Source organism: Pseudoalteromonas sp. PA2MD11 (assembly GCF_017808125.1).
GTDB classification, from domain to species: Bacteria; Pseudomonadota; Gammaproteobacteria; order Enterobacterales; family Alteromonadaceae; genus Pseudoalteromonas; species Pseudoalteromonas simplex.
The window spans coordinates 57672-115342 of record NZ_JADKNF010000006.1 but is presented as its reverse complement, the minus strand read 5'-3'; the positions used below and the strand labels follow the sequence as shown (position 1 = coordinate 115342).

The following is a 57671-nucleotide window of genomic DNA, read 5'->3' as shown; positions in this document are numbered from 1 at the left end:
TGTTCGCAAAATTGACGCCGGTTATGCCGTGACGAATATTGATGCTGACCAAATTGTTAAACTTTCACCTAAAAGCACCGCGGACTTGTTTAAAGCTGTACCTGGTGTATGGGTAGAAAGCTCTGGTGGTGAATCAGGCGCGAACGTATTTGTACGTGGCTTTCCGGGTGGTGGTGATGCACCATTTTTAACAATTAGCATTGATGGCTCTCCTATCTACCCTGCTCCGACGCTCTCATTTTTAGAAAACTCTTCTATTTTCCGTCTTGATGAAACAATTGAGACAATGGAAGCACTTCGCGGTGGCCCTAACCCAGTTGTTTCAAACGGTCAGCCCGGTTTAACAACAAACTTCCGCTTAGAGCGCGGTAGCGAAGATACCGAAGCTATTTTTAAGTACACAACATCTGATTATGACCTACAACGTATTGATGCGATGGTAAGTGGTGAAATTTCTGAAGATTTTTACTACATGGTAGGTGGTTACGTTAAGAGTTCACCTGGTATTCGTGACGCAGGTTTTACCTCAGAAAAAGGCAATCAATTTACGATTAACCTTACAAAGGTGCTAGACAATGGCACCATCAACTTATACAGCCGTCATACCGATGATCACGGTGCGTGGTACTTACCTACGCCTTTAAATGTTGAAGGTATTGATGCTGGCTACACACAACTTGGCACTCTAAATCGTCAAGCAACTATATATACTGGCCCTAACAATGATGAACATCAAATTGACTTAGGTGAAGGGCGCGGTTGGAAAGGTCATGTGTCTGGCGGTAGCATCAAGCTTGAATTTGATAATGGCTGGCAGTTTGTAGATCGCTTTAACTTTACTAAAGGTGATGCAAATACCTACGGCCTTGTTCCAGCAGGCTCTGCAACAACATTGGGTGAAGTAGCAACTAATGGTGAAACCGCAGCAGGTGCAGCAACAGGCACTGTTTATGATGCAGATACACCAGTACAACAACTTGGCCGTTGGGTTGTATTAAAAGAAATTAGTTCATTCACTAATGATCTTGCCTTTTCTAAAGACTTTGGTGACCTGTCTGCCGCATTCGGTTATTACACAGCAAGCACATCTGCAAACGACTGGTGGAGCTTAGGAAACGCTGCTTATCATGTACTTGAAGCTGGCGGTGAGATGTTAAATGACATTGAGTGTAATGCAAGTACTGAAGGTTGTGCATGGAACTACGATATTAACTCGACAGGTGATGCACGCACTAATGCGTTTTACTCAACAGCTCAGTATAAAATCAATGATGCATTCACACTTGATGCAGGTATTCGTTTTGAAAATCACGAAGTAGAATACACTGTAGATGAAGGCCTAGATGGTGTTATTACTAAATCTATCCAGTACGATGAAAGCAAAACATCATGGACAACAGGTATTAACTACTCAATTAATGATGATATGGGTGTATTTGCACGAGTTAACCGTGGTTATAAGATGCCTTATTTCGATGATTTTCGTGATAACTACGGCGCTTACCAAGGCGGCGAAAAGTTAATCAAAGAAGTGACACAGGCTGAATTCGGTTACAAGCTTTTGACCGATAGCACTGATTTTTATGCCACTTTATTCACGAATGAAGTAAAAGGTGACACTTTTGTTCGTCGTCCAGGCGCCCCTGCTGAAATTTTAACAAATGAAGCATACGGTATTGAGCTTGATTATAACTATAACCACGAATCTGGTTTCTCAGTTAACTTAAACTCAACACTGCAAGAAACTGAGATCACAGAAAGCCCGACCAACGAAGGCAACGAAAGCCAACGTCAGCCAAAATGGCAAGTACGTGTTACACCGAGCTATGACTTTGAAGTCAGCGGCATGTATGCAACTCTATACGGCACAATTTCAGCAGTTGATGATCGTTGGGGCGACAACGAAAATACTGTTACATTAGAAGGCTATGAAAAAGTTGACCTAGGTTTAATTGTTGAGCCTATGGAAGGTATTAAAATACAGTTAGCTATTGATAACTTAACTGATGAACAAGGCATTACCGAAGGTGATCCTCGTAATGCTGATGCACCAAATGGCCGTTATATTATGCCTCGCACCACGCGTTTAAGCGTAAGTTATGAGTTTTAAACTCTCCTAAAATCCCTTGGTTGTAAGTCAATCAATACCCAAGCCACAGTGTTTTACAACCTGTGGCTTTTTTGTATTTATACTTCCAAAAAAAGCTTATTAACTAAGTCTTTCTCTTGTTCATTAAGTTGTTCTTGCAACGCTCTAATAAAATCCATTGACGTTGCTGGTCGATTAGGAAACGCATATTTTTGCCATACTGATTTTAAAGCAGCCACAATCACAGCATCGCCAATTTCATTTCTAAGTTTTGCAAATACAAGAGTAGCTTTGGAATACTGATCGTAACTTTTTGATGAGTCTACCAACGCTTGCTTTGTCGAAATATCTAGCCGAGAAGCTTGTTGATATCGCTGAGTTTCATATTTGACTAATGCATCGACAGCCTTTTTTCCGTATCGTTTTTCAATCACCACAAGCTCTATATATTTAGCTAATGATTCAATCAAAAAAGCGCTATCTTCAGGAACACTATTGCCAATATCATGACCAAACCATTGATGAGCCGTTTCATGTACTGCACGGCGGTAGCGTTGATCAAAACCTGCGCCTTCACTTGGTTTAGCTCTAAAACCGACCTTATTATCAATCAACATGATTTCAGGTAATGCATACCCTGTCCCACCAAATCCTGTTGCGTCGATCAAACTGAGCTTTGAACCGTTGTACGCATTAAGATTATTATTAAACCAAAAAAGCGTGTCACTCATAGCTTGTAAGTTAACTTTTACGGCATCTTTATTAGCTTCTGTTGCACTTGATTTAGTAAAAACCTGTAACTTCACACCCTCATAAATTAACTCAGTTGCTGCAAATGGAAATGACAACCAAGCAGGTAAGTTGTTAATTGGCACTGTCGTCTGAAATTTAAAAACGGCTCTTTGCCCTTCAACAATATGCGCTATTTTCTTCCCCTGTGAAACGACCTGATAACCTAGGGCGGTGGTAACTTTGCTTTTCATGGTGATGCGTTCATAGTTATATGGTACTTGGTATGTTGCATTAAAAAGCTTTGAAGGCGGTGTTTTAACATAGAGTGGAAGCCCATAATCTAACCTTAACTGCTCGTCATCTAATTCATAGTTTCTTTGATACCCAAGCGTCGGTAATAGCGGAACTGAACGAATATAACTAAATTCAGGCGTTATGATTTGATGCCCTTGTGTAGGCCATAACTTGGCTTGCTTTACTACAAATTGCGTTTTAAGTTGCCTTGTTTCGAATGGCTGAAGTGCGGATTTAAACTCGTAAATAGCTTGGTTCATTGATGGATAAAATGCGACTTGCTCAGCTCCTTCTATTTTAATATCTGCCCATTGATAGAAGCCTGCACGACCTATCAATACCTGTTTTATTGGTTTTTTGTGAGGGTTAGTAAATGAGTAGGTTAAGTTAAATTGGGCTGACTGCTTATAAGGATAGAAATCTATTTCTGCATCGATATGACTCACTTTTGGCTGAGCTTTATGTTTCCAACCAGCAAACATTTTTTCATAATTTGCTTTAAATGTTTCTCGTTTATAAGAGTTACTTAATGGCTTTTCTGAAATTAAATTAGTATGTAGCTGCCAAAATAAATTGATAGCCAAAACTGCAGGTATTAACAGCCAAGCATCTTTATTTTTAGGTGCCCTACTGCCCATTCCTGTCCCGCGGTGATTAAAAGCCTGACTAACAAGCACAACACTAAGTAATAATACTAGCCACGCGCGGACATAAGGCCAGTAACTACTTAAACTTGCTCGATATCCCCAAAATTCATTAGCCGGCTGCAATGGTGTCCAAGCTACACTCCAAAACGTGTGTGTTAGCCCCAAATAAGTCATTACTGGGGTAAATTTAAGTAACAAAATGGCAAACACCACTAAAGAAGCAACAAGCTCTGAGCGCAATAAATTAAAAATACATACAAATATCGAAGCAATGATAGCTAGCGGCAGTCCCATTAAAGCTAAGGTATAAATAGGGTGATAAGCGTCAAAGTCACTGCCAATAAAAAGTTCAGCTAACGATGCACCAACAAAACCTATTAACGAAAAAACAAACACCAAACTCACTATTGCCAATAATTGGCTATGCAAAATCGAAGCAGTCTTAATAGGCGCTGCCGCAATTATCTCTGCTATTTTATAGTGCCTAGCATTACAACTAAGTTGCCAACTCCATAGAGCCATCAGTAAACAACCGAGCAATATATACATATCAAAGGCATATTGATTAACAGCATCAATGCTAGTTGCTTTAATAACACTCATTGGTTCTGCATACTGAGAAGAAGATGCAACACTATTAAATACTAACCCTAGCCATAAAAGTAACAGAATAAGAGTTATAGGTTGTTTTAATATATTTAAAATTGCAGCTTTATATAGCTCGAATAGAATCGAGCTTTGACGAAATGTAGGCTTTACCGTTTGAAATTGAGTGTAAGGCCTAAGGTCAGACTCAATACATTGTTGTTTGGGTTGCTTTATCCTTGCATATACTTGGGGGTGCGAGCCAACAGCATGAGTAAAAATAACAATTGCTAGAGTAAAACAAATAAAGCGATTAGTATAAAAAGGCGTATTTTGCGACTCGCTAAAACTTGCTATTACCGTTGTATAAGCAAATGGGTCTAACCAAATAAATAGCTGATAAAACGTTTCGTTTAGTACACTACTTCCTGCCAGAATTGGATTACCCGTTATACTCGCAGCGAACAAATAAGCAATCCAAACACTTGCAAAAGCGGCGTAGATAATCATTGAGCTTCGAAACCTTTGACAAAGCCAAAATGCCAAAGCAATAAGTAAAAAACAGTTTATGAGTAGAACAAAACCACTATAAAAAACTGTATAACCAAGTATTTGCCAACTAAATCCATTATTTTGAAAATGTACGTAACTCATAACCAACGTACTGCTTAATGAAACCATCATTAATAGACTTACAAAACCACCTATTCGAATATAGTTTTTTTGTTTTGAACTTACTGATGCAACAGCAATAATTTCGTCCATATGAAAGAGGTGGTCACGTAAGAAAATTGCTGGCGATAATGCTCCAACCAATAAAGCCAATTGCATCATGTGTAATGACACTAAATGCAATTGATAGTGCTGTAATGGGTCAACATTACTTGTTGCAAGCCCTGAAGAAAGTGAAAATGCAAAACTTGGCGCAATAAGCAAGCATACCCAAACTATTGGTTGACGAAAAAGATACTTTAACTCATTGATTATTAGCATAATTCACCTCTTCGAGATTTTAGTTCAAAGAAGTACTTATCTTGTAATGATTCTGCAGCCAAAACAGCCCCTGTAGTTGGGCGCTCTGCGGCATAAACTCGAAAGACGGGCTCACCATATCGATAACTTTGGCTCAGTACTAAAGCGTCTTTGGGCAGTGCGCGTGGCAAAGCTTTTAATACCCATACTTTACCTTTGAGTTGGTTTACTAAGGTATCGATATGGCCACTTTGGATCAGTTGACCACCTTTAATCATCGCCACAAAGTGACATTGGTTTTCTATGTCTTCCACAATGTGTGTTGAAAGCAAAATCAGTCGATTCTTACTCATTGAAACTAATAAGTTATTGAGACTCTCTCGCTCTGCCGGGTCAAGCCCAGCAGTAGGCTCATCTAAAATGATTAATTTAGGATCACCCAACAATGCTTGAGCAATACCAAAGCGCTGTTTCATTCCCCCTGAAAAGTGACTGACTCTTTTATTTGCATGCTGAGTTAAGTTTAATGCAGTAAGCAGGTCATCAATCTGTTGCTTTGTCTTTTTAGATTCAAGCCCTTTTAATATGGCGATGTGTTCAAGTAATGCTCTACACCCCATATGTGGGTAAACACCAAATTGTTGTGGTAGATAACCAAGTTGCTTACGTAACTTGTCAGGGTCTTTTAATATATCTAAGCCACTAAACTGTATACGGCCAGAATTAATAGTTTGCAGGCATGCAAGAGTTCTCATCAGACTAGACTTGCCAGCGCCATTTGGCCCCAGCAACCCTACCATGCCGCTGGGTAACTCAATGGTTATATCGTTAAGTGCTTGAGTTCCATCAGGGTATGTTTTCGAAATATGCTCAAGTGTTAGCATTTATTGGCTCCTTAATTAGCACAAATCTAGATTAAGGAATGGCAAAGCTCGCTGCTACGAAGTAATGATCAATGAGTCAAGTTTGATGATGAAAGCAAAATTTCTTATTTCGTCATCAAAAAAAGAACTTTCATCAAGATGTGGATGAATAAAGAAATAAAAACGTTAAGCTAAATCCATTATAACGCTTAATCAGAGTATTACTCCCTCAGTTTCCACATTATTTAGAAATTAGGGTAATATATAAATGTTCGAAAAAACAACAGTGTACGTTGCAAAAATAAAAACTGAACGGAGTAGATTTTGCTGGCAGCTATTAGCTATTTATCATCACTTAAAAACACAAAAAGCATGGTTGCTCTACTACCATTAATCGCTGCGATACTACTTGAAAGTCATATTCGCTATCTTTCGCTGAGAATTGATTCACCCAGTACTTATCTAACAGTAAATTTACAGCTAATATTTGAGTGTATCCCTTTCTTAATCGCTCACTGGATGGCATCACAGCATTCTTCAAAGCAGGCTTCAAAATGGTGGTTATCTGGGTTTATTGGTTACCCAATACTCATTTATCTGTTAAGCAACAGCTTGCCACCTTATGATAAATGGCACTACTTACAAGAGCAATGTTGGTTACTATGCAGTCTAGCAAGTTTACTTTGGCTTTCATCCCAACGCTTTAAGAAGAACCAAAAATCCAAATTAACCAGTTGGATGAGCTCTTTGTTTACATTAAATAAAGTTGTTTTTGTTATATGTTTTGGCTGGGCCTTTGTCATGGCTGGCATACTCAACAGCCATAACGAACCTTTGCTAAATCAACCCTTTGCATTGATATTTGATACTCAAAAGCTACTTACAAACTATAATCAATTTATTTGGTATTTTTCTCAGCTTTTGGTCTACGCAATTATTGTACACGGCACTTTTTTATTTAATCGTTACATTTTAATACGTCAATTCTTAGCCAAGCATGGAGTGCTCATTTTTGTATCTGCATGCTTAATTAGCATGGTTGTTTTAACACCATTACTTGCCGCTATTGTGCTTACATTGCCTGTTAATGACTTACCCTCAAATGTTGCCAATCTAACTCCGGGAGGCAACCTAGACATTATCAATAAGTACAATTATCAGTTTATGTTTTTATTTTTAAGTATCTCTACACCCATTATCTTGGCGTTTGAACGCCAGCAGCACCACCATAAATTAGAAGAAATTGCCAAACAGCAAATAAAAACAGAACTAAAGCTATTGCAGCAGCAAATTAATCCGCACTTTTTATTTAATACTTTAAATAACTTATATGCACTTGCATTAACAAAATCAGAAAAGACACCTGAATTGGTATTACAGCTGGCTGACTTACTGAGATACACCGTCTATGAAGGGCAAAAACCATTCGTTCTACTCGAAAAAGAGCTAAATTACATTAAAAACTTTCTTGAACTGCACAAGATAAGGCATGCAAATAACTGTAGATTTAACCTAGCATGGCCTGAAACTAGTCACCCTCTTTCTATAGCGCCACTGCTTCTTATTATTTTAATCGAAAACACCATAAAGTACGGTGTTGAACACGCACAAGAAAACGCTGAAGTAACGATAAAACTAACCTTAAATGGCAACGTTTTAACGTTATATTGCGAAAATAGCATTCCTCGCAAAAACAATAATGATAATTCAGGCATGGGGCTAAACAATTTAAAGCGCCGTTTAGAGCTTCTATATCCAGAAAAACATACTTTATTAGTGCATAATCACAATGGACTTTGGCAAACCACCCTCTCTTTGGAACTATCAAATGATTAAAGCAATTATTGTTGATGATGAACCACTTGCTCATCAAGTAATTCTTCATCATTTAGAGTCGTATTCAGATATCAAAGTAGTTTCTCAGCATTTCAGCGCAAAAGATGCTTTGTACCAATTAGCAAAATCAACTATTGATGTCGTTTTTTTAGATATAAACATGCCAGAGTTGTCAGGGTTAGAACTCATTCAATCACTCGCTAACCCGCCTCAAATTATCATTGTGAGTGCTTATGAAGAATATGCACTCGCAGGTTACGAGCTAAATGTTACTGATTATTTACTCAAACCTGTATCTGCACAACGTTTACAGCAAGCAATAAATAAAGTCCGTGAACGTATTTCCCAAACGCCGAAAAGTAAAACAATCACCCTAAAAGTAGATCGCGAAAAACGCAAGCTTAGCTTAGATACAATTGAATACATTGAAGCGTATGGAAATTATGTAAAAGTGCACCAAGAAGACCAAACGATCCTCGCAACAACAACCCTAAAACAGATCTTAGAGCAGCTATTAGGCTCATTCACTCAAATCCATAAATCATACATAGTGAATAACAGCAAAGTCATAGCTGTTACGAACGAACATGTAGAGCTAGATACTGGTGATAAGATAAAAATTGGTAAATCATTTAAAGAACACAGCAAAGTATTACTTTAGAGACAACTTCTCAAGTGATCTACAAGTGTCTTATGCTGTGAGCTTGGCCAATGAACGCCTTCTGAAGAACATGGTGTTATTAATTCAAAGCAGTTAACGAAACAGCAGTTGTTGCTGTCAGCAACATTTTTAAACTCTTCCACTAACCGTTTTGCTTTTAGCTCTGCTCCTGCATAAATAGATTTATACGCGCCAACCTCATACACCGCTGGCGGGCTCAAAATTATTATTTTGGGTAATTCACGGTGCCGATAATAGTTTTTTATATCTAAAATAAGTGCTTCTAGTGCGTTGGCAATATCAACAACCGACAGCGCAAAACGGCGCTTTAAATCATTCGTGCCGAGCTGAATAACAATCACATCTAAATGATAAGCCGCTAGGTAAGGCTCTAGGTATTTAATGCCCAGTTTATCACCACTAAAAGGTGGGTCGTTCACCAGTGTACGATTGGGCTGGCCAGCTTCAATCACTTGGTAGCCGGCACCTAATTTAATACCCAGTAAACTAGGCCAGCGCTCATCGGCTGCAAAGCGTTTACCATCGACGGGCGAAATACCATAGGTGTTTGAATCACCAAAACATAAGATATTCATTAGAATGGATTCAGTGTGTAACCTTGCTGCTGCAACTGAGCATGCGCGGTCATTGCCGATAACGCCATTTGCACACCAGGAATAAGCTGTTGCTGTTTTACCTTCATGTGCGTTGCAGACTGTCCACACACATAAACAACGGTATTATGCGCTAACAATTGAGTGATCAATTGCTGATTTTTATTGTCACTGGCAAAGCGCTGTTTATAAAAACTGTTTTCCAGTACATCAACACTTGCGCCACCATGCACAACTAAAGCAAGTTGAATGTTCTCAGGCTTCACACCATGGGCTATATGCATATTAATAAACCGTGCTAATGAGTTCATTTTGTTATTCGGCGCCCCTTTTTCTGCCGCATCTGCTACATCAAATGCCACTTTGAAAACCGTTTGATCAGAGATTGGTGCATGGTTTGGCACATCATAATAAAAACCAAAACCTTTGATAGCAGGCTCAGCTTGCTCTGCATGACTAAACGAAGATAATAAGGCTAAAGATAAACCTAACAGTGTTGATTTCATAAAAGTTCCTGTTGTTTTTTACTCTAGCCTACCTTGTTTAAACCCGTTTAACTAGCATCAATATGTTGGTGCGCTTTAAAGGTCATGCCTAAGTAATTAAAGGTGTTTTTAAACATCTCGATAAACGCGTTAGGTGCCTGAGCAGCTCCTGCATTTGAGAGCAATGAAAACTGCTTTTCACGCAGTGTTCTCAGTTTTGGCCTGAGAGTTTCATCATCCATGTAATCAGTGATCCGGTCTAAAAATGCTTTAAACTGCGGTGTGGTGTTATACCAATACACTGGCGATGCCAGTACCCAGTGTTGATAATTCAACAGCGCTTCAAATACCGCATAAAAATCATCATTTTTATATTGCTTATCGTAGCAATAAGGCGAGATAACATAGTCATCTAGACATACCAGATCACCGCCATATTGGGCTTTATAATCATTAACTTGTAAGCTTGTGTTACCCGTTTTTCGTGCACTTGAATAAATAATTACCGTATTTGTTGTTGTTTTTTGTTGCATGACTATCACTCCTTTTTTATGATGTGTGCAGCGTAAAACCTCAAGCTAACTTTAGGTCAACACCTTGGAGCAAATTATGTCAGATAAAAAACTTATTGATGCAAACCTAGCGGTTGGCTTTGTGGCAAAACGCAGTGGCGTAAAAGTTTCGACCTTGCATTTTTATGAGTCAAAAGGGCTTATTCGCAGCTGGCGTAATAATGGTAACCAGCGCCGCTATAAACCCGATGTATTGCGCCGAATTGCCGTTATAAAAGCTGCGCAAACCATGGGCATAACTCTTGAAGACATTAAACAAACGTTAAGCACCCTACCCGAGCAACGCACACCCACTAAACAAGATTGGGCTGCCCTTTCTAAAGTCTGGCAAACGCAATTAGATGAACGCATTCAATACATGCAGCGATTGCGCGAGCGCGTTAACGGTTGCATTGGCTGCGGCTGTTTATCAATGGCTAAATGCCCAATCTACAATAAAGACGATTATTTAGGTGAAGATCACAGTGGCGCTGTGCTATTAGAAAGAGATTAAATACACAAATCAAATAGTTGTGAGATACTAAATCAAAATAGTAAAAGGAATTTAATAATGGATAAAGGAAATACCCCAAAGATCACTACCGCATTTAAAACCGTTGATAATAAAGAACTAAAAAGTACTGGTTTTTGGCTAAACCAATTATTCCTCGTTTTTTCAACTATTTTTGGGGTTTATCTTGCAGCCCAAAGTGGTTTAGAGCAAGCTTTAAAATTCGACTCATTCAGTAAAATGGAAGATAATTATTATCTTAGAACTTCTCTATATGATGAAGTTAAAGATAATGCTGAACATCTCAAAAAATTTGCTAACTTACTAGCAAAAAGCCCACCTAAGTCTGAACTTGAATATAACAAGCCAACCATCGAAAAGTATATTTGGCAGACCATGCAGTATTCACCCACAACCTTAGAAACACCCAGTGAGTTTTTAACTGAAATTCGTCGTTTTTACAGCAAAAGTCAATTTATTATTGATGCAGCAATCAGTAGAAAAATGTCGGCTAAACATGCTTCAAAGCAGTTAAATGAAGCAGTTGATATCATAAATAACAAGACGTTACCAAACTTAAAAAGCAGTGCATTAAAGCTACAAAGCGAGCTGAGTAAGAATGGAATACAAATAAGCTCATTAAAAGAAAACGAAAAATAATAAGAAATGGGCATGCTAACCAGCATGCCCTATTTGTTATTAATCTAAGCCATTTAGGCCATCTTTTGCGGCGCGATAAAGAGCACCAAGAGTCGAGTCAAAAGCCCACTTAATAACACTGTATGTTAGTTCTACGGCTTTGCTAACAACTTTGCCAGCAAACACCAACATATGACCAATAAGACCCAGTGTTTGTGCAGCAAATGAGGCTGATGCTTTCGCAATTTTATCTAAAGTTCGAGCAAGCATATCGTAAAATGTCAGGCCTGTTCCAATTGCTGCTTGTGCAGCAACAGCACTGTAATAACCAGCGTCTTTTAACAAAGTAACAAGCGCCGCACCTAATTTATCTGCCCAATGTGAATTGAATGATGCTTGATTACGATCTTCAAAGTTTAAGCGCACAGGTGTATTCAAATAATGATTTGCACGGATCGTCAGATTGCCCCAATCATTACTATTTGCGGTATTGATGTAGCCAGGTGTCCCACTGAGTTTGTGGGCAGCACCTTTTAAGCCTTGTCCGCTGTCTAAACGAATTTCTTGGCCCTGATAAGGAGCATGAGAAAATGGCCATAACGGCACTTTAGTGACAGGATCGGCACCATGAGTACAACGATAAATCTTATCGATTCTGCCTGTTGCGGCTCTTGAAAAGTTATCTAGACCAACACGAGGAGAGCCAAATGTATACAGCTTTACAGGTAACGAATATTCAGCTTTGATCCAATCTGCCGCTAACGTTGCAAGTGCGCCACCTAAGCTATGGCCAACTAAATGTACGCACCCTGTTACTTTGTCACGTATATTTGCTGTAACAAACTCTTGCAGTCCCGGCTTCATGGTGTAAAACGTTTTATTAAACCCCGCATGAACCATACTACCGTTTGAACCACCACTTAAACCGAAGTTTGCATCTGTTAAACCATCTCTTAAAGAGGCTGTTCCACGAATGGTGATAACAGAATCACCTTGAAACTCATTTTTTCCGTGTGCAACTAAACCAAAACCTGTACTTAAACCAAATAAATGAGAGAAAAAACCACCCGACACACCTTGTACAGCACTTGGATTAATTGAGAAATTAAAGCTATTTCGCAAAGAAGCGTGCAATGAGTGATTAAGTAAATTAGTTGTTTTAATACTTTTTGCTTTATAAGCAAGCTCAGCGAGTTGCACAGCTTGAGTAGGCGTCAAGGTATTCATATAAGTTCCCTTTGTATGAGATGTTTTAGGTTAAAGTTTACATGATGTATAAATCGCAAAAGTATGGCTTGTATCTTCTTCGATAGGAATATCGTATGTTTCTGGCTCTTTAGAAATATCGCATTCTAAATCAGCAAGTAATCGTTTGAGGGTTTGACTATTTTCATGCAGTGAAACCAGTGTGTACCACAATACAATTCCCTCTGGCGTGCCATTTTCTAAATAAATGTGCTGTACCAATGAGTCATTATCGAACATGTTAGCTGGTTTACTGGTTTTAATTGTTTTTTCTGAAAACGTAAAATAGCCCTGTTCATCAGTTACTGTTTCGTCGATATATTCATCACCGTAAGTAAGTGAACGCATTACTTTGGTATTTGCAACAGGCTTCCCATCATCAAGTAGCTGCCCTTTAACAGGGGCAGACAAAATAAAATCACTTTTATTAAAAAAACCAAACATATTCGCAAATACCTGTGTCGTAGTGAATAAAACAAATAATGTAGCAATTAATATAGCTAACTGCCTAACCCTTGATGAGAACACACCAAGCCTCCTTGCAATGCAATTTATGGCAACAAAAACCTTATTATGCTGATTTATACATTATTCATTTACGCAGAATAAAAACAACAAAACAGGTACAAATAATAACTAAAAAACAACCTCCCTTGCAAGGTTAAAAATCAAACTTCAGAAGTAAAAAATATTACATGTATAATTTTTACGATAATAGCCACCCCAACTCCCATTGATAATATATATGCATATAAAAAAACAATCGCTCCGCCAGAGGGGTCATTTATTTTATTAATTTCCATATACATAGAGCAAAAAATAAAAAATATGGCGATATTTATAAACAAGCCAAGAATAAAACTGCCATCAACGAGTGGTGATATACCGATTAACGCTGCCGCAAGTATCAAAAGAGTACCAGATAAAGCTGGCTTTAATTGAAAGCGAAACTCGAGTACTTTAAGTAAAAATGTAAAAACCATTAAACCTAAATAGTAAAATGAAGGCCAAAATAGCTGATAAAACGGCTCAACTTGCTGATCAGCATCAGCAATTGTTGGCTGAACTTCTGGTGAGCCTGTAAATAATGAAATTAACCAATATATAACGCCAAAAATAAGCAGCCACGACGTCAAAAAACGCAAAGTTAGGATGAGATCCAATGGCCTTTTGCCCTTTGATTCTAAAATTTTAGCAAGTGTTAAACCTAATAGTGTGACGCCAGTTAACATCCCAACTGCGAACCAAAACTGCTCCATGTAAAAATAAGCAACACTAGGCGTGATACCCAAAAGACCAAAGTTAAATAGCATGACAGTCGAATCTTGCGAGTCTTCATTAAGATCAACTTCTTTTGCAAATAACGCAAAGTAAACAAACAATGGCTGTAACAGCAGCATTAAAATGCACGCACTCATTAATGACATAAACCATCCTTGTAATTGTTTACCTAACTAAGATTTTGTAGCTTACTGATTAATTCGTTGAAAATAAGGCTTAAGCTTTAAAAGCCCTGACTCAAGTTCAAACTTTTGAATATTTGGATTGGTAGATTTAAGTCCATTGACAAAATGGCTGTGGATCATCGTAGCCATCCCCTCAAACCCCGCTGGCGCACTAGCCACCAAGTCTTTTAATAAAGGTTGAATAAGAACCTGATGCTCTTCGATTAAGTCCGGTTTGTTATAAACATCGTTGACTAGTTGGGTGAGTGTTTGTTGATGTTGTTGTTCCATACTGTTTTATAGCTCCCTGTTATTTAATTTGTTATGGCGCTTTGTGCAGCAAGTGCAAGTAACTCTGCGGCGCGTTCTTTGTGATAGGTAATCTTCGTGTTTTCATAAACATACTGGGCATGTTCATTCATTGCAGCCCACTTCTGTTGGGCCTTATATAAATATGCCAACTCCAAGTGTGCAGCAGTTATTAAAGAGTTCGGCCGATCGATATCTAACTTGATAAGCTCTTTATAAAGTGACATGGCATAATTTATATCTTGTTCCACAAACGTACCTGTCCTGTATAACCATGCAAGTATCGAGTATGCTCGGGGTTCTTTTTCTCCCATTCTTTTTTTGGCTTCAGCAATCAAACGAGAGCCATTTCCTGTATGCATACTTAATGTTACTAAGGAATCCCAGTGTCCCAGCTCAATCGCTTTCTCACACCAAAGCTCTAGTTTTTCGGGAGCATTAATCAAACTTTTATGGCACTGCTCTGCGGCTACTTTTCCCGTTAAGTTAGGATCATTAATATCTATTGAGTTATCCCACCTTGGGCCAGCAGCATAAAGGAGAGGCGAAAATATACACAGTAAAAAAAGAATTCTGAACATACTATTTCTCAAGCAGCATTTTTTCGGGAAGATGTACGGTATAAGAAGGAAAAGAAGAAGGTATGAAAGACCCCTTTCTTGAAAAGTAAACTTTTCTTAGAGATTCATCAGCATTAGACTGGCCTTCACAAACACCATTATTATAACAGGCTACTCCACCAATATACTCTATAAGACTAATGCTACTAACATTTAACCTTAGCATTATTGAATCGATACCAATATGTTTATTACCTGCATTAAATGCATGATATCGATGCATAAATGCAACAATCCGAGTATTTTGATTTCGTTTTAATTCGGCATTAAAAATATTCGCCCACATTTGATTTCTTTGGATATGAGAATCCATACAGGTACTGTTATCAGCTTGTTCCCAGTTACAGCGTCCATCTATTTCATCCATCATTTCAGCTGACATATCTAATGGAACAATTTTCATCCCTAATGAGTTGGCCGCTCTCACTAATTCACTGTAGCCAGTACTCGCAGCATTATTCCAGTTCCAGTCTTCCTGGAAATGTTTCTTTATGGCATCAAACCCCTTTCCAGTACGCTGATAGAACTCGATTTTATCTTTAATGTATAAAGGCAGCATTTCCATTGCAAAGTGAGTAAAGCCTGCTGTTTTTAATTGTTTGAGTGCCTTAATTGCCTCATATTTATACGATAGTGGATTGTGACTAGACTCTGCAATTATCACCAAACGGGCATTTCCTGCCATTGTTTTATAGTTAACATCCGTGTTTATTTCACTCATAGTATTTCCCTATCCATTAATTACAGCTCTTCAGTGAGCTCTTTGTTATCAAACTATAAATTTGTTCCATCACTCCTTTTGAGTGATTAATTATGTTTATTACGGCTAGCATCAATCCAGCCGCAGGCTATTCCTCCACCTCTAAACGGTGACACTCAAGTGGAGAAAAACCTGTATTTTCAATCTTAATTGAACAATTCATATTAACTACATTCTGACTCAACAAAGAGAGTTCTAAGTCAAATGTTAGAATTTGTGAATTAACATTCAGATTGTAGATATCTAAAAATGTTAACTTTTTAAAATCATGTGTAACTTTTAACGCTTTATCATACACGTTACATATATTCTTTCGTTTGATAAGCGCATTACTACCCGCTTCTAAAATCTCTAGTCTTAAACAAGGGAACTCGCTATCAGGATGAAATTTAAGCCAACGAAACAAATTGTCATTGACCCTTTCAACATTCATCTCAATAACATCAAGGCTGACATACGTTTTGTCATCATTACTTAAAGCATCGGTACAAGAAAAAGTAAAAATCAAACAAACATTAATAAATAGCTGTTTCATCATAAACCTAAAACGTCCATATTTTTTAAGTACGTTGCTAAAATATAAATTTAATAGCCTGCCATATTATTTTATCCGTAGCTAATATTCTCTCCCAATATATCTAGGTTAAAATAACTTACTTTCCTAAATCACATCCATCAATTTCCCGTAGTGTTTTTAATAAAATATCATTGCCATTTCTAGAGATGAAATTTGCATGTAAATATAACCTATCTTTTTCACTTTGGTAAAAGTCACTGTTAGAGATCTCTATTAAGTAACTTTTAACTAGTCTTGATTCAATACTTTTAGGGCTTTTAAAAAGCATTGAACCCACCAATCTGCCTCTGGATTTTAAAGCAAAAAATGCCGAGAGATTTGCCATAAAATGAGTTAAATCGTTTTTAGTAATTTCTAAAGACCCTAAAAAATCTATGAAAATTCTATCGAAAACCTTAGCGTTGGTATTACTCATTCTCAAAAATGATTCTACATGGCCTCCAAGGTTTGCACCGTGATTATGTTGTTCAAAATCAGGGGTTTTTACAAAATAATTTTTTTCTCCACGAAAAAAGCTATTTGACTCATTTTTACCTATCGAAACTTCAAATAAATTTGTAACCATATAATATCTCTATTCAATGCTGTTAAGGAGCATAAAACTTTAAATCTTCTGCAGCTTTAATAACTCTGTATACTAACTTTAGGAGTACGTTGCGTATTTTAACTATTTATTTTCATTACGCGTTATTAAGTTAAGCGCTCCACTTCCCAATTCTACACTCACATTCAACAGCCATACTTTTGTATTTTTATGGGATGTAACTTCTTACTACTTCATTTTTTATTATCTTGACCTGTTCGTAATTTCTTTGTGCTTTTAAAGTTACTTGATAATTCTTCAAGACTGTTATTATGAACGACCCTTTCAGAATTTATTAGTGCGGCTTCAGTTATACCACCTTTTGTTTTACCGCCTGGGATCCATTCTCCATCGTATGCTCCACCTTCACGACCATTCGGAATATCATATTCAAATCGTTCATCTCCTGGCTCAATTACCATGTACGTGATTTCATCATTGCTTAGATCTGTATCTTCGCCCAAGCTGAGCTCATCTCTAAGAATTCTCCAATCATTCCCTGACTTGGTATATTTGGAGATAATAACGTCCATTTCACTTTTCAGCCCTACAAATTTTCTTGGCGGTAACGTTGGATATTCAGGATTTAACATCCAACTTTGAATTGAAATGAAACCTGCACCTTGTTGATTAAACAGAGCTACATGCGCATCGATATAAGATTGCGGCAGATATGTTGATGGATCTGGGCGTTCAGCTTTAGGAGTAATTAAAACTTCTTTGACTTTCTTATAACTCCCGGCTGCTTCGGCAGAACTTTTAAAGTGCCCTTTAGTATTTTTCTGAAACGTATTCCATGTATTTTCCTTACAACTAAGTCCAAACGGATCTACCCAATTAACCGGATTCGGCGCGTATTGGTAGTGGTTTATGCCGCCAACTAAGCCTATCGGGTCTTGGTTTATAAAGCGTTGTTGTTTGGGGCTGTAATAACGGTAGCGGTTGTAGTGTAGGCCGCTTTCTTCATCAAAATATTGCCCTTGAAAACGTATTGGCTGAGTGAAGCTGTTTTCTTTATTAAAGTCAGCATTAGCTTCTGGTTCTTCATAGCCGTACACATCGGCGTGGTTTTGCCATACAACTTCTGCGTTATTGTTGGTAACAAAACGTGGGGTGTTTAGTTGGTCTAGGTGGTAGTAATACAGCTCACCTTGTTTAATCAGTGCGACCGGGTGAAATTGATTGGGCAGGTTGATGTACCAGGTATACTCGCCGTGCTGGTATTCTCCTATTAGTTGGTCGTTATCCCAAATATAATCAATCTTGCCATGCTCAGTCTGCTTAGCGATACGACGACCTAGTGGGTCATAGTCGTAATGTGTTAGCGTGCCATTGTTGTTAAAGCTGCTTAATTGGTTGAATGCATTGTATTCACGGTGCGTTTTTATGCCTTTGCCCGTTTCGCGTACTTGGTTACCACAGTCATCGTATTCAAAATCGCTATCGCCAAAATGCGTTAACCTGTCGGCATCGGCTTGGCTATGTGTAACAGCATCATTAGCTTCTTGTTTATTGACTGCTTCATCATGCTGCACTTGAGTTTGACTAACTGGGTTACCAAAGCTATCCCACTGAAATTGCTTGGCAGTTTCTGGCGCTTGTGTATCCGACTTTGCATCAGCTAGATTTTGCTGAATTAACTGGCCAAGGCTATTGTATTCAAACTGTGTATTTTGGCAGCTAATGCCTTGTTCTTTCCGCGCAATAAGTTGATTGATCGCATCATATTGATAATTACAGCTATCAAATAGTGTGTGCTCTGGATGCGATAGTTGCTGCTGCGTTAAACGCCCAAATACATCAAATGTCTGATTAAGGGTAACCTGATTACCAAAACGCTGAGTTTTGATATTATTTTGGCTGTCGTAGCCAAGCTCGACGAGTTTTGCTAACTCACCATCCGCTCGCTTTACCTGTATAGCACTTAACTGGCCAAAACTATTGTAGTTATAATAAAGGGTTGTTGAATCTGGCAAGGTAAGAGACTGTCGTCTGCCGAAGTCATCGTAGCTATATGCGAGTTTATGGGTTTGAGACTGGTTGTGAATTTGCTCAACACTCAGTAGTCGTCCGCCTTTATCAAACGACTGTTTAATCGTTGATTGCTCATTGTGAGCACGTGCTATTTTGCCCTCTGTCGTATAACTGTAGTGGTTAGCGTTATTAACTATGTGTTTATTTGTGGCTAGACTTGCGTGCTGCGAAATAACGCGGCCTAGCTTATCACGCTTAATATTTACATGGCGTTTGTCGCTTTGCGTGACAGCCGCTAAACGATTACATGCGTCGTACTTAAATTGCTGTTCAGTACCATCAAAACCCGTGATTTGTGTTGGGTTTTCGTTTGCATCGTAATTAATGCGATAAATATGGCCGTCACTACGCTCGATTGCGGTTAAATTTCGCTCTTTATCATACGTTAAATGCAGTGCACTGCCATCTGGCTGGATCACGCAGTGAGGTTGGCTTAGTCCCTCAAAGTGCTGCTCTGTGGTATCACCATTACCGTTTTTCGAACGAACTAATCTACCAGCATCATCATAAGAAAAAAGCTGTTGTTGTTTGTTATCAGGGTTACTTTGCTCAAACGCGGTTGTTTCAACTAGTTGCCCTTGCTCATTATATTTATATTGAGTAAGCAGACCGGCTTGGTTAATGGTTGCATTTATACGACCGAGGGTATCGTAGCTGTAACGAATGAGCTCATCATTGTGCTGCTTCGCAAGTAGCTCACCTTGTTCATTCCACGTGTATTTTAATACATGACCGTTTGGTGTGACATGCTGGCTCAAATTACCTTGCTTATCATAACTATAAAGTGCAATTCGCCCATCTGCTTGGGTTTCACTTTGTAATAACCCTGAGGCACTGTATTGGCGTTTAATCTTCTCGCCATTTGGCAAAATAACAACGACTTGTTGACCAAGTTGGTTATAGCCAAATTGAGTGCGGTTACCATCAGCTTGGGTGACTGATTCAAGCTGGCCGTATTCAGTATAGGTATAAAGCGTTTGATAGCCTAGAGCATCAGTTTGCGCTACTTTTTGCCCTAGCGAATTGTAATCATAGCGCGTGATATTACCGTTGGCATCAGTGTGCTCAATCAGCTTACCTTGCTCATTGTGCACAAAGTGCTCTTGGTTGCCGCGTGAATCTATACTGGTTGTTTTATTGCCTTGATACTCGAACTGATAGCAATAGGTATTGTCATCCCCCCACTGTTTAATACATTTGGCATCATAACCATACGAGTCCCACTCAAAGTGATGACTAAAACCGCTTGCTCTGGTTCGCTTTATTAGTAAATTTGCAGCGTTATACTCATAACGCTCTTGTTCAGCAAATTGGTTTGTTGCCGCAACTAAGTTTGACTGTTCATCATACTCATAACTAGCTAATGGCTGATCTAAAAGTACTAATTTGCCTTGTTCGTTAGTACGATAAGCGTGCACCGTTTTGAGTAAACCGTGCTTATTATATTTAAGTACACAGCCGCGTACTTTGTTTACTTCAATACGTTGTAAACGCTCCATCGAATCATAATAAAAACGGGTGCTTTGACCTTTTTCATTGATGATTTTTTCGAGCAACCATGCTGATGCACCCGGCATAAACGTCAGGTGTTTATCATCTGGTGTTACTAATACTTGCTTGCCATTTTCTTTATAATGAAGCACCAAGTTACTACTTAACTGATAACTCGATTGCCCCGGCTTCACTTTTTCAAACTTATGAGTCGCACCATGTTCGTCGTGATACTCAAGCCAGTAAGTGCCCTTTTTCTTTGGGCCCACTTTCGGCGGTGGTAGGTAATGCTCGGTTAATTGCACTAAATAATCGTGACGCCAGCCATTACCCAGTATTGTTTTATGATTACAGTGAGACGAACGGTATAACCGACGCCACGTTAAAGGCCTATTTGCGGCTAATGAGAAGTCAGTTAAAGGAAGAATTTCTTCGCCTGTTAGCATCGAAACCGGGTCTGAACGGCATTCTTGTTCTGTTATAGGCGTTTCACTTGCGGTTGTGTTACTGGCACTGCCCTTATTGCTAGCAGGAGCTTGTGTTGCTTTTTTGGCATTACTTGGCACAGCCGAAGACGCTGAACTGCTACTTTGCGATGAGCGAGTATTATCACTGACTTGAATGGTGCTTTTTACTTGCTGCTGGTAGCACGTAATGGCACCTGAGGTTAAGGCTTTTATCAAAGCCGATGCAGTTTCGCGCGCTGTTGCTTGCCTTGGACAATTTATACCAGCAACATTTAACAATTGAATAAGATCTAATCGTTTAGCAGCATCGCCACTTAATACCGCACCAACCTCAGCTACAAATTTGTAGGCACTATCCGGCGTATTCGTTGCGACAGCAATAAAACCACTGGGGGCTGGCTGTTTAGCTAACACGAGGCAGATGGGATAACGTGTTCCCTGTAACACAACTGCTTTACTATCCATTAGTTGCACATTTCCTTACTTATCCATAAGTATGACGCGACGGCTTGGTACTTGTTGTACTCTTGCGAAATTATTAACGCCTGCCCAAAACGCTCAGCATAAAGGGCGCTATTTGTCAGGCTTGCGAGGTTTACAACCCCTTCTATTGCTCCCATTTTGCCTAATTTATAATTAGGAAGTTGGAACATCGTTTGTTCATTAATTTTTTTACTTAAAACAGGTAAATAACTTATCCAATCATCACTTTCTAGGCCATTTCCTGGGGCAAACACTAAATCTATTTTTTGTTCATTTAGCGATAAAATACGTTCAAGCTCTGCATGTATAGGCTGATGCTTTGCTATATCTACAGAAGAACACATGCTCGTAGATTGCAGCGCCCAGCCTACCTGAGTAAATTCAACACATGCCTTACAAGCCGCAATACCCAAATATTCAAAGCCGTTATGCTTTGAGGCTTTAAACACACCATCAATTGCTACCACATCAAAAGCACTAAAATTTTGCTCTTTAGCTAATGCGATCGCACTGTGCATAGCGTTTGCGCCTTCAAAAATCATCTGTTCGACAGCAATGCCATAACGCTGCTGAAGGCTGTTTATAAATAGTGTTTTATGATCAGTTTGAAAAGGCAGTGCCGGTAACAACCAAATTAACGGTTGCTGCACGTCTGACTCTTTCAATACTGACTTTGCTTTTACAATACAGTCATAAATAAAGGCATCAAATGAATGCCAGTTTTGCACTTGCTCATGACCCGAGCTCCCCTCTAGTATTAATACTTCTGGGGCTACTTCATAAGGTGTATCAAACTGCTGTATTGAAATTTTAAATGCACTCAATGCTAACTCGCTTGACTATTTCGACAGTCATATTTAAGCGCATTTAAAATTGTAATCACCTGCCAACTAAAAAAATCAACACCTTGCAGGCTTGCTACACTGACAGGCCTATTCATCGCAAAGCCATAAACCAGGGTTTGATCATTAAAGTTGATCTTTTGCTCTGGCCAGCTCAATGCAAATTGGCGCTGAAAATCAACAGCGGCTTGCTTACAATCGCCAGCCTGAATTTGAGTATCAAATGCAACTAATTCATCGAGCTGACTACCTAAGCAGCGTTTAATACCAGCAACAAGATTCTTGGCCGACCTCACTTCGGTCAACAGCGCAACAGCCATAGGGACATATTTTGTTGCCCCAGTTTGCAATAGCACCGCAATAGCTTGCTCTCGAGTAAACTGCTGGCTCACATAGTTGCAAACAAAATTCATCCTTTGTGGGTCTAACAATAATAGGTACACAGACATTAACGGTGAATTAATCATCGCAGCCTTTTCAAATGCGTTTACTGTTTCTTGCATTTCAGGCATATCTGGCAGCTGTTTTACAGCACGTTTTATCGCTTTATAAATAATCGCCTGTGTCTCTGATTTACCGTACACATTTGCCCAATTCAAAAGATCGCTATTGGCTGGCCCAGTTATTGTTAAGCTTTTCTGCAAAAGCTTATGTTTTAAAAGCGTAAACTCATGTCGGTTTAATAACCCCAAAAACCTCTGCTTTTGAGAGCTCGACATTAATTGCAGCGCAACCAAGCATGCTTCTGCAATGTCATCTAATGACGTTTCTTGCTGTTTTAACGTCTCGAGCTCTTCAATAATGCACTGCACCATTTCAAACTGTACATTGCTAGCGCTCTGAGATGCTTGTACTTTTAAAATTAACTGCTGACGAACTTGAGCAATAAACCCAATGCTATAAAAAGCACTTTGCTGCATCATATTTAAATTTAAAAGAGCTGCTTTATGCTCATTTAGAATGAGTGATAACACCTTATCCACCAATTAAAACTGTTGGGTTACCTAAAACAATTTTACCGCCATGAGAAGTACTGTCTCCCATTCTAGCCGCAGGTTTCCCATTTATTTTAACTGTGCCAGAACCGCTATTAATGCTATCTGGTGGGCCAACACATACAAGCATGTCGCCTTTTCTTGCGGCAGGCATATTACCAATCAACACATTGGCCGAACCCACTACAATTGGCCCTCCAACATGAGGTACTGTACCTGTTACTTTTGGGCAAACATGCATGTGCCCTAACGTTGAAGCGGGTTTTCCCATATTACCTTCCTTGTTATTAGCTATTCGTTTAAAGGAATAACTTGTAACTTATTTGTGCTCACGAGTTTTGCCAACTCTTGCGCTATTTCTGCATACGAGAGATCGTTTATTATTGAGCTTGTTTGTGTAGCGTATTGGTAAATATGCGACAACACATTGCTACTATTGAGTACAGGGTGAAGGTTTATAAAAAATTGCTCGGCAAAATAACCATCTAGGCCCTTAAAATAATCTATCGGCAAGTTTAAAAACGGATCATCTGGGCGATTTACACAAAGACACACTAAATGAGGAAGCCCATAACGGCAATAAACGGTAAAGCCATTACTTGCTGCGCCATGCACGACACCTGGTTGAAACGTATTAAGTAATTCCATGCTAGTTCAACTTGATCATGCCAGCAGAAAGGGTAATTGCACTCCCATCAACCTTTACGTTACTGCCTTTAATATTTATATTTGTGCCTTCAATAGAAATATTCCCGCTACTGCTCATAGTAATTTTTGCCGATCCGGTCTTAATAACGATTTCTTTTCCTGCTTCGATATTGAGTGATTTACCCACTTTTAATGTGTCATTTTCACCGATATCAACGGTGCGATTCGCTTTTACTTTAGCATCATCATTGTTGCCCACTTCTAGGAATCGATCATTATCAATTTTTTCTTTTTGATCATTTTTTACATACAGCTGCTTATCTTTTTCTGCTTGCATGTATACAAGCTCACTGCCTTTTTTATCTTCAAAACGCAGTTCATTAAAATTATCGGCACCGCCCTCTTTTGTTGAGCGTGTTTTAATACCGCTTTGTGTTTTATCTGCAGGTAATGCATAAGGAGGCATTAAGTCAGCGTTGTATACTGCACCGCTAATGATTGGCTGATCAGGATCGCCATTAATAAAGTCGACTAATACCTCTTGCCCGACACGAGGAAAGAAAAATGCACCCCATTTTTTACCGGCCCAGTTTTGCGCAACCCTGATCCAACATGAACTTTGCGAGTCTTTTTTACCTTCTCGGTCCCAATCGAACTGAACTTTCACACGTCCGTATTGATCAACCATAATTTCATCTGCGCTGTCTCCCGTAACTATGGCTGTTTGCACACCATGAATAACAGGTTTGCGCATGCTGTGAGCTGCACGATATGGCACATCTTTTGGCACACATTCAAAGTGGTTGGTAAATACTTCTTGCGCGCCAGATTGCTGAGTACCTGACTGATTTGGCACCGTTATAGACGTTAGTAACGAGGTGATAGCAAACGTTTTACCTTCTAGGCGCGGGTCTTCATGTTTTTTAAAGCTAAATAATTTACCTACGGAGAATGAACGGCAATCACTTCTACCGCTACTTAACTTCATATTACGCTGTAATGATTCAAGTTGAACGGCTGCCAAACCTGCAGCTCTTGGATGGGTTTCGGCTTCTGCGGTATATTCAAAAATTTCAGCGACTGACTGGGTTGGTAAATCAGCTTTTTTGTGATCGCCATCAGGGTATCGTGGTGGTTGCTTAAAATCATAGCCAATACGCTTGTAGCTGCCAGGCGCAATACTTAAACCACCTTGCCATTTATTTATGTGTGACTCACTGAGGTGACCAGAGGTAAACTCTACTTTTGCTTCAGCGCATTCTTCGTAAGCTGTTATATCATCAGCAAGTACTAACGTATGTGCACTGTTACTATGCTCGAAAAAATAAAAAATACCTTCTTGCTGAAGCAAGCGTTGAATAAAGTCAAAATCTGACTCTTGGTATTGAACACAATACTCGTACTTAGGATACGTTTTAGTTGTATTATCTTTAAAAGCGACACTGTGTTGACCAAACAAATCGGCAAAAATGTCTTTTATAGTTTTCTTTTGAAAGATCCGACTGTTTTTTCGGTTTCGCATTGATGCTGCGAAAGGCACAATTGTAGCGTGGTAATCTATATAATTTTTTTGCTCATCAATATCAGCGGTGCGGCTACCATTAGATACTAATTGGCTAACTATGCCATGAAAATAACGCTCACCTGCGCTATCGGCATTCTTTACTTTAATAGAAACAGGTTTTCCCACCAGATCTTCATGCGCTATTTGTGTACCAATAGTGAACATATTCACTGACATCACAAACAAATCAGACATAGACTCTTGCACCACCAGCCGAGTTAAGTAAAGTGCATCTTTACCTGCTGGGGTGTTAATCTGAATTACATTATTATCTTGTGTCGCTTTTTGCATTCCATGCTTCCTATTTCCTAAAGATCAAAAAAGCTCTGAGTAAAACTCAGAGCTATTAGGTACTGCAAAAAATTACATTTGCTGACCTTTAACACCGCTGTAACCATAAACAAGTGGTGCAGTGATGTTATTTTTGTCGTCTGTAGGAGTAACAGTCATCATCATTTCTGTGTAGCTGATAGTGATTGTTTCAACTGGACGGTCGTTTTGAACTGATACAGAGTAGCTAGAGATCATTGCATCTGTAAGTTCGATTTTCATGATTTCTTCAACTTTATCACCTTGCTTAGTGATGTGGAAAACAGCCGGAAGACCTTTACCAATTGTCGCTTCTTTGAAAAGGTCTGGAGACGCTTTATCTTGAAGTTTAGTGATAGTTACATCACCTAAGCGAGTTGAGCTAGATTCACGGTCCATTGCTGTACCAGTGTGTGCTGAAATTTCACGGCTTACGTTCCAATCTAATGATAAAACTGTGATTAAATCTTTAAAAGACTCAGCAGTAGTTTCGCCTTTAATTGAACCGTATTTTAAATATGTATTTGATTGCATTTGATAATGCTCCTTTTAATTTATAAATAACATCCATTACATTGGATCATTTACTTTTGGTTTCCCAAAATTCCTTTGAAATCATTATCTCTAACTGCGCAACGAAAAGGTCTTCAATATCCTTTCCCTAGACGAAGACAATGTCTCAATGTTCCATCAATTAATGAAGACGGACAAATTATAATCCGACTCCAAAAAAGAAACAAGAAACTAATTTAAATATATCAATTTATATTAACAACAAAAGAACCATCATTTATATCTAATGATATATCATTGATTTTGTTACCACTAACAAGACTATCAAGTAAAGATTCAGATAATAAAGGCAAGACATTATTTTGCAATAATGCATGAATATTTCTTGCACCCGAACCAGAGTCATTACAATTGTTAACTATATAATCTACAACAAGATCTGAATATAAAAAATCAGATTTGTAATTTTTGTTAACTCTATTTTTTATTTTACATAATTGCAGTTTTGTAATTTCTGCAAGAGTTTCTTTATTAAGTGGCAAATAGGGTATGACGTTGATACGACCAAGAAATGCAGCTTTAAATACTTCAAGTAAATCAGTTTGAATAGCCTTTTGCAGACCCTGAACGCTTGGCGCAGTTTCTTCATCTTCAAAAAGACTCATTGTTGTATCAGTACCCACATTTGAGGTCATGATAATAATTGTGTTTTTAAAGTCGATATCTCTACCTTCACCATCTTTAATGGTGCCTTTGTCAAACACTTGATAAAAAATGTCATGTACACCAGGGTGCGCTTTTTCAATTTCATCTAATAAAATAACACTGTATGGCTTACGTCTGATCGCTTCTGTTAATACGCCACCTTCACCATAACCTACATAACCTGGAGGTGAGCCAAGGAGTAACGAAACTTTATGCTCTTCTTTGTATTCTGACATATTGATGACAGTGATGTTTTCTTCACTACCATACACTTCATTCGCTAACGCAAGTGCCGTTTCAGTTTTACCCACACCACTTGGACCCGCTAGCATAAAAATTCCATTCGGGCGGCTTTCGTCTGCTAAGTGCGCTTTAGATGTCTGTACAACTTTTGCAATTAGCTCCAACGCATGATCTTGACCCACAACACGGTCTTTCATTGTGCTGGCTAAATTAAGAACACTCTTCACATCATCTTCATGCATCTTGCCAACTGGAATGCCCGTCCAGTCAGAAATAACTTGAGCAATTAACTCATCATCAACCTGCCAATGCACCATGTTTGAATCATATTTAGCTAAGTTTTCTTTGCATTGTTGTAGCTTTTCAATTTCTTCACTTGGCTGTTCTATTTCATCATTCAGGCCACTAATGACTTCTTTTACATCTTTAATAAGCAACATTTCATTTTCGAACTGCGACTTTAATGGTGCAAGCTGCTCAGTAATTTGCTGGCACTTATTTGTTAAACTCTCAAGCACCTCACTGTGATTTAATCCTGTGCGTTGCTCACGGGTTAACATATTGATTTGCGACTCTATTCCTGAGCGTTCATTTTCAAGCGTTTCAATTGAATTAGGTGTTGATGCTTGGCTCATTGCAACCCGAGCGCAGGCTGTATCAAGTAAACCAACCGCTTTATCAGGAAGTTGTCTGCCGGTAATGTAGCGGTGTGATAAATGTACTGCGCTTTCTAATGCTTGCTCAGAAATGAACACATTATGATGCTTTTCCATAACGGGTACTAAACCACGTAACATCGCAATCGCTTTTTCTGGTGTAGGCTCTTCGACTTTAACGACTTGGAATCGACGCGCCAGTGCTGCGTCTTTTTCAAAGAATTTTTTATATTCAGCCCATGTTGTGGCTGCAATTGTTCTGAGTTCACCGCGCGCTAGTGCCGGTTTTAATAGATTTGCAGCATCATTTTGACCTGCTTGACCACCACTACCGATCATAGTGTGCGCTTCATCGATAAATAAAATAACAGGATTTGGGGTATTTTTAATTTCCGATATTAAAGACTTAAGTCTATTTTCGAACTCACCTTTCATACCAGCACCTGCTTGTAATAAAGCAAGGTCTAGAGTGTGAATTTTTACATTTTTTAGAACATCTGGAACACTGCCTTGTGCAATCCTAAGCGCTAACCCTTCAACAACGGCCGTTTTACCAACCCCAGCTTCACCAGTTAGAATTGGGTTATTTTGTCTGCGTCGCGTAAGAATATCGACCATTTGTCTAATTTCAAAATCGCGCCCCAAAATTGGATCTATCTTTCCTGCTTTTGCCTGAGCTGTTAGATCAACTGTAAATTGATCTAAACTCGGCGTTTTAGAACTTGTAGATACCGATGTTTCAGTCTGACTATTTGCCACAGGGCTTTGTTCTTGTGACTTAGCGACCATTTCAGGCCAAGCATGCAATAATTGCCCTGCTTCTATCTTATTAAACTCTTTACTACAACGACTCACTAAACTTGCTAAAGTGTCATCTTTTACCAGCGTGTAAATTAAGTAAGCACTACGAATTTGTGTATCTGTAAAATCAATGCTCGTACTAAGCCACGTTTGCTTAAGCAAACTGGTAACATGCATCGATAAGCTCGGTGATGAGTTACAACCCGTTTTGTGCATTTCTAAAGACTTATTCAAATCATTTTTTAACGAGTCGCTGTCAATATCGTAAGCGCTCAAAATAATTCTAAAGTCATCAAGTTGTTGTTCAAGCATTGCTAATAACCAGTGCTCTAATTCAACAGTGAAGTGACTTCTGCTATTACAAATTGCAACAGCTTGTTCAAGACTCTTTTTGCACTCAGGGCTTAATTTTTCAACGAGTGTATTTAGCGTCATTGTAGACATAATATTTCCTTGTATTTATTTATCCTTTGAACGAAAGCTCAGAGACTTTGCCGTCTATAGTTGCTTTTTCTGAAAACAGAAAACTATTACAGCCTAATTGAAGTCGCTCTTTTAATAGTTGCTTTGCACCAAGTTTGTAGAAGTTTGCTTTTACTATTAGTGCATGCTGAATTTGATTACCAACAAAATCATTCACTATTTGATGGGCTAAATTCCAAAGCTCTTGCTGTGGTAGAAGACGGGCTGTTTGGTGCTCATTTTTGGGCTCAATAGTAACTTCTATCTTTGTTGAGATGTCCCAAACTTGCTTACCTGCTATTGCGTCAATACCAAGCCTTGCATGTTGTCCTGCAAAGCCCCCGCTGTTAATGCGGGTTTGCTCTGATTTTTTTAGTGGCTGCCACTGACCCACAAACTGATTTATGCTGACGTCACAACCTAAATAGAAAGTTAAAATATTTCGCAGATCAGCAATATTTCGCGTTTTTCGACTGAAAAGACCACTGAAATAAAGCTGATGAGGGGCATTGCCCCCACTCAAAAGTGCCAAAATTTTCGTGTGATTATCTTGATTGCTGTTAGCAAAATTAAGCGCGGGTTTATACTTTTTCCAAGCTCGGTAGTACAACGAAATCAAACGATGATTAAACATATCGTAAAAATCTCTCATTGTGCTGTCTTTGTAGCGCAATCTTTGCATCACCAATTCACTATAAAAGTGTGGCAATGCGCCTGAGCAACCGGTCATCCCCATAAATGATATTTCCATATCAAACTGAGTGATCCCTGCAACGCTTTTAGCAGGTTTTAATTTAGTTATCGCATTACCCGCAAAGCCAAACTTTTGTGTTGAACTAAACTTAATCAGCTCTAGTTTTGGCTGACAATCATAGCCAACTTTCCGGTAGTGCTGAGCCGTACTCGATAACTGCGACTCGATCACAAACACGGCTTTGTAAAAATCTATTTCTGTCGCGTTCTCGAGCAATTGAGCAATCATAGTAGCACCTCTGAACCGACTCTAGCTGGCCACTGATGATAAACTCTGTCTTGTTCTTTTAACTTTAGACTTAAGCGTGTAAAGCTATTAATTGATGCAAATTGCGAGAAAAAACAATCAAGAACTGAAGCAAAAAAGAACACCCCACTGCCAGCGTAATCATCATTTGCAAACGTAATTTCAATATCGGTACCTGTTGCAAATGCAACCCGCCCATTTTGCACAACTCGTGCAGTTGCGGGTTCAATTTTGACGCTATAGATATTATCAATCATCCCTTTTGATTGGGGTGTTGCTTTAAAATCATATAGTCTCAATGTTTCTTTCAATTTCTCTACGCTGTGCTCACCACTGAATGAATCAAGAGTCAGATGATTAATCAGTTGCCAACGAGTATTGCTACCCAACACAGGTCTTACCGCATGAGTAGGTGCAACTAGGCACCTGATTTTTTTGATGACATCGCCACGCTTTGGTAATGTAAAACCAAGTTCATCATCACCAAATGGTAAACTAGCTGGTAGATTACGGTTACTACACTGCGCCCGTGCTGTTACGACCGTATTTCCCTCACTGAGTGCTTGCGCACTATTTTCAAAGCCACCATTTACTAATGACAAATAAGTTTCGGTGCCCGCTTCTGCATAACCACCGGCCCAAAGGGCTGTTTCTCGTCGAGTATGCCAATAGAGATCTTTATGCTCTTGATATTTAGGGTGTGTTTGCGCATAAAAAGGCGTCACCAGCTGTTTATTCCCCTTGTGGTCAAATGCAACTACTTCTTCAAGACTAATAACTTCTGATATTTCAGAGTCGATATAACGTGGTGCAAGCTTATACTCATATTCGCTTAGCTCTGGGCGGATCGGTTCAAGTTCTTGTTCATATAAATTTATGATTGGCGTGCAGCCCAGCAAGAACATGTCTTTATCTACTTGCTTCTCCAACTCGCTCGACTCAACATCTAAATAAAAATAAAGCGTTGTAGTGCTTGCATTGCGTGGTAGTACAGAACGAATATTTTGTAACTCAAAAAACTTAAATTTTTCAGGAAAAATAAAGTTCTCGACTAATAGCCTATATGCTGATGATGAACGCATTGAATAAGGTACTACAGCCTCATGCTCCTCAAAACCAACTGATTTTAAATGAGTTTTAGAGAGGTAATGCACTCCCTCATCGCCATTATCTACTGCTATTCCGATACAATGTTTAAACAATAGCTCGTATACTTTGAGCGTATAATGCCATTGTCCATGAATATAAATTTTTAAATCATTTAGCTCTGTTTCATGCAATGAAACGCCATCATACTCACCTGTCAGTTGTAACTTAAAAATCGCTTTAGCTGGTTCATTAAACTTTGGTTTAGGCGCAATAAAAGGACTGTTATCAAACTGGGCAGCGGTTATCTCTACAGGCCACAAATTGGTATCAAAACAGCTTTGAAATTTACACTGTTTCATTCCTTCTACATTAGTTTCAAGCTCACTCCCACGCGGAATGATGACCCCAGTCGTTGATAGGTTTTCTGACTCTAACTTTACAATTGATAATGAAGGGATCGGTGCTTGGTAGTCAGGATAAAGCTGACCTAATAGCGCATCCGTTAACTCAGGAAAGCTATCATCAAGTTTTTGCCTAATGTTGGCAGTTAAAAATGCAAATGATTCGACTAACCTTGAAACATGAGGATCTTCTATCACTTCGTCTGTAAGTTTTAACCTGCCTGCCACTTTTGGGTATTTTTCTGCAAAGTCTTTCCCAAGGTGGCGCACATAAGCTAATTCACGATTGTAATACTTTAATAATTCATCATTCATAGTGAAGACTCATAGATTTTCATACCTAAACTAACTGGCTCAACTTCAGAGTTAAAACTGATGTATTCAGGCTCAGGATCGGCATATAACAAGGCATTAATTCTTAGGTTTAAAATGCGGTTAAGGGGTAGCTCTTCATCAACTAGCACTTCAACTTCAATAAACCTAGGCTCAAATCGCAAAATTGCATCTCGAACTTTTTCACATAACGCTGCTCGCCCCTCATGGGAACTTACAACCATGCTTGAAAAGTCTGGCAATCCATATGATAAACACGATGTTGCAAGCTCACTGTATTGACTTGGCCATGTATGCCACTGGATCCGAGCATTTAACAGTGCTTCGATATCTCGCCTAACGTAATTTTTTAAAAGTGATAAGCTGATACCATCCGTTCGCTGTGGCGAATCCTGTACTTCAGGCTCGTCATCTATCAAGCGGTCTAAAATTGATGCTTTGAGCGGCTGTTTGCTTGCAATCATGAAAATTTCACGCTCAATTAATGAAAGAGCCAAGTTCAGACAATAAAACCGCTTCATCATTTATGAACAGCATTTTCATCCCGCGGCCTAAATACATTTCTTCACTTATTTCATGCCATTCAGTCACTTGACCTAATTTTTCAATTTCGCTCTTTGAGTGTGGGTAAACAACTGGGATATGAGCAGTACCGACAGGTCCATCTTTGATAGTTACTTCAACGCGTAGCCAAATTTGCTCAACGATTGATTCTATTGGCTGAACTTCAAACTTTTCGATTTCATCGAAACGAGCTAAATAAAACTCGCCATTGGTACCCAAAAGTTCCAAATATGGGTTTAATGAATCATCAATATCTCTTATTGCAGTAAGTTGCTCATTTACTGTACTTATCCTGAGAGACTCAACTTTAGCTGCCTTTTCAGTCGCTGATTTAAAATCATCTTCGCGTAAATCGATATGCATCTGAAGAAATACTTCATCTAGCTCATCTGCTTCATGAAATAGCTTAGGGGCCGCTTTACCTTCGTAAAAATCCTGTCTTGCTTGCTCAGCTCTAATTAGGTGCCTTAAATTAACAGCGCCCACCGCTAGCTCAGGCGACTTTGTCACCATAAAATCTAATTGTTTATCAGCTTTTTCAAGCTCACCGTTCACACACAATAGTTCCGTGTAAGCACTGCGAATATCAAAGTTAAGTGGATCATCTTTTAGTTTCTGTGCGCAATACTCTAATGCATCAGCTAATTTTCCATTGCGAATACACTCATGGATCTTCTTCATTTCTATTCCTTTATTTGGTGATGAGGACTTAGTTCAGTCACTAATTTGATACTTGATATCATTTGATCAAGCTGAAAATGGGGTTGTAATTGTAAAACAGAAAAATAATGGCCTGGCCTCGATTTATTTTCAGTCACTTTTACTTTTGCATTCGCCAAAGGATACTTACTTCTTATTTGCTCTGAGGCAGAATCCGATGCTGTAGTGTAGTTGTTAACCCATGCTTGCAAACCTTGTTCACAGGCTTGGGCTGTACTATAAGAGCCAACTCGATCACGCGCTAACAGCTTTAAATAATGAGCAAAGCGTGAAACACATAAAATATATTGCAGCATAGACGATAAGCGAGCGTTTACAGTAGAAGCCTCACTATCGTAGTGTTTGGCTTGCTGAGCTGATGCATTACTATAAAAAACGAGATGCTCAGTATTTGTCACTGACGATGCTGGGATAAACCCAAGTTCAGAGAACTGCTTTTCTAATTTACTAGTCACAATCAAGTCTATTGGTGGCTTAGCTTCTTTTCTGTAAACATCGGTTGAAAAGTAATTTTTCGTCAATCCGGTAACGATGCCTTTAGATATTTTGCCAGGCTCAATGCCTCTTATTTGACCAAACCAACCACTTTCTGCATAAGCTCGCACTAATGTCGACACAAATTGGTAAGCGGCGTTTCCCCATAACATTTCTGTTTCAGGCGTGGTTATTTTTTCTGTATATAAAAAATCTAAGTGACGTGTGCCGTCGTTTTTATAGGGTGCTCTAACTAATACATGCGGCAATACAAGACCAACAAAACGCGCATCTTCCATGTTCCTAAAGCTACGCCACTTCGTATATTCGACCTGTTCAAACTGAGTATACAAATCAAATTGATAGCCTAAATCAGTAAAACTATTTGCACCAAATAAGCTTGCAGACACAGCAGTAATAAATGGCGAAAAAGAGGCTGCGGCTACTTTCGAAATTTCTTTTAAGGTGTCTATATCGTTGTAAATTGTACCCGGTGCATTGCCATTGGTTATTTCGTAATCACCAATCAATACACCAAAAGGCTCACCGCCTGGACGATCGAACTCATTTTGATAAATTAATTGGAAGAAGCTACTTTGATCAAAGTCGATTGCTTTATTAACATCTCTCGATAACGTATTCCAGTCACAATCTAACAGCCGTAACTTTACTTTTTTTTCTTTATCATTAAGTTCTGTTTGTAAAGTTAACCACCACAAATTGCGCCAGCTGGCTTCTAATTGTTGTAACTTGGGGTGATGTAATATTTGATCTAATTGCTTAGAAATAAGCGAATCAATTTTGACAATGGTCAGTTGCAAATATGAACTAATTGACTCTTTATCCCACTGTAAGGGGGAATCTGAAGAGCCTTCAAGCCATAATAACAACGCTTTAAATGTTTCTTTCTCATTAAGAAATCGTTCCAATAAAGCGCTATTTTCGAAGATATCAGACGCTGTATTATTTGAAATTACAGCGTCTTCTCCTATGAATGAAAACTCTTCACAGTTCATTTTGCATCATCCTTAATGCAGAAAGGGTTAGCCAATCTCAGGGATTTTGGCAACCAATCTAAGCGATGACGTAAGCTCTTCCATTTGTAACCATGGTCTTAACCATGCAACGGCATTGTAGGCTCCTGGTTGACCAGAAATTTCTTTCACAGAAACTTTTGCATCGGCTAGAGGGTAACGGGCTCTAATATCTTGACCACCGCCCTCTGTTGCATTGACATATGATAGTATCCAACGATTTAACCATGATTCAACATCTTCAGCTTCCATGTAGCTACCAATTTTATCGCGCGCCATAACTTTTAAATAATGAGCAAAACGTGATGTAGCCATTATATATGGCAAACGCGCAGAAATTGCAGCATTTGCAGTTGCATCAGGCGTTGAATAAACTTCTGGTTTCTGGCAAGTTTGACCACCAAAGAACACCGCGTAATCAGTATTTTTATAATGGCACAGTGGTAAGAAACCAAGCTTACTTAACTCTGCTTCACGTCGATCAGTAATACCAATCTCTGTTGGGCATTTAAGATCAGGATCACCATCATCACTAGTGAATATATGCGTCGGCAAACCTTCTACTTTACCGCCGCCTTCAGCGCCGCGAATAGCGGTACAAAAACCATATTGAGAGAATGCTTTTGTCATATTCGTTGCCATTGCGTAGGCAGCATTACTCCAACAATAATCAGCGTTATCGGTACTTACAGAGCGACCGGCAAGTTCATCAACTTCAAACTCTTCATAGTTGAATTCTTCAACCGGTTTAGATGCAGCACCGTAAGGTAAACGAGATAAAAATCTTGGCATTGTGAGTGAAACAAAGCGTGAATCATCGCTATCTCTAAATGAGCGCCATTTAGTGTATTCAAGAGATTCAAAAACTTTTTCAAGATCTCTTGGTTTAGTAAGCTCTTCCCAACTATCAAAACCAAAGAGTGAAGGTGATGATGCTGAAATGAACGGACAGAAACCCGCTGCAGCAACGTTTGACATTAAGCCAAGAGTTTCCACGTCTTCAGGGTGATTAGTAAATTCAAAATCACCTACAATAGTGCCGTAAGGTTCACCACCCGGTGTACCAAATTCTGACTCGTAGATTTTTTTGAATGTTTGGCTTTGATCAAACTCAACCGCTTTACTTAAATCTTTATGAAGTTCTTTCTTCTTCATATTAAGTACGCGAATTTTTAGAGTTGAGCCAGTATCTGAATTCATCACTAAATGATTTAGGCCACGCCATGAACCTTCTAATTTTTGAAAGTCTTCATGGTGCATAATAACACTGAGTTGTTTCGATATTTTTTGATCGATCATCTGAATCGCTTCATTGAAAGTCACTGTCATGTTTTTATTCCATTGAACAGTGCCTTTTAAAGCTTCTTCAGTTAATGTGCGTAGCAGCTCTTCAGCTCGACTTGCATCTGTTTGCTTAGTTGCGCCTATAGCTTGAGTTAATAACGATGCTGATTCAGTCGCTGTTGCTGTGTCTAATTCTTGGGCTAGTGTTTCGGTACTCATTTTTCAGACTCCTCTAACTTTAGCTCTTTAGCAATTGAGTCAAGACTCGCTGTGTTGCTTAACACTTCTTCTAAAACATTCTCTAGCTCTTCTGAGCGGTCAATCTTAGTCATTAAGTCACGAAGTTTATTACGTGTCTCCATTAGGTTACGCAATGGTTCAACTTGATTTACGACAGCTGCTGGCTCAAAGTCATCAATACTTTTAAAGTTGAGATCAACGCTAAATTTAGTGCCATCATCAGTTAAAGTATTATCGACATCTAACTTCAAAGAAGGGCTCATTTTCTTTAAAACATCGTTAAAGTTTTCTCTATCAATTTGGATAAAACGTCGGTCTTTTAAAGGTTTTAATACTTCTTGGTTATGACCTGAAAAATCCCCCATTACCCCAACCACAAAAGGCAGCTCTTTTTTTACAATTGCACCTTCAGTTTCAACGTCATAGGTAATGTGTACTCTTGGTTTACGTACACGTTTTAATTTGTCATGGATACTCATTCAAAACTCCTTTTACTCGGTTTCTGTTTCGCTAACTTTGATGCCAGACAGCTTAAAGTATCCGGTCCTAGCATCACTATCGGTTATTAATTCATTTAATAATTCTGGTAGCGATAATTCGCTCCATCGAATAACTTGTTCAATGGTGTAAGACATAGGTGAATGTGGCTCTGTCTTTCTAAAAAACTGCGCAATTTCTTGCAATTTGTTTATCGCATTTTCTCGGCTATTGATTTGGGTATCATTTCGAGAGGGATTCTCATCGACAGGTGTTTCGCCTTCAACTTGCTCATTTTCTTGCGGTTCTTGTATCGACTTCGCTTCAAGGGATTTAAGTTTGTCTTCACCTAAATGCAAAACTGCATTCAAACACTCTTCAAGTGCTTGTTTAATATAAGAGGTAGGCTGTGATTGCTCTGTAGCAGTATCAAGCGCACTGCTTAATGCACTAAATTCAGTAAGCGCCTCTTCGATATCATTTTTTAATGCTAGGAAAAGTTCAGCGGGAGTCTCTTGTGCACTTTTTACTATTAATTCAAAGTCAATTGCGCCCTGGGCTATTTTTTTTTCTCTCTTTTCTTCACTGAGACGTGAGACGTCATAGGCCTGCTGGTATTCCCAGTAAGTAAAAGCTTCGTAGTTTTGGCTATCTGTTAATGCGATACTTTTAATAGGGATGATCAGTGCCCCTTCACTTGCGACACCATTTAAACCAACTAATGCAGAGACCTTATCAGATATCTCATCACCATCATCAAGCATTGGATAAAGTGCATCAAAGTGGTTACTAACTAGCTCTTTTGCAACTTTGAAACCAAAAGCCAGTCCTTTAAAGCCGTGGATTCGACACAATGCCTCAGTAAACCACGCCAAATACTCAATATCTTTACTTTCTGTTTTTAATGCAGTGCTACACAATTCTAATAATGGTTGCCAATCACGTGCCAAAGACGCGATCCCTTCATCATCAACAAGCGCAAGTCTTTCAGCAGCACGTAGCTGATTGCGCATATCTTTTAAGGAATAGTACGTTGAGGTAGGAGATACATCTGATCTAGGCTCAATGCCTGCGAATGCATCTTCACTAATCGGAGCTAAATATTCATCAAAAACAAACATTCCATCGCCTTAAAAATTCCTTTTACACCCAAAATAGAGACGTAAAATAATACATCTCTTATTTATAATTTCAAGCCACAAAAGCATTAATTAAAATTAAATTACAAAAAATAAAATAATCAAACAAAAATTATCCAACTTATTAAAATAATATATTAGCTATTTAATAATAAGGGCACAGTCAAGTCATCATTAATCAATGTTTTATCATTAGAATTATCCAGCTTTTCATTTTTCACTAAAATAAAAGTAACATTATCTCTTGCACCACGCACAAGAGTGGAGTGAATTAATGCCATTCCTGAATCAATGATATTTTTAGGCGCTAAAGCAATACTAATTTCTGAATCACTTAACTCACCTGTTAAACCATCCGAGCAAAGTAAGAAAATATCATCAGTTAATAAGTCACCTTCAACAAAGTCGACAGACAGCTCACTTTGCACTCCCACCGCACGCGTAATTACGTTAGCTAAAGGATGGTTTATTGCCTCTTGCTCTGTTAGTAATCCTTCATCGATTAAATCATTAATCTGACTATGGTCCCGTGATAACTGCAACAAAGAGTTAGACCTGTATCTATATATTCTGCTATCACCTACCCACAGAGCAGAATATTTATTGTCTTTAAAAAACAGTACAGTAACGGTTGTACCGGCCGTTTTATTACTTAAAAAGTCACTGCTATATTCAAGCAGTTTCGTATTTGCACTTTGTATTGCTTTAATCAACATCTCGGTTGAAATTGATGAAACGGGTAACTCTTCAACTTCAGCCTTAATAACGTCAACTACTAGCTGACTTGCAAAATCGCCGGCTTCATGCCCACCCATGCCATCCGCTACAATCCAAAGGTTGTATTTATTAAGTTCAACATAAGCATCTTCGTTTAGCTCGCGAATAACTCCACGGTGAGACACTGCATAACTGATAAAATTTTTATTCACACTCACTTACCTGGGTATAATTCCATTCCCAATGCTGCCAACGTCCATCTAGCATTGCAGCCACTTGATTTACTGGTGGTAAACCTGCTGTAACAAAAACAACAGGCTTGATATCTATAGAACCGTGGGTCCACCAAACACTATAATCCCCATATTTATTGAGTAAGAGTGAATGCAATACATCATCGACAGTTCCACCACCTAACTCATCTCCTTGAAACTCAAAAACTACAGCAGATTTATTTTCATCTGGAGAAAGGCTTTTACTGAATATTTTAGCGGGTGAACGGCTCTCCTTAAGCGTACTCATCACCTTCTTCTGCCATAAACTTAAGTCTACACTGTCATCAAGTACAGATAACACAGCGTCTTCATAATCAAGAGACAGTTGATTCGAATTTAACGTCGCAATGGGAGTGCTATCGCTATCAACGAGGACCGTAAAAGGATAATGGCGCCCTACAGCATCAACACTTGGCAAAAGCGTTCCTTTTTTAGCACTACTCGTTATTAAATTTTCTGACAATGCAAAATGCCAAACTGGACTTGTTAAATAACGCTCTTGCCATTGAGCACCCAGTTGCTCTTTGCTGACTGCGATAGCAGCTTGTAACCAATGCTCCCAGTGCTCTGAAAACTGCTGACAAACTCCTTCTTGGACAAAGTCACCCAAAAATGGAACCTTGCCCAAATAGCCAATCCCTATAGCCTTGTCGGACATGAAAAACTCTCTATACTTGCGTTCCAAAATGGATGTCTAATTGAATTTGGCAACAATTCAACCATTGCATTATTACCTTGCAGCGAAAAGTGTAGCTCTAAGTCATTTTGTGTTTCGGCTCGCTGGGCCTTTAAATCATCTAACATTCGATAAAAAGACCATTCGCCACTGTAACTAGTATTGATTGTTCTGCCCCCATACGGTGGTGTAAACACAATTCTGGTTTTACTTTGGGCAACGTCTCCTGGCCAAACAATGCTCTTAACTTTCGGCGGACCATGCCTATAAATCATTGACTGACCATCTATTTCTATCATGAAACTGGAAATCGTTTGGTCTAATTTAATTGGCTTTAAACCAAACTCTATTCGCGGTGTATTGCTATTCCCATCAAAGAATACTTCGCGAATTCTGGCCGCTTGCTCAAACATTCTAAGTGCAGACTCGCTTACTCCTATATTTTTTTCAAAACGCCATGGGCTCTTACTCGTATCGACACTTGGTGCGATATAGGTCGTGAAGAAGTTATCAATAGTGCCTTCAGGCCCAAAGAAATCCGAAAAATCTTTAAGATTAATTTCTTTATCCGAGTGAGGTACTAGCGGGTAACGCCCTACAATTGCTGCGTTGTACTCTCGTAAAACACTGCTTCTCCAGATTTCGTTAAGGTGTTGATTGGCACTTTTTCTAGTGATGTTTGACGTATCTTGGCTTATGTTCAACAACCAATGACTGGCAGGATAAGGCAGCCCTTTACTTTGAAACTCAAGCTGACTTAGAAATTCTGGTTTATTTTTGCCACTTAATTGGTTCTTCACAGAAGACTTTAGTAAGCCACCACGATCAAGTTGATTTAAGTAAATATTTAGCTCTCTTAAACTTGCTTGTATTGTTTCGAGTTGCTGTGGTTCGATTTCTAAAATATCACTAAATGCTTCTTCTACTTGATGACCAGGAAGCTTGACCTCAAACTTTGGAGTTTCATTTGGTAAGTAACGCTTAAGTCTATTAGCCTTAGTATGCATAGCGACTTCAGCTGCATTTGCAGCCACTTTACCGGCAGCCTTTTGGTTTTCAGAAATAGGCAACTTAGTCAACTGAACATTTTTTTGAACCGTTGTAATAATATTTTTTATTGGCGCTTCAGGTCCCGCTAAAACATTAGTAACGCGAACACCTTCTGTTGGTGAATCGAACTCTTTTAAAGTCAGCTCATCGACAAACGAACGCCAGTAATAAATATAATCTTGAAAATACTTTTGCTCTAATTTCTTCTCGATCTCCGCTTTAGAAATATCGTATGTGTTTGCAGCTTCTTCACCGTAAACCCAACTACTTGCCATCAGATTACCCAGCATCTTGCTTTTCTCGACATTGAAGATGCCATGGTAACCATTATAAGTATAAAGGCCTGGAATACTTTTCATCGTAGCTTCAGGATTTTGAAAACTAAATTCTCTCGCGCTTTCGTAGCTTATAATGTCCGTTAGTTTTATTGGTGGAATGCTACTTTCCATAAAATCAGCTTGTAATCTTTGGTAAGCTCTTTCTGCGATTGGCAATTTTGTTAGTTCAGCTCTAGCAAGGCGAACAGCTTGATGATCTATTTCTTGCCCAGAAATACCATAATCGAGGAGTGCTCGTGTATGAGCCATTAAATCAGCACGATTGGTTACGTTAACATCACCCGGAAGAGCTCTTTCGTAGTAGGCGCTAAACCATGCAAGTAAATCATCTTGATTATAATGCTCAGGTTCAAATAACATCAGATAGCTACGCAGAGTCTCATATAAATAACTCAAATAGTCTGCTTGTTGTTCCATCTCAGATGTTAGCGCATTGAGTAGAAATGGTTCTAAGTATGTTTTTAAAGAACGTAAGTAGGCGCTTTTCGAAGCTTCTGTTAGCTCTTCAACTTTACTAAAACCATACGCTTCAAAGTCTTCTGCATTAATTTTATTAACAGGGAAGTTCTTTAGTGCATTAAAACGCTGATTCAAAATAATTAGATTACTTTTATCGACCGTATTTTGATCTAATACTTGATATTCAGCTAAAGCTTGATTCGTTTCATCTATTAGATCACTATTCCATGAAAAGCTAATAAACCAAGAAACACTTAATGTAATCAGTGTTATACATGTTACGGCTAGGCATGAAACGCGTAACCACTTACTTTGCTTTTCATGATGTTTGTTAGTACTTGCTAGATTCTGTTCAGGAAAAATAACACTTTCTAATAAACGCTTGATAAAAAAGCTTCTAGTTTGGTTAATATAATCTTTTTTTGCTGAGCTTTGATCACTCAACAAATTAGAAGGTGTTCCCTCTTGCGTTGCACTCGTAAGATAGACACCTCGAAATATTGGCAGGCTTTCATACGCATTTGGTGTAAATATTTCTTTCAAAAAAGAGTAACCAACACTCTGAAGAGCACGAAGTTGCTTCGGAAATTCAAACACTTTAGAGCGGTTCACTAAATCATGCTCGTTAATCAAACGTCGATTTAATAACGAAGTAAGGTTTGAAATTAATCCATGAAATTCTTTGTTAAACACTTCAATTTGATTGTCAGAATCAGTATCTAGTTCAAAAGTTACCCCCCAAACTTGCTCCGTTTCTTCATCACTGAGCTCACTAAAAAACTCTCTAAAGCCTTCAACCAAGTCGACTTTTGAAAAAATAACATACACAGGAAAGGTCATGCCAAGCTGCCCTTGAAGCTCCTGTAATCGTTGCTTTATCGCACGGGCATGTAAGTTACGCTCAGTTTTAGTTTGATTCATCAGTTCGGATATCCCCATACTGATGATCACACCATTTACAGGCCGCTTGGGTCTGTATTTTCTAAGTAGACCTAAAAAACCTTGCCATGCCTTTGAGTCATGTAAAGCATGGCTATTTTGTGTTGTGTAACGACCTGCGGTATCGATAATCACTGCTTTATTAGTAAACCACCAATCACAATTACGCGTACCACCAACACCGTGAATTAGGTCTGTGCCTAGCTTTTCCTTTAAAGGAAAATCAAGACCTGAGTTATTAATGAAGTTTGTTTTACCTGAACCAGGAGGGCCAATCATGATATACCATGGAAGCTGATAGATATTACGACCATTAAAAAGCTTAGCATCCTTCAATAACTCGATCGCCTCAACCATACGAGTTTTTAAGGTTTTAATTTCTTCTTGGACTTCATCTGCAGAATTAGCATCAACCTCAATCAGTTCTTCTGTCATGCTGGTATTTCGTTTGCTTTGATTTCTAAACTCAATCAATTTAACAACGGTATATACCAATAAAATTGCTAAAATTGTGATAGCACGAGCTGCAACACTTTCAAACGGTTTATAATCGGCGATCGCAATCAATGGGCCACCAAACCAAATAAGTAGGAAGAGAGCTAAAAAGCCAACAACAATCATTACCTTACGAGAAGTAGCAGCGTACATAGCGCGCTTGCACTTTTGAATAAAACTCATCACAACTCCATTAAAAAAGTAAGTCGATTTCAATTCGGCGGTTTAATGCCTTATCTGAATTCGTATTGCTCACTAAAGGCTCTGCTGAACCTTTTCCTTCTGGCCATAACCTTCCCATTAAGCCTGTATTCTTAGCCATTGAGTTTGCTACTTGTGTAGCCCTAGCTAATGATAAATGCCAATTCGAAGGATACTGACTGGTACTTATTGGGCTATCGTCGGTGTGACCTGTGATTAAGATTTTGCCTTTTGTTCCTTCAAGGCTTAGCGCTAACTTCTCTAAAATTGGTTGGAAAGACGGCAAAAGTATCGCTTCGCCTGAGTTAAACAAACTCTCATTATTTATTGTTATTCTAATTCTATCTGTTTGTTGCTCAACACTGACTATACCGCGTTGTATTTCAGTGTGTAATAACTGGGTTAACAAGTCCAATTGCTTACTTTTATTGCCTTCAACTTGTGAAGATGACAAAGGATGAACTAACTTCAAATTTTCAGCTGTTGCGTCAACTTGCTCATTAAGGCGCATGTTGAAAAACAAATAAACCACAAGCGCAATTAAAGCAAGCACCGAAATTACAACCCAAAGTGGAATTTGATTTCTTAGCTCCATACCTGCTGCAACACGGCTTTTCCAGCTAGGTGCTAAAAATTGGCTATGTGGTCCATCTATTTGATTAAGAATGTGGTAAATTCTATTACGGTAATCTTCTAGCTTACTTTCCCCGCTGGCTTCAACTCGAAACTTACCTTTAAAACCTAAATTTAAGCAGTGGTACTGTAGCTCTAAGAAGTTTCTGTTCATTTCTGGGTGTACTAAAGCATCATCAAGCAAAGTAAAAAAGTACTCACCACCAAATGTTTCTTTATGAAAAGTAGATAGCAAGCTCTCTTCAGCCCATTCCAGCGAACTCCATTTAGCATTTAATACAGCTTCATCGATAACAGCACATAGGCAATAACGTGCATTATTAATGACCGTAAGTTCAATAGATTTTGCACGTAGATTGGTTTCAAATCGCTTAATTGATTCAATAGCCCGATGCTTTAAAGCTGCTAGACTGTCAATTTGTGATGACTGATTAATAAAAATAATCAATGAAAAGCTGTCATTAGCTGCATCGAGTAATTCATTTTTAAAAATTGATACAGAACTAACATTCGCCTTTTCAGGTGAAGAGTGACTAAAAGAGACAACGGTTTTGTCACTCGAACCTTGTGATGCATCAGCATTTGATTTATCTCGGCTTAAACGGCCGGGACGTGGTTTGATTATTGTTTCATCCATTGAAACGCTTCCTTTTTAGCTTCTAATTGCCCAAAGAATTAAGTTTAAATCAGGGTAGTTGCCCGACAAATGAATAGCGATACCACCGCTTGATTTGAGTTTGCTCCAATGTTCACTGTTTTTATTGAGCTCAAAATAATGATACCCAGCATGGTAAGGCACTTGACGTGGAGCCGTAGGTAAGCCATTAATTGAGATCCCTGGCAATTGGTTATTTACTAAATCTCGGATCGACTCAACGCTACCAATCTTAATTTGCGAAGGTAATAGTTTTCTTAACTCTTCATGCGGAATACTCGCTTTAACTGCGAGTACAAATTGAGCAGAGTCAAGTATCGACTTATCTCTTAATGCACCAAATGAGATACCAAATTTGCTTTGTTCTAATTTAACTTCAGTGGCTGTTTGTTCAATCACCTGACTTAATGATTGATAGAGGAAGTTCACAACTTCTGCAAAAACAAACTGTAAATTTGTATGGTCATATTTAGGAAGTTGCGGTACCCGCTTGTTAACAGCACTAAAAGTTGCAAGTTCTCCTGCAAGCTCAATTAGTCGCGTGTAAAGCTCTCGCGGATGAACACGTGAATGCGTTAATAAGCTTTGAAAAACTGCATCATATTTATTAAGAGTTTGTAGCATCAGAAAATCGGCCACTGATGTACTACCTGCATACCCTTGGCACAGCCTCACTGCAATACTTTCAGCACGTTGCTTAATTAAGCCTGATACTTCTCTGACAAGCGCTGTTAAAGGCTTATTACTGCTAACATAGAGGCTTGGCGGAACATACTTAGAGTCAAGTTTAATTGCCCCTTCACTAGTCACTTCTGTAATTCTTGCAAGCGGCAGCAAGACATAACCTGATGTATCATCAGACATTAACATCAGTCTACTATGAAGCTTAGCAACTTGAATCATTTCTTGAGCTTGAGAGCCTAAACTGTCATCACTTACTGATAAATCTGCAACTCGGTAACGTGTCACCAATTCGTCGTCTTTAGAAGATAGATTAATGCCACTTCCTTTCAGAGCCGGTATTGCAAGGCATACTATTTCATCATAGGCACTTTTAGCTACAATCAAAGGCTCAGGAAGGTATTCATCGCCGGGCATCTGAATTGGGCATAAGTCTGCTGAAATAGCAGACAACTTATCAATGGCAAATTGGCCTGTTACAAGTAGCTCACTATTAATCTCAAGCTCTATTACTCCCCATGAATCAGGAACAGTGCCCTCTATAACTCTTCTAATTACACTAGAAACATGCTTATCTGCCTGTTGAAAGTGCTGAGGTCTTAAGAACATTCCTTCTGTCCATGCGACCCGCGTGTAATCACTCATGTTTATTCCTTTAATCTTTCATATATACAGCTAACGACTCAACATTTACGTCAATGTCATCATAGCCTGTTGGATCAACCTCTATTACCGCGCGCCAACGGGCTTTTTCAATATCTCTATAAGCGACTACAACACCAACAAAGCGAGTGTTTCTATTTAAATTCATTTTATATTCAATTGTTGAACCAGGCTGTAGCTCTAGCTCATCTTTTTTTAGAAGATCAGGCCCAAGTACTGCTTCAGGATTTTCATACAAACTAAAAAAATCTTGCGTATCGAAAATGGTGCGAGAGCTCAGTTCAAACACTTTGTAAACAACAGGTGAAGGACGATCAGAGATATCTGGATTTACATCTGAGGCCACTGAAATATTTAAATCAGTAGATGGGGGCACAAACTTATTTACTGTTGTACAGGCTGTTAAAAATACCCATAAAGCACCTACAAAGGTAAGCTTGAACTTCAACATTGCATTATTCCTTCATTGTAATACAGCTAATTTCCACCATTGTACGCCTTCAGAAAATCATCAGAAAATGCTAAAACGCCTTTAGCTTTAACATCATCTGTAATATCAGCATACAATTCGTTATATATACGCCAGCTAGAAGCACCACCATAAGCAGGCAATGAACTAAGCAACCCACCATTATTGCTTTGTGCTTTTATGCCATCGGGTGATAATTGTTCTAAAAGACCATTAAGTGCCCCTGTTGCACCTGCTAATAACCCTTGCTCGTGAAGTTTTGTATCAACAAAGCTTTCTTTAACTGCTTCATTCGCTGGCAAAAAACTTGCACTATTGCGAACAAAAAGATTCTGCATTACATCATCAATGGTTGCTGAAAACTTAAGTGGATTATTCTGTTCAACTTTAAACGTTGTGTGATTCAATTTAAGTTGATTCTTAATATTTGTTCGCTGGCGAATCAAATCCATCGAGCCTTCAAGGAAAAGCTTAAAGCACTCCCCCATACGCTGCCATGTGTCTTCATTTTGCAGCTCCGCTGATAGCTTTTCATTGACACTTAAGCCATTTAAAAATGAAGAGATTAACTTCGATGAGTTAGGAATTTGATTATCTTTTACAGGTGCGCTAACAGAGGCGTTATTTGCAGCAATTGCACTATTGCCATTATTAAACGGCTTACTATCGTTAACTGCTGGAGTGCTAATTACAGGCTCTTCTGCCGGTAATACAGGCACGCTATTTTCTTTTTCTTCTGCCGTAGCTGAAAGTTGTGCGAGTTCATCCCAATCCTCTGGAATGGGTTGACTCAGGCTTTGTTGTGAAAATATGTCGATATTATCACTCGGTGCTTCCGTAAAAGTAGGCGCTACTATTGCCTCTTCCAGCACATTTGAACTGTCATGAGCTACTTGTCGCTCAGCAGAGCCACTAAAATCTTCAGTTGAGCTCTTTAATTCAGGCTGTAATGGGTTAAATGAGTTGATTTGCGGCTCAAAACCTTGTGGTTGATTAGCTTGCTGGATTGTAGATTCAATTTGATAGTCACCAATAGTGAAAACATCACCATCACTAAGGCGGTGCTTATTTTCTTTACCTAAAGGAGATACAGAAAAGTTTACAAATAGTCCATTGGTTGAGTAGTCATATACATAAAAGCCATCAGTTTCTTTTACGATTTTGCCATGACGGCCAGATATTACTTTTTCAGGATCAGGTAAATACCAATCACACTGTTCTGAACGACCAAAAGTTAATTCATTTTTTACTACTTTTTTCGCATCTATCTCAGGAGACAGCCTGTGATAACTGGTAACATTTAGAATCACTTCCATTTGATTGTTAGTCCCATAAATACAAACATTCTAATAGGATAAAATACTTCACGGAATAAAGTCAACGCGCAAAAATACCCAAATTTGAAATTTAAAATAATTTTAAAAAACAAAATAAAAGAACATAAAGTAGTACCCACTTAAAAACCAAACCTTAAGCACTATTTCATTAATATAAACTGAATGATTGCTTATTGGTGTATTTTTTGTAAAATATGCACCAGTCAAAAGGAGATTGATTTTATAAAAAGGAATTATAATGACTTCTGAAAACGATAAAACACGTATTGCCTCAATAAAAAATAAAAATGCAATACAAAAAGAAAGCAAGCTTCATCTAATTGGTAAAACACTCGCAAAACGCTATTTAATTGAAGAATTAATTGGCGAAGGTGGGATGGGTTATATTTACCGAGCGCGAGACACCTATCTAAATACTCATTCTAATCAAGATGATATTGTAGCAATAAAAGTATTACATCCAGAGCTAGCTGACTCTGAAGATGCGTTATTGTTGTTGAAAGATGAGACTATTAAAACTCGCGCTCTCTCTCATCCTAACATTGTGAGAGTTTTTTCTGCTGCATCAAGTGACATGTACCATTTTGTAGTAATGGAATGGATTGAAGGTGAAACTCTTGAGCAATTAATTAAAAGAAATAAACCCAGTGGTTTATCTCAAAAAAGAGCTAAGCCTATCATAAATCAGCTAATCGATGCCCTTACTTATGCCCACTCTAAGGGAATAGTTCATAGTGATTTAAAGCCTTCAAACATAATTCTTGACTCACAAGGAAACTTAAAAATCTTGGATTTTGGAATTGCAAAGACAAATCTACATGAAGATAAATATGCAGCTCCAGCTAACGATGAACAACCTAATAGCAATGGATATACTCCTACTTATGCGAGTCCTGAGCAATTAAATGGAGGCAAACCTTCCGCCAAAGACGATGTATTTGCATTTGGCTGCCTCGTATTTGAGTTATTAACAAGCAAGCATCCGTACAATAGAGTCGCTGCAAATCAAGTAGCAAAAGATACAAGTGTCAAGAAACCAAGCAATTGCTCTATCAGTGTTTGGCTCAAACTCAAAAAATGCATTTCACTTGATGCTGCAAATCGTCCTAAATCATTGTCCGAAATTAGGTCCGAACTAAACAATAATAGAACCACTCTATTTATCCATGCAGCTTGCTACGCTTTACTTCTTGGCGGTGCTGGTTACCTTTACTTCTCTCAAAGTGATACACAGCAATTGATTGAAGCAAACTATCAGAACTCGCTCGCAAAAGTTGAACAACTTGAAACATGGATGGGTTGGTCTAGTGATGGCTTACCACAACGCCTAAATGAAATACCTCCACAATATAAAGTTTTAAAAGAAGGGCTTTTAGCTGTCCATCAAAATAAAATCGTAGAAAAATATTCTCAGCAGGTTGAAGATTTACCACGAACTTCCATAAATACAAGAGCGTATGATGAAGCTATTCATATCTATGACGAAGCGAAAAAGGTCTACCCTGATTCTGAAACACTAAGTAATAAACTCGAAAGTTTACTTACTGAAAGGCAGTCGATCCTTTCTGATCTTAGCTATCGTCTGGATGTACTTTTATCGCAATCGAGGTATACCGAGAGCGGTGACAATAATATAGATAGCCTTGTATCTCAAATAAACATTATTGATTCTAGTTTTGTATACGCACCCAACCAAGAACACATAGATAATTTCAAACTAGCTGTTTTAAGCTCGATTGAAAACGAGGATTTCGTTACACAGAAAAGGCTACTTGATGTAGGTGAATTAGTTTTTTCAAATACTTCAGAACTTGAGCCACTCGTTACTGCGTTGAGGAAAAAAGAGTCAGCCATGATCGCTTTAGCTGAATATAAGAAAAAAATCAGTGAGGGGATCACAGTCAGTTACCCTGACGATGACGCAAAGATTTTTTATCAAGAAAAGTTAGCAAAGTTTAGCTCTCAACTAGCTAATGTTTCAGACTATAAGCAGCTTATCGAATTTGATGAGTCATTTAGCAAAGAAGCAGAAATTTTCCCTGAGTCATTTGAGCCTATTTTAATGATCAAAGATCAGATAGCGACAACGTATATTTCTATGGCAAGCAGCTTAATGAAAGTAAAAATGTACCGAACGGCAGAGAAGCTAGTTGAACGCAGTGAAGAAATACGGAAGAGTCTAGAAAATACCCTCTAACTCAGTAACTTAAATAATCAAGCGTCAGAGAAGAGCAATTTTGCAAAGTTTTACTTTTGAAAACACCACTCTTCTTCTTTCACGTTTACTAAATAGTGTAATTAAATGGAGTAATTATGAAAAAATTAAGTCTGGCTTGTGCGTTAGTAATACTAGCGGGCTGCTCATCAACTACAGAAGTTTCACCGGAGCCAGAGCCAATTGTAGAGCCTGTAGCTGAAGTGGTAGAAGAAGTACCTGTAATTTCATTAACGGTAGTCACAACACCTGATGATGCGCGCGTTCGTATTATGAATATTAAACCTGTTTATGAAGATGGTATTGAACTTGATGAAGGTAAGTACGACATTGAAGTAACCAAGCCAGGTTACTTAACTTACCGCAAATGGGTTGTTGTTGATAAGAAAACAATTCTAACAATTGAACTTGATAGCATTGAATCAATTCAAGCTGCTCAATAAGTGGTTTTAACAAAAAAGGAAAGCTGTTGCTTTCCTTTTTTGAGCTTCTTTTAAATTAACTTAAAATAATACAGCGACCATATCGCACTACAATTAACAATAACTGTTAACCAGAGTACAGCAATAAAACTGCGTTTTTTAGATTTGTGTCTCAACCATTGCTGTGCAATGAATGAACCTGGCCAACCGCCGATTAACCCTAATATATGCAGTGTACGCTCAGGTACTCTTATAACATGCTCGCCATGTTGCATTGCTAAACGTTTATCCCAGCCATACACCAAAAAGCTTATTAAGCTCGCTACACTGTAAGTGCCTGCAATAAAGTAGGTAATATTAAGTTGCCATGATGTCAGCCATAGCAGCGCTAAAAACAACAATGAAAATGTAATTAATGTTTTCTTAATCAACGAAGTATCACCTATACTGTGCAAAACAAATTAATTTTATCGGGGCGCTATTATGGCATACCTAAAATCGCTTTTACTATCAATCTGCCTGTGTTCGCTTTCTGTTATGGCAGCAGAGCAACAACTTGATGACAAGCTAAAAGTGTTTGAACCTTACTTAGGCACGTGGCAGTCAGACTTTAATGTCGCAGCAGGTAAACCTGCGGTGCAAGATGTGAGTACCTGGCAACGCGCGCTCAATGGCACGGCTATTAAAACCATTCACTCTATCAATGAAGGTGAATATGGTGGTGAGTCGATGATTTTTTGGGACAATAAAAAGCAGTCTTTGGTGTTTTATTACTTCACTACAGCTGGGTTTTACACCCAAGGCACTATGAATGTACTTAGCCCTACTCAGTTTGTTGCTTATGAAAATGTAACGGGTAATAAAGATGGGATCACTAAAGTCAAATCGACAAGCGAGTTTAAAGATAACAGCTTTGTAGTGTCGACCTCTTACCTTAAAAAAGGTCAATGGACAAAACCCGATACCCGAACTTACACCCGCAGCGAAAAAACGGTTAAGTTTAAGTAAGCTATACCCAAACCACCTCAAGATGCAGAAACTCGCACCTTGAGGTGGTTTGGGTATATAGCCGTGCTTTATTTATTACTTAATAAATTTTTTAAACGGCTGATCAACAGGCGTATCAGCTAAATGGTTCGTATAATTACTCATCACTTTTTGTGCTAAACCTAGAACAATTTCTAATAATTGCTGATTTCCATAACCCGCACTGTAAAACTCTTCTAACTCACTTTCGTCAATTACACCTCGGTTGCGCGTCATTGCTAAGGTTGTATTTCTTAAAGTTTCTAACTTGGGATCAGCAAGTGGAGTTTTATTAACTAACGCATCAACAATCTCTTGATCAACCTTCATACTCGCAGCGATTGCACTATGTGCAGGTACACAATAATGACAATTATGTTCAACATTAATTGTTTGCCAAACAACTGTCAGCTCTTGAGCATTAAACGATGTTTTTTGAAATAACTCATGAAGCACTTGGTAACCTTCAAGTAGTGTAGGTGCCTCTGCCATCACGGCATGTAAATTTGGCAACATACCGAAGGCTGATACTGAGTTATCGATAAGTGCTTTTGAGCCCTCTGGCGCGGTTTCTTTTGTGTAGAGTTCAAAGTTTTTCATGTTATCTCCTATCGTGTCTGACTAAGATTTATGATTAGCCTAGTTGTTTTTGAGCAGTTGTTCAAGTTAAAATTGAACAACTGCTCAATTTTGGTGTTCGTCATGGTCAATAAAGTTAAATTCAATCGCGATGAAGTAATCACGAAGGCACAAATGCTATTTTGGAAAAAGGGTTTTTCTACAACATCTACCCGTGATCTCCAAACGGTCGTTGATATGCGCCCAGGCAGTATTTATTCAGCGTTTGGTTCAAAAGAAGGTTTATATTCAGAGTCTTTAAAAGTCTATGCTACGCAACTTCAGCTGTTGCTAGCGAGCCATATTGAGAATAGCGAAACAGTGCTTGATGGCTTACATGCATTTGTTGTTACGGTACTTGAAAGTGCTGAAGATGGATGTGAAGTATGTATGTTAATCAAAGCAAGTACAGAATTCGATCACACTCAGCCTAAACTTAAAAGGTTAACCGATGACCTTTTGCAGCAGTTTGAACACGACTTATCGACTCTATTTGATATTGCACAACAGCGTGGTGAACTACCCAACACTCATAGTCCGCTAGAATATGCTCGTTTATTTCAGATACAATTTACTGGCTTAAGAAGTTATTTACACAGGCCAATGTCGAAACCGATGACTGAGCAGCTTATTGGTATGATGTTCACACTTATAAAAAATTATTAAAGGGTAAGGCGCTTATCACCTTACCCTTATATATTAATGCCTAAAGTCAGCCATTAATGCAGGAATACCTGGCAGCATACCTACCATCGCCATCACGCTTGTTAAGATAACAAACATCACTAATGGAATAATCCAGCGGCTCATTGGAGACAGCTCAGAGCTTCGCTCTTTACAACCAATTAAGCCCAAATTGTCGAGCAACATAGTTAATGACCAACCAAATGCAGGGTTCACTAAGGTCGAGGAAAACACCACAATAGCAGCCGATTGCGTAGTTTTACCTTCACGGGTCATTTCCATGCCAGCTTCAAGAAGTGGGATAAACACACCAACTATTAGCGCGACGCATAACACGGGTTGCCAAATAGCTAAATCCATTGGGTAGCCCCAAATACTGGCAATGATACAAAATAATGCCGTTAATACCGCCCCCGCAGGAATTGGGCGTTTAGCGATGGCTGCTGGCACGATGTAGGTTCCCCATGACGAGGTAAAGTTAGAGCCGCCTAACAATGAACCAAATGTCTGGCGGATTGAAGCACTAAACATGGTATCGTCAATGTTCATTTGTACTTTTTCAGTGCGTTCTGGGTAACTAATTTTTTGGAATACTTGATGTCCTAAAAAGTCAGGTGACCACATGGCAACCGCAAGCACCGCGAATGGCAAGACCACTACAAAGCTCTCTAGGGTTGGTAATCCCAGCATCCAACCGGTATTTTCACCCCACCAATACATTGGGTTCATATTTGGTAAACCCGGTGCTGTTTTAAACTCAAACGGCGCCCCCAGTAAAAATGCAATTAAACCGCCAAGCAAGCAACTTAATGGCACGGCTAACCAACGTTTTTTGTAATGCTCAAGTAAGGCGTACAACACGATAGTCGACAAAATCACAATGAAAGCGATATGGGTCATATCAATGCCTTCAGCCCATGCATACAGCTTTTTAACCTGTGAAATCGTACCAATAAAGCCAAGGTAAAGCAGTAAACCGCCACACACGCCTCGGCTGGTTAACCCCGCCAGTAAACTCCCGCCTTTACTAAGCGCCAGTAATAGGCCAAACGCCCCTATCAGCAAACCAAAAGCCATTGGGTGACCACCCGCTGCCACCACTATCGGGATCAAAGGAATAAGCGGCCCATGCGTACCCGCTAAGTTTGCTGTTGGTAAAAAGAAGCCCGAAAATAATAAAATGAAGATCGATACAATTAACAGCTCATAACGCACGTTTTCTAAAATAAAACCTTCGCCTAAGCCCAGTGGCGCTGCAAATGTTGCAGCAATTGCACCCACCATGACCACCTTGCCTATGGTCCCTGCCATGGCAGGGATAGAGTCTTCTAATTCAAACCGATAGTCACGAAATGGTAAATTTGGACGCCAACGCTCAGGCTGCATAATTTGTAATTCGTGTTCAAGGTATTCGTCACGACTCGAAAATTCACTGCTGGGTTTATGAAGATCTTGATAGCTTTGTTGCTTCTTATTCATAAGTTCTCCTACTACCTATCTTTAAAAATTGTGTGAGTTTTTATTATGCAGTTAGGGTAAAGCAGCCTGACGTAAAACACGATTAGGCAAAAGGTAGGGTATGAATTTATAAAATAGGTGTTTTTAATAAACTGAGAGCATCCGAAAATAAATTTAATACATTGATATAAATAGCTTTATTTATAAAAAATGCTTTGAAAGAGTAAGCTAAAGGTTATTTTTCAAGCACATTAACTATTAGTCTAATAAATTGTATGAATAGCAGACAATCAAGTTGTTAAGTCACAGAAGACTAGCGTCACGCTTGCTTGGCGCGCGAAACACGTTTCACGCCTACGTCCAAGGGTTTAACTTTTGAGTGGTGGTTAATTATTCATGACTAAAGTCATTCCTACGAGAGATAGAAACGAGGTGCGAGGTGCGAGGTGCGAGGTGCGAGCATGAGCTTAAGTTTCTTTGCACTATACGACTAGTAATTAATTAACGGCTCTGATAATAATACACTGAATATGGAAGAAAACGAGCTATAAGCCCGTTAAGTTTAATGGAATTACTATCCTAGTGAGGTTCAAATGGAAATTGAAGTAACCAGACCAAAACAATATCATGATAAAATTAGAGATTACACTTTATGGGCCGATTCTAAAAAGATCGGAAAAATCAAACCCAACTCTTTAACCAACTACACAATACCTGACGACGCTAGATTTATCTGGTTCTCCATTGATTGGTGCTCTAGCCCTAAACTTTCTGTCAAAGATATTCAATCAAATAAAGTAACTGTTTCGAACACTATGAGCAGTAACTTACTATCGGGTCTATTTTTACCCATTTATTACGTTACTTTTGGTAAAAATAAATATCTAACAATTACGAGCGATGTATAACCACCCTTAATCGATTTCAGATTCGATTACTTCATCGCATAACGATATTTTTACCCTTCGTCGCGGCATAAAGCCGCTGCGACCTGTAGGCGTCACGCTTGCTTGGCGCACGAAACACGTTTCACGCCTACGGCCAAGGTTTACTTTTGTGTGGTGATTAATCATTCATGACTAAAGTCATCCCTACGATAAATAGATACAAGATGCGAGCTTGTAGCAGCGATTTCACATCGCGTTTTTCTCGCATCTCTTATCTCGCAACTAGAACTTATAGCTCCCTCTCTATTTCGTTTTTAACTTATTCAACTCATCATCTTGTTGTGCAACAAGTGCATTAAGAGTTTGGCTACCATCACCGGCTTGGGTAGATAGCTCAGCGAGTTGTGATGCGGCATCTGAAATTAACGTCAGGTTGCGGTTTATTTCTTCTGTGACCGAGCTTTGCTCTTCTGCAGCCGTTGCAATGTGGGTAATTTGTTGCGTGATTTCGTCTACTTTAACTACAACTTCGTGTAATGCATCAAATGCAACTGAGGTTTCATCTACCGCGGTCTGTGCACGCACAACACCTTGTTCAATAACCTTAGACGCATTACCTACTTCTAGCTGTAAGCTGTCAATTAAACCACTGATGTCATCGGTTGATGAACGCGTTTTTGAAGCAAGGGCCCTTACTTCATCAGCCACCACCGCAAAGCCACGACCTTGTTCACCAGCCCTTGCTGCTTCAATTGCCGCATTCAGTGCAAGTAAGTTTGTTTGCTCTGCAATCGTTCGGATCACGTCTAAAATTTGTGTAATGTCGTTACTGCGTGCCGCAACTTTTTCGACCGCTTGATTAGCCTCTTTAATTTCGTCCGACATGGTTTTAACTTGGGTAACCGCAGACGACAAGCTCGATTCACTGCTAACAACTAAACCATTTATTTCATCGGCTTGTTGCGCTGACTGCTCTGAGGCTCTTGCAACTTCAAGGGCTGTTGCGCTCATTTCGTTCATAGCGGTCACTACGCTCTCAATTTCTTGGAATTGAGCTTGAACGTTGTGCTTAGTATCAACAGCAACACTAGTCGCTAGGTGAGCCTGCTCTTTGGTTTGCGTTGATACATTCTTAAGCTCACCAATTAAATCGCGCAATTTAGCAAGAAACGCGTTAAAGCCAGTTGCTAATGCGATTAGCTCAGCGTGAGTATCAACATGTAAGGTCTGAGTTAAGTCACCTTCAGCACTAGCAAGGTTATCAACGCGCTTTTGAATCTGCTGTAATGGTGCCACAATTGTACGGATCACTAAGGTCATGATCACAAAGGCTGCACCAGCAATAATAATACCCGTCACCAAAATCAAACCGCCTAGTGTGTTGGCATTTTCACTCATGCTATTTGCTAGCGCTTGAGGCCCTTCAAGGGCAAGCTCGGCGGGTACTTCAATCAGTAAGTTCCACTGTGTTTTAGCAAGCTTTATGGTAATTGGGTAGTTAACTAAATACTCATCACCGACTTTAAATACACCACTTTGCTTTTTCGCTTTTACGTAATTGTCTAAAGTGCTTTTAGCCACCGCCTCTTTTAACGGTCTGCCAAGCTTATCTTTGTAATGGCTGCTACCAACCACTAAATCGAGTGAGCTTAATAAAGTGACGCGAGCTTTGCCGTTATACAATTCTTTTGAGAGTTGCTCGGTCATGCTTTGAAATACAGGCAATGTTAAATCAACCCCGGCAACACCAATAAATTCGTTATCACGAAGAATGGGCACAGTTAAAGAGGTCATCATTTCAGAATAACCAGGGGTGATTTCGTATAAGTAGGGTTCCATAATACATGGCACTTTGGTGTCTTTTACACACAAGTACCACTCAGCTTCACGCTGACCAAATTCATTGAGCGTATCCACATATTTTTCAGCCGCATCGTCAACTGCCTGCTGTTCTATGCTGCCATCTCTATTACGAGTAAAGTAGATTTCTAAAGTACCTACACCAGCAACTGAGTGATCATATCCACTAATAAAATTAGCATCTCGGCCATCAAACGCATTTGCTTCAAATTGCGAATAAATAGATGAAAGAATAGTATTTTTTTGTAGCAAAGAGCGATTTAACTCAACCACCGCATCTCGAGTTAAGGTGCCTGCTGCATCGTGATCCCCTAAGATTGCTGCAAATGAGTAAGGTACTCGATAGGCTTCGTTTATGAAACCTGCAACTTGTTCACCATACGCTACGGCATTTGAGGCTAGCTTTTCTTCAACTTCGGCGACAATCAGCTTTTCTGATTGCGCAGCTAAATCTTGGTTACTGCTCGATAATTGCCACCATAAAACACTTGATAAAACAAAAACGGTTATGAAAATGCTTCCAACTGTAAGCCATAACAACTTTTTCGCTAACGCTAACTGCCGCATTGATTCTTCCTGCTACTATTATAAATCACCTTTAGTTTAGACCATTTGACTGGTTTCATTAGGATAAATATAAAAAAAGTATGATTTCTAATAATTAAAAAGTAAGTTAATAATCAGCTAAATTAATAATAAACACCAATAGGCGAAAACAATGCAGCAACACACATTTGATTTTGACCAAATTATTATAGGCTCGGGATTTGGTGGCTCTGTGAGTGCGCTTCGCCTAAGCGAAAAAGGTAACCGGGTTTTAGTACTTGAAAAAGGTCTTCGCCGCGAAGATAAAGAGTTTCCAAAGACCAACCTAGATATCAAAAACTATATGTGGCAGCCAGAAATTGGCCTTAAAGGCTGCATTCA

General features: G+C 38.9%; 50 protein-coding genes (2 of these 50 cut by a window edge). 10 read left to right on the top strand and 40 right to left on the bottom strand.

Translation table 11 applies throughout. The annotated features are described in order from the left end of the window. Positions 1-2110: the 3' portion of a TonB-dependent receptor gene (locus tag ISP07_RS09255; RefSeq protein ID WP_209327446.1), read on the top strand. The gene continues 149 nt to the left of window position 1, outside the view; 2110 of the gene's 2259 nt are visible here — the last part of the coding sequence; its start codon lies beyond the left edge, outside the window; its stop codon occupies positions 2108-2110. A gap of 77 nt (positions 2111-2187) precedes the next feature. Here ISP07_RS09255 and ISP07_RS09250 read toward each other — a convergent pair whose 3' ends face one another. Both ISP07_RS09250 and ISP07_RS09245 read right to left on the bottom strand, forming a co-directional pair. Then, complete coding sequence (locus ISP07_RS09250; protein ID WP_209327445.1) at positions 2188-5340, bottom strand: M1 family aminopeptidase; 3153 nt, start codon at positions 5338-5340, stop codon at positions 2188-2190. After that, a complete protein-coding gene (locus ISP07_RS09245; protein WP_138618928.1) occupies positions 5334-6203 on the bottom strand; it encodes an ABC transporter ATP-binding protein in 870 nt (289 codons plus the stop codon). The genes ISP07_RS09250 and ISP07_RS09245 overlap by 7 nt, the downstream gene beginning before the upstream one ends. 303 nt (positions 6204-6506) lie before the next feature. Between ISP07_RS09245 and ISP07_RS09240 the strand changes: the two genes are divergently transcribed. Then, positions 6507-8018, top strand: a complete 1512-nt coding sequence (locus tag ISP07_RS09240) for a sensor histidine kinase (RefSeq protein ID WP_228290568.1) — start codon at positions 6507-6509, stop codon at positions 8016-8018. Continuing rightward, positions 8011-8679: a LytR/AlgR family response regulator transcription factor gene (locus ISP07_RS09235; RefSeq protein ID WP_138618926.1), complete on the top strand. Its 669-nt coding sequence runs from the start codon at positions 8011-8013 to the stop codon at positions 8677-8679. Before ISP07_RS09240 ends, ISP07_RS09235 begins: the two co-directional genes overlap by 8 nt. Here the strand turns inward: ISP07_RS09235 and ISP07_RS09230 are convergent. From ISP07_RS09230 to ISP07_RS09220, 3 genes are read right to left on the bottom strand one after another with little or no spacing between them, the layout of a single operon-like run. Next, the gene (locus ISP07_RS09230) at positions 8676-9275 is read right to left on the bottom strand and encodes an SGNH/GDSL hydrolase family protein (protein ID WP_138599233.1); all 600 of its coding nucleotides are present in this window, start codon (positions 9273-9275) and stop codon (positions 8676-8678) included. The genes ISP07_RS09235 and ISP07_RS09230 overlap by 4 nt on opposite strands. Next, positions 9275-9799: a DsrE family protein gene (locus tag ISP07_RS09225; protein WP_209327444.1), complete on the bottom strand. Its 525-nt coding sequence runs from the start codon at positions 9797-9799 to the stop codon at positions 9275-9277. Before ISP07_RS09225 ends, ISP07_RS09230 begins: the two co-directional genes overlap by 1 nt. A 47-nt stretch (positions 9800-9846) precedes the next feature. Beyond that, positions 9847-10311, bottom strand: a complete 465-nt coding sequence (locus ISP07_RS09220; RefSeq protein ID WP_138618922.1) for a flavodoxin family protein — start codon at positions 10309-10311, stop codon at positions 9847-9849. Between the two features lie 76 nt (positions 10312-10387). On the opposite strand from ISP07_RS09220, the gene soxR reads away from it, so the two are divergent. Next, positions 10388-10843, top strand: a complete 456-nt coding sequence (soxR, locus tag ISP07_RS09215) for a redox-sensitive transcriptional activator SoxR (RefSeq protein WP_166338572.1) — start codon at positions 10388-10390, stop codon at positions 10841-10843. A gap of 57 nt (positions 10844-10900) precedes the next feature. Next, on the top strand, positions 10901-11500 hold the full coding sequence (locus tag ISP07_RS09210) for a hypothetical protein (RefSeq protein ID WP_228290567.1): 600 nt from the start codon (positions 10901-10903) through the stop codon (positions 11498-11500). Positions 11501-11539: 39 nt separating this feature from the next. Here ISP07_RS09210 and ISP07_RS09205 read toward each other — a convergent pair whose 3' ends face one another. The 31 genes from ISP07_RS09205 to tagH form a co-directional block, all read right to left on the bottom strand. Next, positions 11540-12706 carry a lipase family protein gene (locus tag ISP07_RS09205; protein WP_138618920.1) on the bottom strand — a complete coding sequence of 389 codons (1167 nt, stop codon included), beginning with the start codon at positions 12704-12706 and terminating at the stop codon, positions 11540-11542. A 30-nt stretch (positions 12707-12736) separates the two neighbouring features. Continuing rightward, a complete protein-coding gene (locus ISP07_RS09200) occupies positions 12737-13168 on the bottom strand; it encodes a DUF4198 domain-containing protein (protein ID WP_228290579.1) in 432 nt (143 codons plus the stop codon). A gap of 224 nt (positions 13169-13392) precedes the next feature. Next, positions 13393-14106, bottom strand: a complete 714-nt coding sequence (locus ISP07_RS09195; RefSeq protein WP_209327442.1) for a hypothetical protein — start codon at positions 14104-14106, stop codon at positions 13393-13395. An 87-nt stretch (positions 14107-14193) separates the two neighbouring features. Further along, positions 14194-14460: a hypothetical protein gene (locus ISP07_RS09190; RefSeq protein ID WP_209327441.1), complete on the bottom strand. Its 267-nt coding sequence runs from the start codon at positions 14458-14460 to the stop codon at positions 14194-14196. A gap of 23 nt (positions 14461-14483) precedes the next feature. Beyond that, positions 14484-15059 (bottom strand): hypothetical protein, encoded by a 576-nt coding sequence (locus tag ISP07_RS09185; RefSeq protein WP_209327440.1) that lies wholly within the window; start codon positions 15057-15059, stop codon positions 14484-14486. 1 nt (position 15060) lies between these two features. Next, on the bottom strand, positions 15061-15819 hold the full coding sequence (locus ISP07_RS09180; RefSeq protein WP_209327439.1) for a ChaN family lipoprotein: 759 nt from the start codon (positions 15817-15819) through the stop codon (positions 15061-15063). A 127-nt stretch (positions 15820-15946) separates the two neighbouring features. Beyond that, positions 15947-16396, bottom strand: coding sequence for a hypothetical protein (locus ISP07_RS09175; protein WP_194441291.1), 450 nt, complete (start codon positions 16394-16396; stop codon positions 15947-15949). Positions 16397-16511: 115 nt separating this feature from the next. After that, positions 16512-17000 carry a hypothetical protein gene (locus ISP07_RS09170; protein WP_194441290.1) on the bottom strand — a complete coding sequence of 163 codons (489 nt, stop codon included), beginning with the start codon at positions 16998-17000 and terminating at the stop codon, positions 16512-16514. Positions 17001-17212: 212 nt separating this feature from the next. Further along, positions 17213-21475, bottom strand: a complete 4263-nt coding sequence (locus tag ISP07_RS09165; protein WP_209327438.1) for an RHS repeat-associated core domain-containing protein — start codon at positions 21473-21475, stop codon at positions 17213-17215. Continuing rightward, on the bottom strand, positions 21475-22317 hold the full coding sequence (locus ISP07_RS09160; RefSeq protein WP_209327437.1) for a hypothetical protein: 843 nt from the start codon (positions 22315-22317) through the stop codon (positions 21475-21477). Before ISP07_RS09160 ends, ISP07_RS09165 begins: the two co-directional genes overlap by 1 nt. Positions 22318-22319: 2 nt before the next feature. After that, the gene (locus ISP07_RS09155; protein WP_209327436.1) at positions 22320-23309 is read right to left on the bottom strand and encodes a hypothetical protein; all 990 of its coding nucleotides are present in this window, start codon (positions 23307-23309) and stop codon (positions 22320-22322) included. A gap of 1 nt (position 23310) precedes the next feature. Then, on the bottom strand, positions 23311-23601 hold the full coding sequence (locus tag ISP07_RS09150; protein ID WP_135926857.1) for a PAAR domain-containing protein: 291 nt from the start codon (positions 23599-23601) through the stop codon (positions 23311-23313). A gap of 20 nt (positions 23602-23621) precedes the next feature. Beyond that, positions 23622-23978: a hypothetical protein gene (locus tag ISP07_RS09145; RefSeq protein ID WP_138618898.1), complete on the bottom strand. Its 357-nt coding sequence runs from the start codon at positions 23976-23978 to the stop codon at positions 23622-23624. Between the two features lies 1 nt (position 23979). Continuing rightward, complete coding sequence (locus ISP07_RS09140; RefSeq protein WP_209327435.1) at positions 23980-25833, bottom strand: type VI secretion system Vgr family protein; 1854 nt, start codon at positions 25831-25833, stop codon at positions 23980-23982. Positions 25834-25905: 72 nt separating this feature from the next. Then, entirely contained in the window at positions 25906-26385 is a 480-nt protein-coding gene (locus ISP07_RS09135) for an Hcp family type VI secretion system effector (RefSeq protein WP_105181734.1), read from the bottom strand. Positions 26386-26609: 224 nt separating this feature from the next. Then, the gene (tssH, locus tag ISP07_RS09130; protein WP_209327434.1) at positions 26610-29213 is read right to left on the bottom strand and encodes a type VI secretion system ATPase TssH; all 2604 of its coding nucleotides are present in this window, start codon (positions 29211-29213) and stop codon (positions 26610-26612) included. 19 nt (positions 29214-29232) lie between these two features. Next, positions 29233-30213, bottom strand: coding sequence for a type VI secretion system baseplate subunit TssG (tssG, locus tag ISP07_RS09125; protein WP_138618892.1), 981 nt, complete (start codon positions 30211-30213; stop codon positions 29233-29235). After that, the gene (gene tssF, locus ISP07_RS09120; RefSeq protein ID WP_138618890.1) at positions 30210-32036 is read right to left on the bottom strand and encodes a type VI secretion system baseplate subunit TssF; all 1827 of its coding nucleotides are present in this window, start codon (positions 32034-32036) and stop codon (positions 30210-30212) included. Before tssF ends, tssG begins: the two co-directional genes overlap by 4 nt. Beyond that, positions 32033-32518, bottom strand: coding sequence for a type VI secretion system baseplate subunit TssE (gene tssE / locus ISP07_RS09115; RefSeq protein ID WP_138618888.1), 486 nt, complete (start codon positions 32516-32518; stop codon positions 32033-32035). The genes tssF and tssE overlap by 4 nt, the downstream gene beginning before the upstream one ends. Before the next feature lie 13 nt (positions 32519-32531). Next, positions 32532-33299 (bottom strand): type VI secretion system accessory protein TagJ, encoded by a 768-nt coding sequence (locus ISP07_RS09110; RefSeq protein ID WP_138618886.1) that lies wholly within the window; start codon positions 33297-33299, stop codon positions 32532-32534. Between the two features lie 2 nt (positions 33300-33301). After that, positions 33302-34828 carry a type VI secretion system contractile sheath large subunit gene (gene tssC / locus ISP07_RS09105; RefSeq protein ID WP_138618884.1) on the bottom strand — a complete coding sequence of 509 codons (1527 nt, stop codon included), beginning with the start codon at positions 34826-34828 and terminating at the stop codon, positions 33302-33304. Between the two features lie 27 nt (positions 34829-34855). Further along, complete coding sequence (gene tssC, locus ISP07_RS09100; protein WP_138618882.1) at positions 34856-36349, bottom strand: type VI secretion system contractile sheath large subunit; 1494 nt, start codon at positions 36347-36349, stop codon at positions 34856-34858. Next, positions 36346-36849 (bottom strand): type VI secretion system contractile sheath small subunit, encoded by a 504-nt coding sequence (gene tssB / locus ISP07_RS09095; protein ID WP_119853120.1) that lies wholly within the window; start codon positions 36847-36849, stop codon positions 36346-36348. Before tssB ends, tssC (ISP07_RS09100) begins: the two co-directional genes overlap by 4 nt. A gap of 12 nt (positions 36850-36861) precedes the next feature. After that, entirely contained in the window at positions 36862-37968 is a 1107-nt protein-coding gene (gene tssA / locus ISP07_RS09090; protein ID WP_194441283.1) for a type VI secretion system protein TssA, read from the bottom strand. Between the two features lie 155 nt (positions 37969-38123). Continuing rightward, positions 38124-38915 carry a PP2C family protein-serine/threonine phosphatase gene (locus ISP07_RS09085; RefSeq protein WP_209327433.1) on the bottom strand — a complete coding sequence of 264 codons (792 nt, stop codon included), beginning with the start codon at positions 38913-38915 and terminating at the stop codon, positions 38124-38126. Further along, positions 38908-39636, bottom strand: coding sequence for a type VI secretion system-associated protein TagF (tagF, locus tag ISP07_RS09080; protein ID WP_138618876.1), 729 nt, complete (start codon positions 39634-39636; stop codon positions 38908-38910). Before tagF ends, ISP07_RS09085 begins: the two co-directional genes overlap by 8 nt. Beyond that, entirely contained in the window at positions 39618-43118 is a 3501-nt protein-coding gene (tssM, locus tag ISP07_RS09075) for a type VI secretion system membrane subunit TssM (RefSeq protein ID WP_209327432.1), read from the bottom strand. The genes tagF and tssM overlap by 19 nt, the downstream gene beginning before the upstream one ends. A 10-nt stretch (positions 43119-43128) precedes the next feature. Beyond that, entirely contained in the window at positions 43129-44406 is a 1278-nt protein-coding gene (gene tssL, locus ISP07_RS09070; RefSeq protein ID WP_138618872.1) for a type VI secretion system protein TssL, long form, read from the bottom strand. A gap of 15 nt (positions 44407-44421) precedes the next feature. Next, complete coding sequence (gene tssK, locus ISP07_RS09065) at positions 44422-45750, bottom strand: type VI secretion system baseplate subunit TssK (protein WP_194441281.1); 1329 nt, start codon at positions 45748-45750, stop codon at positions 44422-44424. Between the two features lie 10 nt (positions 45751-45760). Beyond that, positions 45761-46219 (bottom strand): type VI secretion system lipoprotein TssJ, encoded by a 459-nt coding sequence (tssJ, locus tag ISP07_RS09060; protein WP_138618868.1) that lies wholly within the window; start codon positions 46217-46219, stop codon positions 45761-45763. Between the two features lie 26 nt (positions 46220-46245). Further along, positions 46246-47553 (bottom strand): type VI secretion system-associated FHA domain protein TagH, encoded by a 1308-nt coding sequence (gene tagH, locus ISP07_RS09055; protein ID WP_209327431.1) that lies wholly within the window; start codon positions 47551-47553, stop codon positions 46246-46248. 259 nt (positions 47554-47812) lie between these two features. Between tagH and ISP07_RS09050 the strand changes: the two genes are divergently transcribed. Both ISP07_RS09050 and ISP07_RS09045 read left to right on the top strand, forming a co-directional pair. Further along, a complete protein-coding gene (locus ISP07_RS09050) occupies positions 47813-49771 on the top strand; it encodes a serine/threonine-protein kinase (RefSeq protein ID WP_209327430.1) in 1959 nt (652 codons plus the stop codon). 116 nt (positions 49772-49887) lie between these two features. Then, the gene (locus ISP07_RS09045; RefSeq protein WP_138618862.1) at positions 49888-50232 is read left to right on the top strand and encodes a PEGA domain-containing protein; all 345 of its coding nucleotides are present in this window, start codon (positions 49888-49890) and stop codon (positions 50230-50232) included. Positions 50233-50282: 50 nt separating this feature from the next. Here ISP07_RS09045 and ISP07_RS09040 read toward each other — a convergent pair whose 3' ends face one another. Beyond that, positions 50283-50642, bottom strand: a complete 360-nt coding sequence (locus tag ISP07_RS09040; protein WP_199530045.1) for a DUF1294 domain-containing protein — start codon at positions 50640-50642, stop codon at positions 50283-50285. Between the two features lie 52 nt (positions 50643-50694). On the opposite strand from ISP07_RS09040, the gene ISP07_RS09035 reads away from it, so the two are divergent. After that, positions 50695-51219, top strand: a complete 525-nt coding sequence (locus tag ISP07_RS09035; protein ID WP_054553611.1) for a hypothetical protein — start codon at positions 50695-50697, stop codon at positions 51217-51219. A 75-nt stretch (positions 51220-51294) separates the two neighbouring features. Here the strand turns inward: ISP07_RS09035 and ISP07_RS09030 are convergent, their stop codons facing one another. Further along, positions 51295-51837, bottom strand: coding sequence for a carboxymuconolactone decarboxylase family protein (locus tag ISP07_RS09030; RefSeq protein ID WP_054553610.1), 543 nt, complete (start codon positions 51835-51837; stop codon positions 51295-51297). A 102-nt stretch (positions 51838-51939) separates the two neighbouring features. Between ISP07_RS09030 and ISP07_RS09025 the strand changes: the two genes are divergently transcribed. Next, complete coding sequence (locus tag ISP07_RS09025) at positions 51940-52521, top strand: TetR/AcrR family transcriptional regulator (RefSeq protein ID WP_209327429.1); 582 nt, start codon at positions 51940-51942, stop codon at positions 52519-52521. 33 nt (positions 52522-52554) lie between these two features. Here the strand turns inward: ISP07_RS09025 and ISP07_RS09020 are convergent, their stop codons facing one another. Both ISP07_RS09020 and ISP07_RS09015 read right to left on the bottom strand, forming a co-directional pair. Continuing rightward, entirely contained in the window at positions 52555-54018 is a 1464-nt protein-coding gene (locus ISP07_RS09020) for a DUF3360 family protein (RefSeq protein ID WP_209327428.1), read from the bottom strand. Between the two features lie 1169 nt (positions 54019-55187). Continuing rightward, positions 55188-57311, bottom strand: coding sequence for a methyl-accepting chemotaxis protein (locus ISP07_RS09015; protein ID WP_054553606.1), 2124 nt, complete (start codon positions 57309-57311; stop codon positions 55188-55190). Between the two features lie 151 nt (positions 57312-57462). Between ISP07_RS09015 and ISP07_RS09010 the strand changes: the two genes are divergently transcribed. Continuing rightward, positions 57463-57671, top strand: the beginning of a protein-coding gene (locus tag ISP07_RS09010) for a GMC family oxidoreductase (RefSeq protein ID WP_054553605.1). It continues 1525 nt past the right edge of the window; only the first 209 of its 1734 coding nucleotides appear in the window; it begins with the start codon at positions 57463-57465; the stop codon falls past the right edge of the window.

What these genes read in the sequence shown, in the direction of transcription:
- ISP07_RS09250 (WP_209327445.1), bottom strand. Translation starts at nt 5,340, where the DNA reads ATGCTAATAATCAATGAGTTAAAGTATCTTTTTCGTCAACCAATAGTT.
- ISP07_RS09245 (WP_138618928.1), bottom strand. Translation starts at nt 6,203, where the DNA reads ATGCTAACACTTGAGCATATTTCGAAAACATACCCTGATGGAACTCAA.
- ISP07_RS09235 (WP_138618926.1), top strand. Translation starts at nt 8,011, where the DNA reads ATGATTAAAGCAATTATTGTTGATGATGAACCACTTGCTCATCAAGTA.
- ISP07_RS09230 (WP_138599233.1), bottom strand. Translation starts at nt 9,275, where the DNA reads ATGAATATCTTATGTTTTGGTGATTCAAACACCTATGGTATTTCGCCC.
- ISP07_RS09225 (WP_209327444.1), bottom strand. Translation starts at nt 9,799, where the DNA reads ATGAAATCAACACTGTTAGGTTTATCTTTAGCCTTATTATCTTCGTTT.
- ISP07_RS09220 (WP_138618922.1), bottom strand. Translation starts at nt 10,311, where the DNA reads ATGCAACAAAAAACAACAACAAATACGGTAATTATTTATTCAAGTGCA.
- soxR (WP_166338572.1), top strand. Translation starts at nt 10,388, where the DNA reads ATGTCAGATAAAAAACTTATTGATGCAAACCTAGCGGTTGGCTTTGTG.
- ISP07_RS09210 (WP_228290567.1), top strand. Translation starts at nt 10,901, where the DNA reads ATGGATAAAGGAAATACCCCAAAGATCACTACCGCATTTAAAACCGTT.
- ISP07_RS09205 (WP_138618920.1), bottom strand. Translation starts at nt 12,706, where the DNA reads ATGAATACCTTGACGCCTACTCAAGCTGTGCAACTCGCTGAGCTTGCT.
- ISP07_RS09200 (WP_228290579.1), bottom strand. Translation starts at nt 13,168, where the DNA reads ATGTTTGGTTTTTTTAATAAAAGTGATTTTATTTTGTCTGCCCCTGTT.
- ISP07_RS09190 (WP_209327441.1), bottom strand. Translation starts at nt 14,460, where the DNA reads ATGGAACAACAACATCAACAAACACTCACCCAACTAGTCAACGATGTT.
- ISP07_RS09185 (WP_209327440.1), bottom strand. Translation starts at nt 15,059, where the DNA reads ATGTTCAGAATTCTTTTTTTACTGTGTATATTTTCGCCTCTCCTTTAT.
- ISP07_RS09180 (WP_209327439.1), bottom strand. Translation starts at nt 15,819, where the DNA reads ATGAGTGAAATAAACACGGATGTTAACTATAAAACAATGGCAGGAAAT.
- ISP07_RS09175 (WP_194441291.1), bottom strand. Translation starts at nt 16,396, where the DNA reads ATGATGAAACAGCTATTTATTAATGTTTGTTTGATTTTTACTTTTTCT.
- ISP07_RS09170 (WP_194441290.1), bottom strand. Translation starts at nt 17,000, where the DNA reads ATGGTTACAAATTTATTTGAAGTTTCGATAGGTAAAAATGAGTCAAAT.
- ISP07_RS09165 (WP_209327438.1), bottom strand. Translation starts at nt 21,475, where the DNA reads ATGGATAGTAAAGCAGTTGTGTTACAGGGAACACGTTATCCCATCTGC.
- ISP07_RS09150 (WP_135926857.1), bottom strand. Translation starts at nt 23,601, where the DNA reads ATGGGAAAACCCGCTTCAACGTTAGGGCACATGCATGTTTGCCCAAAA.
- ISP07_RS09145 (WP_138618898.1), bottom strand. Translation starts at nt 23,978, where the DNA reads ATGGAATTACTTAATACGTTTCAACCAGGTGTCGTGCATGGCGCAGCA.
- ISP07_RS09140 (WP_209327435.1), bottom strand. Translation starts at nt 25,833, where the DNA reads ATGCAAAAAGCGACACAAGATAATAATGTAATTCAGATTAACACCCCA.
- ISP07_RS09135 (WP_105181734.1), bottom strand. Translation starts at nt 26,385, where the DNA reads ATGCAATCAAATACATATTTAAAATACGGTTCAATTAAAGGCGAAACT.
- tssH (WP_209327434.1), bottom strand. Translation starts at nt 29,213, where the DNA reads ATGTCTACAATGACGCTAAATACACTCGTTGAAAAATTAAGCCCTGAG.
- tssG (WP_138618892.1), bottom strand. Translation starts at nt 30,213, where the DNA reads ATGATTGCTCAATTGCTCGAGAACGCGACAGAAATAGATTTTTACAAA.
- tssF (WP_138618890.1), bottom strand. Translation starts at nt 32,036, where the DNA reads ATGAATGATGAATTATTAAAGTATTACAATCGTGAATTAGCTTATGTG.
- tssE (WP_138618888.1), bottom strand. Translation starts at nt 32,518, where the DNA reads ATGATTGCAAGCAAACAGCCGCTCAAAGCATCAATTTTAGACCGCTTG.
- ISP07_RS09110 (WP_138618886.1), bottom strand. Translation starts at nt 33,299, where the DNA reads ATGAAGAAGATCCATGAGTGTATTCGCAATGGAAAATTAGCTGATGCA.
- tssC (WP_138618884.1), bottom strand. Translation starts at nt 34,828, where the DNA reads ATGAACTGTGAAGAGTTTTCATTCATAGGAGAAGACGCTGTAATTTCA.
- tssC (WP_138618882.1), bottom strand. Translation starts at nt 36,349, where the DNA reads ATGAGTACCGAAACACTAGCCCAAGAATTAGACACAGCAACAGCGACT.
- tssB (WP_119853120.1), bottom strand. Translation starts at nt 36,849, where the DNA reads ATGAGTATCCATGACAAATTAAAACGTGTACGTAAACCAAGAGTACAC.
- tssA (WP_194441283.1), bottom strand. Translation starts at nt 37,968, where the DNA reads ATGTTTGTTTTTGATGAATATTTAGCTCCGATTAGTGAAGATGCATTC.
- tagF (WP_138618876.1), bottom strand. Translation starts at nt 39,636, where the DNA reads ATGTCCGACAAGGCTATAGGGATTGGCTATTTGGGCAAGGTTCCATTT.
- tssM (WP_209327432.1), bottom strand. Translation starts at nt 43,118, where the DNA reads ATGAGTTTTATTCAAAAGTGCAAGCGCGCTATGTACGCTGCTACTTCT.
- tssL (WP_138618872.1), bottom strand. Translation starts at nt 44,406, where the DNA reads ATGGATGAAACAATAATCAAACCACGTCCCGGCCGTTTAAGCCGAGAT.
- tssK (WP_194441281.1), bottom strand. Translation starts at nt 45,750, where the DNA reads ATGAGTGATTACACGCGGGTCGCATGGACAGAAGGAATGTTCTTAAGA.
- tssJ (WP_138618868.1), bottom strand. Translation starts at nt 46,219, where the DNA reads ATGTTGAAGTTCAAGCTTACCTTTGTAGGTGCTTTATGGGTATTTTTA.
- tagH (WP_209327431.1), bottom strand. Translation starts at nt 47,553, where the DNA reads ATGGAAGTGATTCTAAATGTTACCAGTTATCACAGGCTGTCTCCTGAG.
- ISP07_RS09050 (WP_209327430.1), top strand. Translation starts at nt 47,813, where the DNA reads ATGACTTCTGAAAACGATAAAACACGTATTGCCTCAATAAAAAATAAA.
- ISP07_RS09045 (WP_138618862.1), top strand. Translation starts at nt 49,888, where the DNA reads ATGAAAAAATTAAGTCTGGCTTGTGCGTTAGTAATACTAGCGGGCTGC.
- ISP07_RS09035 (WP_054553611.1), top strand. Translation starts at nt 50,695, where the DNA reads ATGGCATACCTAAAATCGCTTTTACTATCAATCTGCCTGTGTTCGCTT.
- ISP07_RS09030 (WP_054553610.1), bottom strand. Translation starts at nt 51,837, where the DNA reads ATGAAAAACTTTGAACTCTACACAAAAGAAACCGCGCCAGAGGGCTCA.
- ISP07_RS09025 (WP_209327429.1), top strand. Translation starts at nt 51,940, where the DNA reads ATGGTCAATAAAGTTAAATTCAATCGCGATGAAGTAATCACGAAGGCA.
- ISP07_RS09020 (WP_209327428.1), bottom strand. Translation starts at nt 54,018, where the DNA reads ATGAATAAGAAGCAACAAAGCTATCAAGATCTTCATAAACCCAGCAGT.
- ISP07_RS09015 (WP_054553606.1), bottom strand. Translation starts at nt 57,311, where the DNA reads ATGCGGCAGTTAGCGTTAGCGAAAAAGTTGTTATGGCTTACAGTTGGA.